The organism is Chryseobacterium hagamense, from assembly GCF_007991455.1.
Classification (GTDB): Bacteria; Bacteroidota; Bacteroidia; order Flavobacteriales; family Weeksellaceae; genus Chryseobacterium; species Chryseobacterium hagamense.
In genome coordinates, this window is the sequence record NZ_BJYJ01000028.1 from 1 (window position 1) to 45,429 (window position 45,429).

General features: G+C 41.8%; 41 protein-coding genes. 24 read left to right on the plus strand and 17 right to left on the minus strand.

What is annotated here, in order from left to right:
* The first annotated feature begins 448 nt into the window (after positions 1–448).
* Complete coding sequence (locus CHA01nite_RS17075) at positions 449–1,489, plus strand: L,D-transpeptidase (protein ID WP_146943591.1); 1,041 nt, start codon at positions 449–451, stop codon at positions 1,487–1,489.
* Here CHA01nite_RS17075 and CHA01nite_RS17080 read toward each other — a convergent pair.
* The 3 genes from CHA01nite_RS17080 to CHA01nite_RS17090 form a co-directional block, all read right to left on the minus strand.
* Positions 1,486–2,013: a hypothetical protein gene (locus CHA01nite_RS17080; protein WP_146943593.1), complete on the minus strand. Its 528-nt coding sequence runs from the start codon at positions 2,011–2,013 to the stop codon at positions 1,486–1,488. The genes CHA01nite_RS17075 and CHA01nite_RS17080 overlap by 4 nt on opposite strands.
* Before the next feature lies 1 nt (position 2,014).
* Positions 2,015–3,340 carry a PDZ domain-containing protein gene (locus CHA01nite_RS17085; RefSeq protein ID WP_146943595.1) on the minus strand — a complete coding sequence of 442 codons (1,326 nt, stop codon included), beginning with the start codon at positions 3,338–3,340 and terminating at the stop codon, positions 2,015–2,017.
* A 109-nt stretch (positions 3,341–3,449) separates the two neighbouring features.
* The gene (locus tag CHA01nite_RS17090; protein WP_146943597.1) at positions 3,450–4,088 is read right to left on the minus strand and encodes an alpha/beta hydrolase; all 639 of its coding nucleotides are present in this window, start codon (positions 4,086–4,088) and stop codon (positions 3,450–3,452) included.
* A gap of 243 nt (positions 4,089–4,331) precedes the next feature.
* Between CHA01nite_RS17090 and CHA01nite_RS17095 the strand changes: the two genes are divergently transcribed.
* A complete protein-coding gene (locus CHA01nite_RS17095) occupies positions 4,332–4,784 on the plus strand; it encodes a hypothetical protein (protein WP_146943599.1) in 453 nt (150 codons plus the stop codon).
* Between the two features lie 118 nt (positions 4,785–4,902).
* Here the strand turns inward: CHA01nite_RS17095 and tyrS are convergent, their stop codons facing one another.
* Positions 4,903–6,198 carry a tyrosine--tRNA ligase gene (tyrS, locus tag CHA01nite_RS17100; RefSeq protein WP_146943600.1) on the minus strand — a complete coding sequence of 432 codons (1,296 nt, stop codon included), beginning with the start codon at positions 6,196–6,198 and terminating at the stop codon, positions 4,903–4,905.
* 200 nt (positions 6,199–6,398) lie between these two features.
* Between tyrS and CHA01nite_RS17105 the strand changes: the two genes are divergently transcribed.
* Positions 6,399–6,959 carry an RNA polymerase sigma factor gene (locus CHA01nite_RS17105; protein WP_146943602.1) on the plus strand — a complete coding sequence of 187 codons (561 nt, stop codon included), beginning with the start codon at positions 6,399–6,401 and terminating at the stop codon, positions 6,957–6,959.
* Between the two features lie 85 nt (positions 6,960–7,044).
* On the opposite strand, the gene CHA01nite_RS17110 is transcribed toward CHA01nite_RS17105, so the two are convergent.
* On the minus strand, positions 7,045–7,677 hold the full coding sequence (locus tag CHA01nite_RS17110; RefSeq protein WP_146943603.1) for a hypothetical protein: 633 nt from the start codon (positions 7,675–7,677) through the stop codon (positions 7,045–7,047).
* A gap of 108 nt (positions 7,678–7,785) precedes the next feature.
* Between CHA01nite_RS17110 and lipA the strand changes: the two genes are divergently transcribed.
* Positions 7,786–8,652, plus strand: a complete 867-nt coding sequence (gene lipA, locus CHA01nite_RS17115) for a lipoyl synthase (RefSeq protein ID WP_146943604.1) — start codon at positions 7,786–7,788, stop codon at positions 8,650–8,652.
* Between the two features lie 454 nt (positions 8,653–9,106).
* On the opposite strand, the gene CHA01nite_RS17120 is transcribed toward lipA, so the two are convergent.
* On the minus strand, positions 9,107–9,964 hold the full coding sequence (locus CHA01nite_RS17120; protein ID WP_146943606.1) for an AraC family transcriptional regulator: 858 nt from the start codon (positions 9,962–9,964) through the stop codon (positions 9,107–9,109).
* 138 nt (positions 9,965–10,102) lie between these two features.
* Here CHA01nite_RS17120 and CHA01nite_RS17125 point away from each other — a divergent pair, with 138 nt between their 5' ends.
* The gene (locus tag CHA01nite_RS17125) at positions 10,103–11,305 is read left to right on the plus strand and encodes an MFS transporter (RefSeq protein ID WP_174771837.1); all 1,203 of its coding nucleotides are present in this window, start codon (positions 10,103–10,105) and stop codon (positions 11,303–11,305) included.
* A gap of 96 nt (positions 11,306–11,401) precedes the next feature.
* Here CHA01nite_RS17125 and CHA01nite_RS17130 read toward each other — a convergent pair whose 3' ends face one another.
* The 5 genes from CHA01nite_RS17130 to CHA01nite_RS17150 all read right to left on the minus strand — a co-directional run bounded on the left by CHA01nite_RS17130 (position 11,402) and on the right by CHA01nite_RS17150 (position 14,212).
* Positions 11,402–11,782 (minus strand): SpoIIAA family protein, encoded by a 381-nt coding sequence (locus CHA01nite_RS17130; protein WP_146943607.1) that lies wholly within the window; start codon positions 11,780–11,782, stop codon positions 11,402–11,404.
* A 227-nt stretch (positions 11,783–12,009) separates the two neighbouring features.
* Positions 12,010–12,684 (minus strand): SIMPL domain-containing protein, encoded by a 675-nt coding sequence (locus CHA01nite_RS17135; RefSeq protein ID WP_146943608.1) that lies wholly within the window; start codon positions 12,682–12,684, stop codon positions 12,010–12,012.
* Positions 12,685–12,814: 130 nt separating this feature from the next.
* Positions 12,815–13,168 (minus strand): hypothetical protein, encoded by a 354-nt coding sequence (locus CHA01nite_RS17140; RefSeq protein ID WP_146943610.1) that lies wholly within the window; start codon positions 13,166–13,168, stop codon positions 12,815–12,817.
* A 112-nt stretch (positions 13,169–13,280) separates the two neighbouring features.
* Positions 13,281–13,811 (minus strand): hypothetical protein, encoded by a 531-nt coding sequence (locus tag CHA01nite_RS17145; RefSeq protein ID WP_373869031.1) that lies wholly within the window; start codon positions 13,809–13,811, stop codon positions 13,281–13,283.
* Positions 13,808–14,212 (minus strand): hypothetical protein, encoded by a 405-nt coding sequence (locus CHA01nite_RS17150; protein WP_146943614.1) that lies wholly within the window; start codon positions 14,210–14,212, stop codon positions 13,808–13,810. The genes CHA01nite_RS17145 and CHA01nite_RS17150 overlap by 4 nt, the downstream gene beginning before the upstream one ends.
* Positions 14,213–14,256: 44 nt before the next feature.
* Here CHA01nite_RS17150 and CHA01nite_RS17155 point away from each other — a divergent pair, with 44 nt between their 5' ends.
* The 3 genes from CHA01nite_RS17155 (at position 14,257) to CHA01nite_RS17165 (ending at position 17,468) form a co-directional block, all read left to right on the plus strand.
* Positions 14,257–16,128: a tetratricopeptide repeat-containing sensor histidine kinase gene (locus CHA01nite_RS17155; RefSeq protein WP_228458443.1), complete on the plus strand. Its 1,872-nt coding sequence runs from the start codon at positions 14,257–14,259 to the stop codon at positions 16,126–16,128.
* On the plus strand, positions 16,125–16,859 hold the full coding sequence (locus tag CHA01nite_RS17160) for a LytR/AlgR family response regulator transcription factor (protein ID WP_146943616.1): 735 nt from the start codon (positions 16,125–16,127) through the stop codon (positions 16,857–16,859). The genes CHA01nite_RS17155 and CHA01nite_RS17160 overlap by 4 nt, the downstream gene beginning before the upstream one ends.
* Before the next feature lie 69 nt (positions 16,860–16,928).
* Positions 16,929–17,468, plus strand: a complete 540-nt coding sequence (locus CHA01nite_RS17165; RefSeq protein WP_146943618.1) for a lipocalin family protein — start codon at positions 16,929–16,931, stop codon at positions 17,466–17,468.
* Positions 17,469–17,752: 284 nt separating this feature from the next.
* Here CHA01nite_RS17165 and CHA01nite_RS17170 read toward each other — a convergent pair whose 3' ends face one another.
* Positions 17,753–18,229 (minus strand): DUF7832 domain-containing protein, encoded by a 477-nt coding sequence (locus CHA01nite_RS17170; RefSeq protein ID WP_146943620.1) that lies wholly within the window; start codon positions 18,227–18,229, stop codon positions 17,753–17,755.
* Positions 18,230–18,341: 112 nt separating this feature from the next.
* On the opposite strand from CHA01nite_RS17170, the gene CHA01nite_RS17175 reads away from it, so the two are divergent.
* The 3 genes from CHA01nite_RS17175 to CHA01nite_RS17185 all read left to right on the plus strand — a co-directional run bounded on the left by CHA01nite_RS17175 (position 18,342) and on the right by CHA01nite_RS17185 (position 25,181).
* On the plus strand, positions 18,342–19,592 hold the full coding sequence (locus CHA01nite_RS17175) for a CinA family nicotinamide mononucleotide deamidase-related protein (RefSeq protein ID WP_146943622.1): 1,251 nt from the start codon (positions 18,342–18,344) through the stop codon (positions 19,590–19,592).
* An 86-nt stretch (positions 19,593–19,678) separates the two neighbouring features.
* Positions 19,679–23,077, plus strand: a complete 3,399-nt coding sequence (locus CHA01nite_RS17180) for a trifunctional glycoside hydrolase family 18/polysaccharide deacetylase/glycosyltransferase family 2 protein (protein ID WP_146943624.1) — start codon at positions 19,679–19,681, stop codon at positions 23,075–23,077.
* Between the two features lie 76 nt (positions 23,078–23,153).
* On the plus strand, positions 23,154–25,181 hold the full coding sequence (locus CHA01nite_RS17185; protein ID WP_146943626.1) for a M13 family metallopeptidase: 2,028 nt from the start codon (positions 23,154–23,156) through the stop codon (positions 25,179–25,181).
* Positions 25,182–25,533: 352 nt separating this feature from the next.
* Here CHA01nite_RS17185 and CHA01nite_RS17190 read toward each other — a convergent pair whose 3' ends face one another.
* Together CHA01nite_RS17190 and CHA01nite_RS17195 are read right to left on the minus strand one after the other, a co-directional pair.
* Positions 25,534–26,772 (minus strand): erythromycin esterase family protein, encoded by a 1,239-nt coding sequence (locus CHA01nite_RS17190; RefSeq protein WP_146943628.1) that lies wholly within the window; start codon positions 26,770–26,772, stop codon positions 25,534–25,536.
* A 252-nt stretch (positions 26,773–27,024) separates the two neighbouring features.
* On the minus strand, positions 27,025–27,729 hold the full coding sequence (locus tag CHA01nite_RS17195) for a hypothetical protein (RefSeq protein WP_146943630.1): 705 nt from the start codon (positions 27,727–27,729) through the stop codon (positions 27,025–27,027).
* 762 nt (positions 27,730–28,491) lie between these two features.
* Between CHA01nite_RS17195 and CHA01nite_RS17200 the strand changes: the two genes are divergently transcribed.
* From CHA01nite_RS17200 to CHA01nite_RS17245, 10 genes are all read left to right on the plus strand, one after another.
* Entirely contained in the window at positions 28,492–30,591 is a 2,100-nt protein-coding gene (locus CHA01nite_RS17200; protein ID WP_146943632.1) for a M13 family metallopeptidase, read from the plus strand.
* Positions 30,592–30,845: 254 nt separating this feature from the next.
* Complete coding sequence (locus CHA01nite_RS17205; RefSeq protein WP_170234761.1) at positions 30,846–31,292, plus strand: type VI secretion system contractile sheath small subunit; 447 nt, start codon at positions 30,846–30,848, stop codon at positions 31,290–31,292.
* 18 nt (positions 31,293–31,310) lie between these two features.
* Positions 31,311–32,675 carry a DUF5458 family protein gene (locus tag CHA01nite_RS17210; protein WP_146943636.1) on the plus strand — a complete coding sequence of 455 codons (1,365 nt, stop codon included), beginning with the start codon at positions 31,311–31,313 and terminating at the stop codon, positions 32,673–32,675.
* Between the two features lie 74 nt (positions 32,676–32,749).
* The gene (locus CHA01nite_RS17215; RefSeq protein ID WP_146943638.1) at positions 32,750–33,202 is read left to right on the plus strand and encodes a hypothetical protein; all 453 of its coding nucleotides are present in this window, start codon (positions 32,750–32,752) and stop codon (positions 33,200–33,202) included.
* A gap of 113 nt (positions 33,203–33,315) precedes the next feature.
* Complete coding sequence (gene mutY / locus CHA01nite_RS17220; RefSeq protein ID WP_146943640.1) at positions 33,316–34,362, plus strand: A/G-specific adenine glycosylase; 1,047 nt, start codon at positions 33,316–33,318, stop codon at positions 34,360–34,362.
* A 731-nt stretch (positions 34,363–35,093) separates the two neighbouring features.
* Complete coding sequence (gene gldD / locus CHA01nite_RS17225; protein ID WP_146943642.1) at positions 35,094–35,651, plus strand: gliding motility lipoprotein GldD; 558 nt, start codon at positions 35,094–35,096, stop codon at positions 35,649–35,651.
* Between the two features lie 28 nt (positions 35,652–35,679).
* Complete coding sequence (locus tag CHA01nite_RS17230; RefSeq protein WP_146943644.1) at positions 35,680–36,603, plus strand: PfkB family carbohydrate kinase; 924 nt, start codon at positions 35,680–35,682, stop codon at positions 36,601–36,603.
* An 86-nt stretch (positions 36,604–36,689) separates the two neighbouring features.
* Positions 36,690–38,060 carry a peptidylprolyl isomerase gene (locus CHA01nite_RS17235; protein ID WP_146943647.1) on the plus strand — a complete coding sequence of 457 codons (1,371 nt, stop codon included), beginning with the start codon at positions 36,690–36,692 and terminating at the stop codon, positions 38,058–38,060.
* 123 nt (positions 38,061–38,183) lie between these two features.
* Positions 38,184–39,128: an NAD(P)H-dependent flavin oxidoreductase gene (locus CHA01nite_RS17240; protein ID WP_146943666.1), complete on the plus strand. Its 945-nt coding sequence runs from the start codon at positions 38,184–38,186 to the stop codon at positions 39,126–39,128.
* A gap of 13 nt (positions 39,129–39,141) precedes the next feature.
* Positions 39,142–39,918 (plus strand): alpha/beta fold hydrolase, encoded by a 777-nt coding sequence (locus tag CHA01nite_RS17245; protein WP_146943648.1) that lies wholly within the window; start codon positions 39,142–39,144, stop codon positions 39,916–39,918.
* A 192-nt stretch (positions 39,919–40,110) separates the two neighbouring features.
* On the opposite strand, the gene CHA01nite_RS17250 is transcribed toward CHA01nite_RS17245, so the two are convergent.
* From CHA01nite_RS17250 to CHA01nite_RS17260, 3 genes are all read right to left on the minus strand, one after another.
* Positions 40,111–40,728, minus strand: coding sequence for an HD domain-containing protein (locus CHA01nite_RS17250; protein WP_146943650.1), 618 nt, complete (start codon positions 40,726–40,728; stop codon positions 40,111–40,113).
* A gap of 31 nt (positions 40,729–40,759) precedes the next feature.
* On the minus strand, positions 40,760–41,059 hold the full coding sequence (locus CHA01nite_RS17255) for a rhodanese-like domain-containing protein (protein WP_146943652.1): 300 nt from the start codon (positions 41,057–41,059) through the stop codon (positions 40,760–40,762).
* A gap of 83 nt (positions 41,060–41,142) precedes the next feature.
* Positions 41,143–42,363 carry a porin family protein gene (locus CHA01nite_RS17260; protein WP_146943654.1) on the minus strand — a complete coding sequence of 407 codons (1,221 nt, stop codon included), beginning with the start codon at positions 42,361–42,363 and terminating at the stop codon, positions 41,143–41,145.
* An 87-nt stretch (positions 42,364–42,450) separates the two neighbouring features.
* Between CHA01nite_RS17260 and queG the strand changes: the two genes are divergently transcribed.
* From queG to CHA01nite_RS17275, 3 genes are all read left to right on the plus strand, one after another.
* Positions 42,451–43,395, plus strand: a complete 945-nt coding sequence (gene queG / locus CHA01nite_RS17265; protein WP_146943656.1) for a tRNA epoxyqueuosine(34) reductase QueG — start codon at positions 42,451–42,453, stop codon at positions 43,393–43,395.
* 351 nt (positions 43,396–43,746) lie between these two features.
* Positions 43,747–44,424, plus strand: coding sequence for a TIGR02117 family protein (locus CHA01nite_RS17270; protein ID WP_146943658.1), 678 nt, complete (start codon positions 43,747–43,749; stop codon positions 44,422–44,424).
* 31 nt (positions 44,425–44,455) lie between these two features.
* Positions 44,456–45,070, plus strand: a complete 615-nt coding sequence (locus tag CHA01nite_RS17275) for a murein L,D-transpeptidase catalytic domain-containing protein (protein WP_146943660.1) — start codon at positions 44,456–44,458, stop codon at positions 45,068–45,070.
* The last annotated feature ends 359 nt before the right edge of the window (positions 45,071–45,429 follow it).

Below are 45,429 nucleotides of genomic sequence, written 5' to 3' on the forward strand. Positions count from 1 at the left end.
GGATCATGCGCAAAAGTTGGGGACTAGGCAAAAAGTTTGGTCAATCTGAATAGGAAGAAAACCAGATGACGCACAAAAGCTAAGAACCAGATAAGGGATAATTAATTTTAATATTTGAGGTAGGATATAAAGAAGCTATGGTCAGTTGGGTTATAGAGATGGCTACAAAGCTTTTTAAATGTCAAATTTAAACCTGCTGAACTATTACTCTGATCCAATCCAGCAAGTTGGGGTTTGATTTTGAAATAATAAATTCTGACTTTTAATTAAAACATTTAAGAATAAATTATATCAGTTAACGCTTCTCAATCTTCTGAAAGCGGACAATGTATTTTAAACAAATTATTTCATTCCCGTATTTTTACGGTATTTTGCATATGCATTTTTTTAATCCGTTTTTAGGTCTGATATTTGTACTGAATTGGGGAAAATAATTTCGATCTTATTTATGAAAAACATATCTGTTAAAAAATCTTTTCTGTCTGTATTATGTGTAGCTTTCATGCTCCTTTCCTGTAAAAAAGAAATAGAAAAGATCGGCGACAAAACCAAGGATACTTCTTCTTCAGTACTTGATGAATCTGATGAAAAAAAAGACTCAGTAATTGCAAAAAAAGATTCGGTGATTCAAAAAGAATCGATGCCGCCTGCCATGCAGGAAGATGGTTTTTACAACGCTTTTATTTTTCCGAAAGACAAAAAAATGAAGGATTCGCTGTTTGCGGTGTTTAATAAAAAATATTCTGTTTCAGAACGGTATGCTATCCTGGCACTAAACCGTCTGGATTCCAAAAATAAATGGAATGCCGATACCCTGGTTGTTCCGGCAAAAATAGATACAACACTGATGGAATACGCACCGTTCCCGATGCAACTGGATGTGTTGAGCCCTGTAAAGAAATTCGTGGTGTTTTCCTACCCGATCCAGGCATTTGGGGTGTATTCAAACGGAACTCTGGTAAAATGGGGACCTACCAGCATGGGTAAAAAAAATGCCAAAACAAAAACCGGTCTTACCTTTGCCAACTGGAAAAAACAACTCGCCATCTCTACCGTAAGCAGCGAGTGGAAATTGCCTTATAACTTCAATATCTTTAATCTTGACGGAATCGGATGGCATCAGTATGACCTGCCGGGCTATCCTGCATCCCATTCCTGCCTGCGTTTGCTGATGAATGATGCCAAATGGCTTTATGGCTATGCGGATACCTGGGTGTTGAATCCGGGAGGCGCCACGACCAAAGCCAAAGGAACACCTGTATTGGTATTCGGTGACTATGGATGGGGGAAAAGAAAGCCGTGGAGAAGATTATTAAATGATCCGAATGCCAATAATGTTTCGGTAGAAGAAATGACCAGGATGATCCAGCCTAACATCGAAAAAATCCTTAAAGAACAGGATAACCGTGAAAGGGTAGTGGATTCTATAAAAGCGGCAAAAGCTGTCGTGGAACAAATGCCGCAGACTACCAAAACCGTAGCTCCCTAAGCATCCGCTTTTTCAAATGGTAAAGTTGATTCTTCAGCGAACTTCCTGAGCTTGCGCATTTCTTCTTTGCCCTTATGCTGGCCTAATCTGGCTGCAGCATAGGTTAGTAAAATGAAGCCGAGCATAATGAACGATGCGGTAAGTGCCCATGGATATTCCTGGCTCTTGATCTGTTTTTCCACATAATACATGGAAAAAAATACCATCCACAGAATAGAAAAGGAAAAATACAGAAACATAAAGAACGTCCACACAGCCGAACTGGGACCGAAAACACCACGTACGGAAGTTTTTTCGTCCTCAGTTTCAATCCTTAGGGAAAGTCTGGGCTTCCAGTAAGTTTCATATTCCGTTTCCACGCAGATGGTGGCCACCTCTCTGTTAATGTTTCCTGAAAATTCATCCCGGTGTTCCGAAAGGTACTTTTTAAGGTTTTCTGCGTATTCCTCCTTGGTAAGATTCGTAAACATGGTAAACCTCGGCCGGGTCCGGATTTTATCTAAGGTCGTTTCTTCTGTATTCATATTATTCCTGATAAGGTATTGGATCTTCCAGTGTAAACCGGAAAGTCATGGGTTTATTTTTTCTTTCAATATTTATTTCGATGGTTCTGCCTTCTCCGGATTTCATTATCTCCAGAATCTTCTGCAAAGTCATATCTGCAGTTTTCCTGCCATTGATGCTGATCAGGCGGTCTTCTTTCTGAAGCCCTGCTCTGGCACCCGGAGAATCTTTGCGGACACCTGCAACTGAAAACACCGGTTTCAGGACAAAATTATACTGCAGGCTGTTATTGATTATTTCTATGCCGCCGGAAGGCGCATTTTTGTTTCTAGCAGGCAAAGTCACTACATCTTTCGACCATTCCATGCCGTCCTGCCGGAAATCCAGTCCGCTCATGTTAAAATGAAAAGGATCATTGAAACCGGTGTTTTTTCTCAGATACATTTTCTGATTGGCATAATCAAAAGCAACGGTAAAACGCCGCATGATATCTCCCCCCAAGGAACCTTTCCGGTCTTCAACAAGATTGACGTGCTGTATCGAAAATTCGTCCGGCATCGCCGTAAGCGGTTTTTCAAAACTGAATTTACCCAGATATAAACGGTGGATCCGGCTTCTTTTACCGTAGACATCGCCATTAAATCCCCGCCCCAGATAATCGTCGATATTCGGACGGTTGTAGATAAAATCTTTCATAAGAACAGGGAAGAGCCATATCGGATCACTGTTGCCGAGATCAATCAGCAATTTGCAACGCCTTCGCTCGTTTGTCATTTCTACATCGGCGAATACATAGGGTTTGTTTTTCTCAATACTGATATCGATTTTATCAAATTTTTTGATTCTTTTTCTGAATAGATTTTCGTCATTATAGATCGTGATTTTCTTTGAAGAATAATCGATGACTACAGGATGATCTTTAAAAAAATGATAACCGATAATTCCGTTGACGGGAATTCCGACGTGAGACGAGATGTTAAAATCCTGGTCGACAATAATATAAATGGTCATTGAACGGTTTACAAAATTTTTCCCGATCCCCGCTACATTGTTATCCGAACGGAACCCTTCGATACTGGTGTTCCCACCCAATCCCGAAAATTTGATTTTTTCTACATTCGGAAGTTTCAATTCCTGATTTTCCAGACTGAAAATGGATGTTTCGGAAACCCCCGTATCCAGTAAAAAAGTTAAATCAACCCCATCAATGTTAACCGGAATAAAAATCAGGTTGGCAATGAGTTGAAAGGGAATAACTGTTTTTTGGGTATCATTCACTTCAAAGGAATTCTGGGCATTTATAAAAATGCAGCAGAATAACCCTATAAAAAGATACCTCAGTTTCATCTACTGAATTTAATCATTTTATCTTTATCCTAAATAAAAAACATTCCCCGTCTGAGGAATGTTCGTATATTTTTAATAAAATGGAAAATATAATGGATTTTCTGCAAACTTATCTTGAGAAGAATTCCATCAGATCCATGTAATTTTTCTGGTTTACGCCGTGGCCGCTCATATATTCTCTGAAGGTGAAGTAACAGCTGAGATCATACAGTAGATCTGCTGCTTTTCTTCCCCATTCCAAAGGAATTACAGCATCATCCGTCCCATGGGAAACAAAGAACCTCAGTCTTTCAAGCTTTTTCTTGTCCTTTACAATGTCCGTTAGCAGCTTTTCTTCGGGATAGCTGCTTAAACATGCGACAAGATTAAACATTTCAGGATATTTCAGGGCCAGTGCATAACATAGAATTCCTCCCTGGCTGAAACCGCAAAGGTGGGTTTTCCCCTGGGTAATGCCGTAATGGTTGACGATTTTTAAAATGTTTTCCATTACACTGTTAAGGGATTCGGTCGCTTGCGGAACGTCTACAAATTTTTCAGGATCGGTAAAGTTTATATCATACCAGGAAAAACCTTCAAACTGAGTCGCCCGCGGGGCACGGAAGCTGATAATGATCCAGTCTTCCGGAAGGGTTTCCCTGAAGCTGAAAAGGTCCTGTTCGTTGCTGCCGTAGCCGTGAAGCATAAAAAGAATGGTGGTATCGGGGGTGATATGTTCCGGTTCTCTTACGATGTAATCTAAATTCATGGGGCAAAGATAATTAATATTGCTGTATTTCAGATAAAGGTATAAAGATCGCACCAATCCGAAACTTATGACAAACTGTCTGAAACCAGAGGATTAGCCTTGCGGACATTTAAGTATACCTAGCCCTCTGAATATTTATTGAATCGATATTATTTGGAAATCTTTGTTGGAAATTTTACATAAAAGTTATTTTTATATTGATAAAAAACCTATATTTGAAACATTAAAAATCTATTTGGAGAAATGAAGCAATTTTACAAATCAAAAAGTTTACTAAGACTTTCTTTTTTATTCGCTGTACTATTTTCAGTAATTTTTGTGGTTAATTCCTGTAAGAAAGATGACGATGACGGATATACAGACCACATTATTCAGTTTGAAGCAAAAATAAATACCAAAGGCCCGAATCCTCCTGCAAACCCTCCGGTGGTAGGTGTTTTCAAAACCGTTGTAACGCAGATCGGAACAGGGCAGAGCACTACTTTCAATCCTACGGGAACTACATGGTCCAGCGGTGATATGTATGTAAGCTCCAGCCAGTCTCAGCTGAATTTGGCAGCCAACGCGACGCTTCCTTATTCTGATTCGGAACTTATCGTGACCATCTATGTGGACGGTGAGGTAGCCAAAACCCAGAAAGTCGTAGGAACAGGCGATAAAAGCGCAGCTGTTTTCTACAGTTTCCTGGAATTATAAGATCATTCACTTAAATCATATGAAGCCATCTGTACGGATGGCTTTTTTAATGCTGATTAAAAACTACGGGCGCAACATTTTTACGTCGCGCCCGTTTATATTTTCCGGAAAATCTGAATCAGATCACCTTTACAATAAAGTAACTTTTCTTCCCTTTCTGAAGCAGCAGGAATTTACCGTCAATCAGGTCCGTTTCGTTTGCGGTATATACCTCATTGATCTTCTGCTTGTTTACAGAGATTGAATTTCCTTTCAGTTCTCTGATGGCTTCGCTCTTAGATTTAAGAAATCCCGATTTTTCAGAAAGAAGATCAACGATATTCACGCCAAGAACATCAGTTTTTGCCACTTCTTTCTGAGGAACCCCATCGAAAACTTCCAGGAAGGTTTCTTCATCCAGGCTTACCAGGTCTTCAGCGGTCGATCTTCCGAAAAGGATTTCAGAAGCTTTCAGTGCTTTTTCATATTCTTCCCTGCCATGAACCCAAACCGTTACTTCCTCGGCCAGTTTTTTCTGAAGTTTTCTTTCGTGCGGAGCGGTTTTGTGCTCTTCGATCAGTGCTCCGATTTCTTCTTTGCCTAAGAAAGTATAGAATTTAATGAACCTTTCCGCATCATCATCCGTGGCATTCAGCCAGAACTGATAGAATTTATAAGCCGATGTCTTCTTTTTATCCAGCCAGTAATTTTCGCCGCTTTCCGATTTTCCGAATTTGGATCCGTCGGCTTTTGTGATCAGAGGCACCGTCAATGCAAAGGCTTCTCCCTGTGCTTTTCTCCGGATAAGTTCGGTACCTGTAGTAATATTGCCCCACTGGTCGGAACCTCCCATCTGAAGCTTTACGTTATTATTCTGATACAAATGTAAAAAATCGTATCCCTGGATCAGCTGATAGGTGAATTCCGTAAAGCTCATCCCGTCTGCTCCCGATTCCCCGGAAAATCTTTTCTTTACGGAATCTTTGGCCATCATATAATTAACTGTAATATTTTTTCCTACGTTTTTCGCAAAATCAAGAAAAGAAATATTCTTCATCCAGTCGTAATTGTTCACCAGTTCCGCTTTGTTCGGCTCGCTTCCCGAAAAATCCAGGAATCTTGAAAGCTGGCTTTTCAGGCAGTCCACATAATGAAGAAGAGTTGCTTCATCCAACAGGTTCCTTTCGGCAGATTTTCCCGAAGGGTCACCGATCATTCCGGTAGCACCGCCCACCAAGGCGATCGGCTTGTGGCCGTGCTGCTGGAAATGCGCCAGGATTTTGATCTGAATAAGACTCCCGATATGTAAAGAATCTGCAGTAGGATCAAAACCGATATAGGCTGTCGTCATTTCCTTATCCAGTTGTTCGTCCGTTCCGGGCATCATGTCGGCAAAAAGACCGCGCCATTTCAGTTCTTCAATAAAAGAGTTCATTATATTCTGCTTTAAAATTTAAGCTGCAAAGATAAGAAATTCAGTGGGAAATAGATTTAAAAAGCGGGATAAGAGATCATTCCTGAAACTCCGGTGATCAATCGGTATTTTCAGCCCGGAACTTTCGTTTCGGAATTTTCAGGTATGATCTTTAGATGGCCTCTTTGAGCATCCGTCAAAATCAGTTATATTTGTTAATAATGAACGACGAACAACTATTCCAGCTTATCGGTAAGGCGAAGGATAAAGACCAGAAGGCCCAGACCCGGCTCATCAACATCTTTTGGGTAGATGTTTTTTCTTTTGTGATGAAGAAGGTTCATGATGAAAATGATGCTGATGAAATCACGGTCAATGTGTTCTCGAAAGTTCTTTCCAAGCTGGATATGTATGATCCGCATTTCCAGTTTAAAACATGGGTGCTGACAATTGCCCAGAATACCATCATCGACTTCTGGAGAAAGAAATCCAGGGAAAACCAGGATCCGACCGAAAATCTTGATGAGGTAAAAAACCACTATGCAAAATCTCCTGAAGAGCTGATGATTTCTGAAGAAGAACAGAAAAAGATCATCAAAACCATTGAATCGCTGGATGCCAACTATCAGGCCATTATCAAGTTGCGGTTCTTTGAGGAAAAAAGCATCAGGGAAATTGCCGAAGAGCTGGGAATATCAGTCGCCAATACGAAAGTCCGGGTGATGCGTGCCAAAAAAGTATTGGCAGAGCTTCTGAAAAACAATGAATTTGACGATAACTAAACAATTATTTTTTTTAATAATAAAATTGACGATAAAAACCTGACGGGTTTAATTATTTACTCAGCATTTCTGATCAGTCGGTTAATCACAAATAAACTTTCTCTTTTGTTTTAGGCAGCAGAATTTCCCTGCGCTTTTCCTGGTTCCTGTTCTGAAGATTTATTTTCAATCCTTTTTTTATCAAGGTTTCTTTTTTGGATTTTCCGTATTCTTTGGTATTTTCCACTTCCTTTTCAAAATTCAGCTGGCCGGTGGATAAATTAAAATCAATATCCGTCCAGTATTCTTCCGGTTTTCCGCTGCCTGAGGAATAGCCGATCAGTTCAAAACGGCCGTTCCGGAACCGGTATTTATCGGTGTAGCCCCATTTCCAGCTGCTTCCTCCGGCCTGGGTAATCATCAGAATTCCTTTCTGAATTTCGGTGCTCTGATACGGATCACCCATCATTCCGCCGTCATTGCTTCTAAGGATGGCATTTCTGGACTTTTCCAGAATCGTCCATTTCCCGTTGACTTTTTTCAGGATCTGTATCTCACGGATGTTTCCGTATTCAGTTGTGTCTTTTGTATTGTAAATAATTACCTTTTCAGGAATTTGATCACCGTCCAGGTCACCATCAACCGTTTCAATAACAGCGGAACCTTTAGGCTGAAACTCTTTCTGGCCGAAAGAAAATGTACCGGATAAGATCAGCAGAAGGCAAAATATGTTTTTCATAAATCAGATTTAAAACTTAAAATTACGAAATTATGGGTTTCATCAATCCCGGTCTTTGATTGTTTCGATAAAAAAATCACTAACTTTGAGCCTCAATTTGAGAAATAAATGGAGAATTTAGTTCAGGATACAACCATTCAGAAACCAAAGTGGATCCGTGTAAAACTTCCTACCGGAAAGAATTACAGGGAACTTAGAACTTTGGTCGACAAATATAAATTAAACACCATCTGCCAGAGCGGAAGCTGTCCGAATATGGGCGAATGCTGGGGCGAAGGAACGGCGACGTTCATGATCTTAGGGAACATCTGTACGCGGAGCTGTGGATTTTGCGGCGTAAAAACCGGAAAACCCATGGATGTAAACTGGGACGAACCTGAAAAAGTGGCCCGTTCGATCAAATTAATGAAGATCAAACATGCCGTCTTAACGTCGGTAGACCGCGATGATCTGAAAGATATGGGTTCCATTCTTTGGGCGGAAACGGTAAATGCCGTGAGAAGGATTTCCCCTGGAACAACCATGGAAACCCTGATTCCGGATTTTCAGGGAATTACCAAACACATCGACCGGCTGGTGGATGTGGCTCCTGAAGTGATTTCCCACAATATGGAAACGGTAAAACGCCTGACCAGAGAAGTAAGGATTCAGGCCAAATACGAAAGAAGCCTTGACGTTTTAAGATATCTGAAAGAAGCAGGGCAGCGAAGAACCAAAACCGGCGTAATGCTCGGGTTGGGTGAAACGAAAGATGAGGTTTTCCAGACGATTGAAGATATCAGAAATGCAGACGTGGACATCATTACCTTAGGACAGTATCTGCAGCCTACTAAAAAACATCTTCCGGTGAAAAAATTCATTACCCCGGAAGAATTCGATGAGTTCGGGGATTTTGCCAGAAGCCTTGGGTTCAGGCATGTGGAAAGTTCACCGCTGGTAAGAAGTTCCTATCACGCAGAAAAACATATTCATTAAAATACAGTCGCTTCAGTTTTGAAGCGATTTTTTTGTTTTAAGCAAAAGATTTACGCAGATTTTCCATAGGATTGGGTGGCTTCGGATACAGTCAATCATCGGTTGCCGTCGTTTAAAACCTGAGTATAATTTACAACTGCAAAATTCAACATAGCGTTTGTCATTCCGAATGGAATCTAAGCATAGTATTAGCAATAAGCAGGAAGGGTTTACGGTTGTATTTATATGGATGACTAAAAAATCTCCCACAAATCTGCGGATTTCACAGATAACGATGTGGCTTCGGCTTCGCGCATCCACCGAACCGTAGTTAAGTCATTGTATAAATGAGAATCTCTGATTTTCTTTCTTCTGTGCTCTAAAAATATGCGCAATAATTTAATCTGAAATCTTATGTGACTCATGTGTCAACAATTTTTTGTGGCTTTTGTGGTTAAAATTTTTACGTTTAAATTCAAGGATGCGCTATTTTGCTTAAATGTTTTTTCTTAAACGCTGAAGGCGTCTCACCAATGTATTTTTTAAACAGTTTATTAAAATAAGAGAGGCTTTCAAAACCCACCTGAAAGCAGACTTCGGTAATCCCTGAATTCTGGAGCAGCAGCAGTTTGGCCTGGTTGATCCGGTAATTGTTTACGAAATCGGTAAACGTCATATTGGTCTGCTTCTTGAAATAACGGCAGAACGCAGGGGTGCTGAGGTTTACATTCCCGGCGATGACATTCACATTGGGAGCTTTATCGTAGTTTTCATGGATGTAATCATAGATCGTTCCCATCCGGATCTTATCGTTCAGGAACCATTTGATCCGGGTGTCTTCCGTATTCAGTTCCTTCACCTCATCGGATTGGGCCAGGATCTGTAAAATTTCAATCAGCCCCATAAAAGAAGCGAAAGTATTTTCATCTTTCATCCGCTGCAGCTTTTCCACCACCCGATGCTTGGTTTCCCCTGAAAACGACAGGCCGAGGTAGGAACGGTCCAGTAATTTTTTGATCCTGTCAAATTCAGGAACGGAAAAGATAAAGTCCTGAATGAAATTTTCCCGCATCTGCAGCACCAATTGCTTACATTCCGTCTGGATCTTGTAATCAAAATTGAGGTGAGGCACATTGGATCCGATCAGCAGCAGATCGCTGTCTTTGAAATCTGAGATATTCTTTCCCACATGACGGATGCCGTTGCTCGCTTCTACGTAAACCAGTTCCGTTTCCGGATGATAATGCCAGAAAAAGCAGTTTTTAAGCGACGGGGAAAACAGCTTGAACGATTTGCCTTCTTCAAACTCAATAATCTCCTTCTGGATTTTCATTAGGTTCTCTTTTGATTAATAATTAATTTAAATTTAATTAAAATTGTTAATACAGAACAAATTTACATCATTTCCGTTAAAGTATAACCGGTAAATTCTGTCGACTTTTGCACTTTGAAATAGTTAAAAGGCAATACAATGAAGATTGATAAAAGAATCATCCCGCTGGCCGTCGGCGGACTGGGGATCGGGACTACCGAATTTACCATTATGGGGCTGCTTCCCGATATGGCAAGAAGCCTGGGGATTAGCATTCCCGAGGCAGGGCACCTGATTTCGGCTTATGCTTTCGGGGTCGTGGTGGGCGCACCGCTGCTGATCGGTTATTCGGTAAAGTTTCCACCGAAGAAGGTGCTGATCGCCCTCATGATCATTTTTACCATATTCAATGCTTTATCGGCTGTTGCACCGGATTACACGACCATGATGATCATCCGATTTCTTTCGGGGCTTCCGCATGGTGCATTTTTCGGAGTAGGAACGGTGGTGGCTACCAGAATGGCGGCCAAAGGCAAGGAGGCATTTTACATTTCCCTGATGTTTACCGGGCTTACCATTGCCAACCTCGCGATGGTTCCTTTGGTAACCTATATCGGACATACCTTCCACTGGCGATGGTATTTCGCGATCGTTTCGGTAATCGGACTGCTGGCCCTGCTGTTTTTAAAGCTTTGGCTTCCGGTACTGGAAACCAATCAGGACACCCGTTTTACGGAAGAAATAAAATTTCTTAAAAGAAAACAGGCCTGGCTGGTGCTGATGATTACAGCCATCGGGTTCGGTGGTCTTTTTACTTGGTTCAGCTACATCACGCCGCTGATGACGATCGTTTCGGGGATTGAAGAAAGCCGGATGGCTTATGTGATGATCCTGGCCGGAGCGGGAATGGTGGTGGGAAACCTGGTCGGCGGTTATTTGTCAGACAGGCTTAACCCTGAAAAAACCTGTGTCCTGCTGATGACTCTGATGATGGTCTCACTGGCCGGGGTATTCTTCTTTTCGGAATATACCGTTGTCTCTTTGGTACTCACCTTTATCTGCGGGGCTCTATCCATGTCGGTAGCGGCACCGATCAACATCATGATGATGAAGGCGGCACCAAAAAGTGAGATGATGGCTGCAGCCTTTATGCAGGCCGCCTTCAACTGTGCCAATGCGATGGGCGCGTTCTTAGGAGGGATTCCGCTGCAGAAAGGGTATGCCTATAATTATCCGTCCCTGGTCGGAGTAGGAATGACACTTATCGGACTGGTCATTGCTTTCCGGTACAAGCAGCTGTATGCTTCACAGAAATTAAATAAAGGCGAATTAGCTGCCGGATGCGTTTCGTGTGATCAATAGATAAAATAAAGGCTGTTCCGTACGGGAGCAGCCTTTTAATCTACCAAAAAAGACTGCCTAAAAAGACAGTCCTCAATTGTTTTTATAATAAGCTGTTTACGCTTCTACTTCATTCCCGTTTTTACACCAGTACAAAGCATTGTAAAGGTTTCCTTTTGGGAAGGACTTGAATTCTCCCGGCATGACCACACTGAAAATATCAGTGAAATTCTGTACTCCTTCTTTGTCTGTCACAATGGCGGCTCTGTTCCACTGGGTCAAATTTTTCAGTCCTAAAATAGCATCCTGCAGCCAGGCGCCCATGGTAAATTTGTCCAGGTCCGTATCAAGATACAATAGATAATTCAGCTCATTGTACTCATTCACCTTTTTCTGTACATGGGGAAGTACAAAGTTTTCAAAATCTTCTCTTGTTACATCTCCCGTTGCGCTGAAAGCAGCAACATTTTCCGGAGCTTCTGAAATAATCGTTATCATATCGTATATTTGTTAGGTGGTTCAGTTGAAGGTTAACAAAAAGTGAACCAATAATTAAATTTTCGTGGTACCACAGATGAATTATTTATTTTATTTAAAAAATTCTGATGTATCATCTGTAATTTGTTTTTTTTAAAGATGAAAAAACCCGTGACGGTTAAATCACGGGCTGCACACTTAAAATATAGATACCTGATGAAGGAACGTAGGCCCTTTATCAATTGTTTCTAAAGGATTTCATATTTTGTTTTGATGCTGTATTTCAGCTTGATGTTATCAATATTGTCAAACGAATAGTCTACATTGGCATCGGCAGCTTCCAGCTGAACATTGGCTACTTTACTCCTGTAAGCCATCGGAAGCACAGTGTCGCTGGTATAATCTTCCATCTCTACAATTTCAAGGGGATTTCCCGTTTTTTTACCCATACTTTCCAGCAGGTAGTCGGCTTTTTCTTTAGCTGCTTTCAAAGCATTCACTTTTACCGTTTTTCTGAAATCGGCGATTTTGGTATTCTTAATTTCGCTGATGTTGATGCTGGTAACCCATTTCTGGTTCAGGCTTTCAAACAGATTTCCCATATTCGCCTTTTTCGTTACTTTAAACTCAAGGCTTTTGGTAAAGATCTTGGTTTTGGAATAAATGTTCTGGTACATCGATTTGAATTTGATGTCTTCGTTTTTCACTCCGTTGTTCTTTAAAATCTCGAACAGCTGTTTTTCATTATCGGCAAGCTGGTTTTTATTATCGCCTTTAATTCCGATGTTGAAGATAATCTCATCCGGTTCCACCTCCATTTCGGCAACGCCTGTTACTTCAATAAAATTCTTTTTAATCTCCTGCGCATTGATCAGACTTCCGAATACTAAAAATCCGATCAGTAAAAAATGTCTCCATTTCATAATTTCCTGTTTTTAATTTTAAATTTCTATAGTAAAATTACAAAGAATAAAAACGGAATCCCATGGAACTGGGTGAAAAGCGGATTTCACTTGGTGAATGGCAGGAAATAAGAAATCCTGCTGACTGTGTTTACCGGTTTGTTAGAATAATTGATTTTCCGCTCCTGGTAACGAGTTTTTTAGCGTCCGGAAAAAGCTTTGTCCTGATGATCAGTTCATCATTATTTTCGGAGATGTGGTAGGTATCGGAGGACAGGAAGGCATCACTGATGTAATGTCCGAACAACCGCGTAGAACCTGACCGGTCCACCGAGTAAAAATCGACTTTATACTGGTGGATGCCCGTCTGGTAATATTTATAGATAATCTTTTCGTTAAGGTCGCTGGAAATAATCTTCGTTTCCATAAAATCGCTCTGTTCCAGGAAAGAACAGTTTTGCAGGAATAGAGTACATAAGCCCAGAAAGTAAAAAGCTTTTTTCATAATCATGCTTGGTTTTAAACAAATATACTCAATGCTAAATGATTGACTGTTAACGGAATTTCAATTAATATTAAGGTTTTGATACGAAAAATAAAGCTTTTGATAACATCCCTTAAAATAACCTGAACCGTTTTTTTTCTTTCTCGAATGAATGTTGTTCCGCTACTTTTCCTGTGCCCGGATTCCTTCTGATATTTAATTTAATCTCATACATCACCTGAATAACGGGTTCATGAATAACCGGACCAATAACAAAATCGAATTCTTTGTCCAGGACCGGCTGGTAATAGGAAGTGACGGACTTGGCGGCCTGACTGACACTGGAAAACTTCGCCAGAGCCAGTGAAGAACTGTTATAGGCTTCGTAGGTCCGGTACATTTCCGTAGGCAGGGTAACCTTGAAGCCGTCGCTCACATTTTTTTCTGCTTTCCCGAAATTTTCACCCAGCAGGTTTTGAAGATTTTCTATTTTTTCCTGTAATGCCAGGGTTGCTTTACGGATCAGCTCTTTTCTGATGCTTTCCATGTTACCGGCAAAATAATCGACGCGTACGAGATCATAAATTTCGTTTTTGGATAAAATGGAGATGAAATCGTTCAGTTGCGAAGGATCGGTAAATTTAATATGGATGTTTTTCTTCAGCTCAAATCCTGCGGGTACTTCGTTGTAGGTCTTTTTACTCGACGTTTTTCTTGGTAAACGGGCACAAACGAAATCATGTCTACGTAAGTTTCGACTCCTTTCCGTGTTTTAATGTGTTCCAGCGAACTGGTAATGCGGCGGTCGATCAGGTCATTCACTTCTTCGGCGCTTTCTGCAACCTGGGTAATGCTGAAGATCGCAACGTATTCTTCCGCTTTTACATTGGCCAGACCTTTTACGCTGATGATGCTTTCGTTAACGGTCTGTGCAATAACGGGATCTGCGACATTGATATTATTTTCGGAATACTGCATCCGGTTTCTGTAATTGATATTGCCTGAAACCTGCGGGAAAGACAATTGAAAGCACAAAACCGAAATTAACGGTAAAAAATTTTTCATGATCATTAAATTTAAAATTCTGCCGTAAAATTAATTTCGGAATCATGGATAAAAACGGCAGACTTGGTGGGTATCCGTTTTCACTTGGTGAACCGTTTCCCGTAAATCCCAGATATGTCTATCTTTGTTTTATGAAAATGCTCCGACTTTTTACCGTTTTCTTTTCAGTGGCTTTTGGAAATATGGCTTATTCCCAGAGCGGTAATGTTGTGGGGGAGGTACGGATGCAGACCAAAAAACTGGAAAAGGCGGTCGATACCAAAGATGAATCTGCACAGGCCGATTCCTATTACAACATCGGTGAAACCTTCTTCAAGGACGGAAACTTCCGTAAGAGTGAAGAATATTATACAAAGGCTAAAACCATTTATGAAAAATTGGACGACCGGCCCAACATCGAAAAAACAAGTCGTAAACTGGCGCAATCCCAGGAAAAACAGAATAGGATCACCCCGGCCATCAGCAATTACAGCAGGGCGGCAGAAGTCAGTTCGCCTAAAAGCCGGGTTCTCAATTCCAATGATGCGACCCGGCTCTCCGTCAGTTCTCCCGAAGCAAAGGAAGAAGCCATCCGGAGCAACATCCGGCTGAACGAAAAGGAAAAAGACAACGGTGCACTGGCAACGAGCTACAGCCAGATGGCGGATGTTAACATTCAGCAGAATGACATTCCGAAAGCAGAAGCCAATCTGACCAGTGCTTATCAGATATCCAAGAAGGAAGCGCCGCAGCAGGCTTTGGAAATCAACCGGAAACTGACAGATTTCTATGTAGACCACAGGAAGTTTGACAAGGCCATTGAAGCAAAAAAGAAAGTGTTAGAAGAAAATTTCGTAAAGGAAAACTCTAAAAAGGAAGTCGAGCAGATCCGGGAACTGGCAGATATTTACATTAAGAAAAATAATCCGGAAGAAGCCATCGCCCTGTTGAAAAAGTCGTACGGCATCGCCCTTGAAAAAGGCCATACCCTGGACGCGCAGAAGAGCGTAAGGAAACTCGACAGCCTATACGGGATTTCCGGAAATACGGATGCTTCGGTAAGGCTTTACCGTGATTTCCTGGGAAATCTTCCTGAGCTCGTGGGCAAAGATAAAAGCCTGGTCGATGAAAAAGTACTGGAAGATACCGAACAGCGGATTACCCAGCTCGAAAAAGAAAAAGAGCTGAAGGATGAACTGATCCGTAAAAAGAATATTTTCAATTACGGATTGATGGCCGCATTGGCTATTTTAACAGCCTTAAGCATTTTCATTTTCAGAACCCTGAAAAAAGTTCAGGTAAAAAATAAAAAGATTGCCTTGCAATCGCTGCGCCGTGAGATGAATCCGCATTTTATTTTCAACAGCTTAAATTCGGTAAACCATTTTATTGCGACGAATAACGAACTGGAAGCCAACCAGTATCTCACCAGATTTTCAAAGCTGATGCGCGGCGTGATGGAAAATTCCACGGAAGATTTCATCCCGTTTCAGCAGGAGCTGGACCTTCTGCAGAATTACCTGGCGCTGGAAAAAACACGCTTCGCCGATAAATTCGATTATCAAATTGAAGTGGATGAAAGCCTGAATACGCAAAGCCTGAACGTTCCCGGAATGCTTGTACAGCCCTTCCTCGAAAATGCCATCTGGCACGGACTCCGGTACCGGACCGACAAAGGATTTCTTTCCCTGCGTTTTGAAAAGGAAAACCAACAGCTGAAAATCAAAGTGGAAGACAACGGCATCGGCATCGAAGAAAGCAAAAAACAGAAAACGGAACACCAGAAAGCCCGTAAAGGGCGGGGCATGAAAAATACCGTGGAACGAATATCGCTGTTAAATGATCTATATAATCAGGAAATAGAGTGTAAGATCACGGATAAGAAAAATGCACAGGGCGTTGCTGTGGAAATCACCTATAAATTGATGAACAAATGAAAATAAAAGCCGTAATCGTAGACGATGAACTGATGGCCAGAGAGGTTCTGAGAAGCTATCTCACCAAATACTGCCCGCAGGTCGAAATTTTAGGGGAAGCGGAGAACATTAGACAGGCTGTTCCTTTGATTACCGATAAACAACCGCAGCTTGTTTTCCTGGATGTCGAAATGCCCTTCGGGAATGCCTTTGATGTGCTTGAAGCCACCAAAGACTTTTCCTATGAAACCATTTTCATTACGGCTTTTTCACAGTACTCCCTGCAGGCCCTGAACAAATCGGCAAGCTACTATATCCTGAAGCCCATCGATATTCAGGAGCTTATTGTAGCCGTAAACAAAGCGGCAGAAAGCATTGAGAGCAAGGAAGAGCTCAACCGGAATAAGATATTGCTCGAAAATTTAAAATTAAAACCGGAGAAACAACAGTTGATCCTTCCTACCTTACAGGGTTTTGACGTCGTAAAGACAGAAGACATCATCAGGCTACAGGCGGATGGCAATTTTACCCAGGTGTATCTTACGGACGGTTCCAGAAAAATGGTCTGCCGTTTCCTGAAACATTTCGACGATCTGCTTGAAGCGCCATTCGTAAGGGTTCACCGTTCACACATCATCAATACGCGTTTTGTAAAATCTTACCATAAAAGCGGAACTGTAACCCTTTCCGACGATACCGAGATCGAGGTCTCCGGCAGTTTCAAGGATACTTTCTTTAGAGTTTTTTCTTAAAGCGGAAAAACAGGAAATCTTTCAGGCACCATTTTTGAAGAATTCAGGATACCACAAAAATATTCTGTTATGAAAATGCTGAAGAAAATCGCGATTCCCGTTTCACTGGGAATTTTAGGACTGATGATTTTAAACTCCTGTTCCGTAGGAATTCCTAAAGGTGCCACAGCCGTTCAGAATTTCAAACCCGATCAGTATCTGGGTAAATGGTATGAAATAGCCCGTTTCGATTTTAAATTCGAGAAAAATATGGATAACACAACGGCCACTTATTCCAGAAATTCTGACGGCACCATTAAAGTCGATAACAGAGGCTACAATTATGTGAAAAAAGAATGGAAAGAATCTGTCGGCGAGGCCCGTTTCGTAAACAGTGAAAATGAAGCCCGTTTGAAAGTTTCTTTCTTTAAACCGATCTGGGCCGGCTATAATGTCGTTGATATCGATGATAATTACCGGTACGCATTAATTATGGGAAACAATTTAAAATACCTGTGGATCCTTTCCCGGACCAAAGAAATTCCCGAAAGTATTAAGCAGAGGTTTTTGGCAAAAGCCAAAAGTATCGGCTACAATACGGATCAACTGATCTGGGTGAAGCATGACTGAGTGATGAGGTAATTATCAGAAAATTGTCATGTCATAAAAATCATTCCTAATCTGAGATTATGTTATGATATAAAGATTATTATAAACTCTGTTATTCCGTAGGAGTCCGGATGCGAATCCTTCCATGCAGCTGATAACATTATATGTAAATTACTACGGAATGAAAAAAGCGGGTCATCAAAGAAAATCTCAGATTTTCTGTCTTATGTGCTCTAAAATATTTTCAAAGCTGAAATCCTGAAATCTTATGTTTCTTATGTGTTAAAATATTTAAAGGTTAACTGTCAGTTTAAACCTTTATACTCTTTCCATTCCTCAAAACGGTGATCGATTACCTGCTTCATCAGATCATAGTTTTCATAGGTATCTTCAATATGATAGAAGGTTTCATATTCGTAATCATTCTCTTCGGCTTTCGTATCAAAGAGGTTGACGTAATCGTCTGCAAATGAACTGAACCGGTTTCCGAAATCCGTTTCGTCCTTGTAATAATCCTGCGCAAAGGCATTTCCCATCGGATTTAGATCGGATTCAGAAAATTTTCCGTCCATACAGTCCATCACAAATTCAGCGCCCGTTATTTCACGGCGTTTGATTTTTCCGATTTCCTCCTCAGCATCTTCCTTCAGATCTTCGGAAATCAGGCCTTTACTGATACACCAGTTCAGGAACATTCCCGTGTGGGTAGCCCCATTGTTTTCAGAAAGTCCTTCGGGGAAATCTCCGCCATAATGCCATGAAGCATCGTCATATTTAGCCATACTTTATCATCGTTTTTAACAATATCCGTCAAAAATAGAAAAAATCAATTTATATTGCCCGGCAATCATAAATTTCCGTCATTTGTGCAGAAATTTTTTCGACTTATATTATATGAAAAATGCTGTTCTGATCACTATCGGTGATGAAATCCTTTCGGGGAACACGGTAGACACCAATTCCAATTTTATTGCAAACGAACTTAAAAACATCGGGATAAAAGTTTCACAGATCTTTACGATCTGCGACGAAATTGAAACCATCAAAGAAACCATACAGACTGCCTTCAGAACCGGCGACGTGATCATCACTACCGGCGGACTGGGACCGACCCGCGACGATAAAACCAAAAAGGCCATTGCCGAATTTTTCAATGATGAGCTTGCCCTGGATGAGGCCACCTTCAATCATCTGAAAGCCTACATGGAAAAGCGCGGCCGCCTGGAAATACTGGAAAGGAACCGGGAGCAGGCTTTCGTACCTGCAAAATCCAGGGTCTTTCAGAACCACTTCGGTACGGCACCTTGTACGATGATGGAAGAGAACGGGAAACTGCTGTTCAGTCTTCCGGGGGTTCCTTATGAAGTGAAACCGCTGATCAAAGACCAGATCATTCCTTATCTTCAGGAGAAATTCAGTCTGAATTATATTTCAACAAGGATTGTTTCCGTAGTCGGTATTCCCGAAAGTATCCTGGCGGATACCATCGAAAGCTGGGAACTGGCATTGCCTGAGAATCTGGCCCTTTCTTACCTGCCGGTAGGAACCCGGGTTAAACTGCGGTTAACGGCAACCGGCAATAATGAAGCAATCCTGCAGCAGCAACTGGAAGAGGAGATCCATAAGCTCTTGCCTTTAATCAAAGATAACGTCATTGCCACTTCCGAAGATAAAATAGAAAAGATCCTTGCCGAAATTTTAACGGAAAGAAAACTTACCCTCTCTACGGCAGAAAGCTGTACCGGAGGAGAGCTGGCTAAAATGATCATTTCGGTTCCCGGAAGTTCTGCCTATTTTCTTGGCGGAATTGTTCCGTATGCCACCGAAAAGAAGATTGATATCCTCAAAGTAAAAAGAGAAACGGTGGAGGCATATACGGTAGTCAGTGAACAGGTAGCTGCGGAAATGGCGGCGGGTTGTCAGGAATTATTCGGCACCGATATTTCACTGTCCTCTACTGGTGTAGCGGGACCCGGAAAAGGAGAGGACGGCAATGAGGTGGGAACGGTTTTCTATACCGTACGGATCCATGAGCAGGAAGTAACTTCCAGATTATACATGCCTCACCTGGAAAGACAGGATTTCATGCATTTTGTTTCGCAGAAGATAATTCAGGATTTGATAGGAATTCTTGTTAATAACTGAATGTAACGTTTAATTTTAATAATTTTTTAATTAAATACAAGCTGATATTTCACGACTTTTGTAATCCAAAATAAAAAGTACAAATCGTGGGAAATTCAAAACAGATTTTTCAGACCGACAACAAAAAACGCTGGAGAAATGTGCAGTGGGGCAGCCGTATATTTATTTTCATTGCCGTGCTGCTTTTTCTGGCTTTAGGGGTGATGATGAAATTCGGCAGAAGTCCGAAAATACCTTTCAAAGAAGATTACAAAGCAGTAATTACCGCCAGCAAACCTTATCTTCAGGAGAATAAGATCTCCAAAGAGTACAAGGGTTTCAGGAGTTTTATTTCTGAAAAAAACATCCATACCAATCTTGCGAAGATTAAAAAAGCGAGAGCCGAAAGGCTGCAAAACCAGAACCGCAACTGGTCCCAGTTTCCCGGCGGGATCCGTTCCGCTTTTTATGTGGCCTGGGATCCCCAGTCCCTGATGTCATTAAAGAGAAATATCAGACATGTGAACCTGGTTTTTCCGGAATGGTTTTTCCTGGATCCCAAAACCGGAGACCTGAAGACCAATGTGGATCCTGAAGGTTATAAAATCATCAGAAGAACAGGTGTGGCCACGATGCCGATCCTGAGTAACAACTCCAATCAGGAATTCCACTCGGAAGGATTGGGGAAAGTGCTGAAAGATCCCCTTAAAAGGACGCAGCTTATCCGGAAGCTGAAACAGCAGTGCCAGAAGCTTCATTTTAAAGGGATCAACATCGACTTTGAGGATATGAACCTGGATTCCGATGAAAACCTGATTGCTTTCATGAAGGAGCTTTCGGCCACTTTCAAGCAGAACAACCTTCTGGTTTCCATGGATATCATGACGGAGAACGACGATTATAATGTTGAAAGACTGAATCCGTATGTGGATTATTTTATATTGATGGCTTATGATGAATATTCCGCCGACAGCGATGCCGGGCCGGTTTCATCCCAGAAATGGATCGAAGCACAGACCGGGAAAATTTTAACGAAAACTTCCCCGGAGAAAATTATTTTGGGATTAGGGGCCTATGGTTACGACTGGAGTACAAATAAAGACGACAACAGCTCCGTCACCTACATGCAGGCCATCACGAAGGCTAGTGCCAGTAAAGCGAAAATCAATTTTGACGACAATACCTTCAACCTGAATTATTCGTATACCGATTCGAAGAATAATACCCACACCGTATTTTTTAATGATGCGGCATCCATTTTTAACACGATGCGCTTCTCCTCCGAATATCCGCTGGCCGGTACCGCACTCTGGAGGCTCGGAAGTGAGGACAGCCGGATCTGGAATTTTTATGATAAAGACCTGACGTCTGCAGGACTTTCAAAATTAAATTTAAGATTGCTGGAAAATGTAAAAGGCCAGACCATGGTGGATTATATCGGCGACGGCGAAGTGCTGGACGTGCTGAATACCCCACATGACGGGAAAATTGCTGTGGAAATCGATCCGAAAGAAAAAATTATCACCGACGAAAACTACATCACCTATCCAAGTTCCTACGAAGTAAGGAAGTACGGCGGAGCTCCCCAGAAAGAACTGGTGCTTACCTTTGATGACGGTCCGGATGAAACCTATACGCCGCAGGTGCTGGATGTTCTTTCAAAATACCATGTTCCGGCCGCCTTCTTCCTGGTCGGCCTGAATGCTGAGAAAAATCTTCCCCTGGTGAAAAGGATTTACCGGGAAGGCCATGAAATAGGAAACCACACCTTTACCCACGAAAATGTGGCGAAAGTAAGCCCCGAAAGAGCTTTGCTCGAAATGAAACTGACCAGGCTGCTGATCGAGTGTATCACCGGACACAGCACCATCCTTTTCAGGGCTCCGTATAATGCGGATTCCGAGCCGACGACTTCAGAGGAGATTATTCCTGTAGCGCTGGCAAGACAACAGAATTACCTGGATATCGGTGAAAACATCGATCCTGAAGACTGGCAGCCCGGAATAAAAGCCGATGAAATCGTAAAAAGGGTAATGGCCGGAATAAAAGCGGAACGGGGAAACATCATCCTTCTTCATGACGCGGGCGGAGATACCCGGGAAGAAACCGTGAAGGCACTGAAAGTTCTTATTCCTACCTTACAAAAGCAGGGTTACCACTTCACCAACCTGACCAGCATCCTGCATAAAAGCAAAAACGAACTGATGCCTGAGGTGCCGAAGACAAAAGCTTATTATGTGATGCAGCTGAACCTCATTCTTGCAACGGTGATCTACGGAATCAGTCACTTCCTGGTGGCCCTGTTTACGATCTTCATCGGGTTAGGTCTGATCAGGCTTTTCATTATGCTGTACTGGGCATTCCGGGAAAGGAAAAAAGAAAAAAAGTTAGGGGTTTTTCCAATACTGGAATCCTATCCGAAGGTTTCAATCATCGTTCCGGCTTACAATGAAGAGGTAAATATTGTTTCTTCATTAAACAATCTGCTGAAGCAGACCTACCCGAATTTTGACGTGATTATGGTAGATGACGGAAGCAAGGATTCGACATACGATAAAGCCAGAGAAGCCTTTTCCGGCAATCCGAAGCTTAAAATTTTCAGCAAACGGAACGGAGGGAAAGCAACTGCCCTGAATTATGGGATTGCTGAAACCGATGCGGAATATGTGGTCTGCATTGATGCCGATACCAAGCTGGAACAGGATGCGGTGAAATATTTAATCGCCCGGTTTTTAAATTCCGCTCCGGAAGATAAAATTGCTGCCGTTGCTGGAAACGTGAAAGTGGGAAATACCGTCAACTGGCTCACCCGATGGCAGTCGATCGAATATACGACCAGCCAGAATTTCGACCGGCTTGCGTATGCCGATATCAATGCGATTACGGTGATTCCGGGAGCTATCGGGGCTTTCAGAAAATCCGTTGTCGAAAAAGTGGGAGGCTATTCTTCCGATACCCTTGCTGAAGACTGTGACATTACCGTGAAAATTCTGAGAAAAGGATATACCGTGGCCAATGAAAACAGGGCGGTAGCCGTCACCGAAGCACCTGAAACTGTAAAACAGTTTCTAAAACAGCGCTTCCGATGGACCTACGGCATTATGCAGATGTTCTGGAAACAGAGACATACCTTCCTGAACCCGAAATACAAAGGGCTGGGATTGTGGGCAATGCCGAACATTCTGCTGTTCCAGTATATCATTCCTTTTTTCTCGCCGATGGCTGATCTTATTATGTTTTTCGGCCTGTTATCAGGAAACGGCGGAAAGATATTCAGCTATTATCTCATATTCTTACTGGTGGATGCCTCACTGGCCTTTATTGCCTTCATCATGCAGCGTGAGAAGCTCATTTACCTGGTCTATGTGATTCCGCAGCGATTCGGCTACCGGTGGCTGATGTACATTGTCCTGTTCCGAAGCCTGAGAAGAGCGCTGAAAGGCGAAATGCAGTCCTGGGGATTCCTGAAAAGAACCGGGAATGTAAAAGAAATCGCAAATTCTTAATATTTGATTAAATTTGTTTTCATAAAAAGTAACGAATTAAAAAAAAGTTACACTTATTGTATAAATTGTAATTATAATGAAAAAACTAACGCTTTCCCTGCTTTTATTGGGAGGACTCTGTTCACAGGCAGTGAACGCTCAGGCGACAGACAAAGGTCTGGATCTTAGCCTGATGGATAAATCAGTGCGTCCGCAGGATGACTTTTACAGCTTTGTAAGCGGAACATGGATGAAGACGGCCAAAATCCCTTCCGATAAACCAACCTGGGGAAGTTTCAACAAGCTGGCTGAAGATACCGACAACAATTCGATGACGATCCTGAACTCGCTTCTGAAAGATAAGTTTGCTGACGGAACGGAAGGTAAAAAAATCCAGGACCTGTATGGATCATATATGGATATGTCTAAAAGAAATGCAGACGGTATCAAGCCGATCCAGGCAAATCTGAATAAAATTGATGCCATTAAAAACGTTAATGATCTTCAGAATTACCTGATCTCCGTAACGAAAGAAGGGGAGAACAATTTCTACGGATGGGGCGTGGATGCGGATCTTAAAGATTCCAAGATGAATGCCGTGTACTTAGGAGACGCTTCTTTAGGATTGGGAAGAGACTACTATCAGAAAGTAAACGAAAAAAATACCGAAGCATTGGCGGAATACACAAAATATGTGGCTTCCATGCTGAAAGAATTAGGATATAAAAATGCTGATGCCGCCGCAAAAGGTATCGTTGCTTATGAGAAGAGCATTGCTCAGACCTATCTCACAAACGAGCAGAGCCGCGACAATACCCTTCAGTACAACCTGAAAACCATGGCCGAGCTTTCTGCTCTGGTAAGAAATGTAGACCTTCCGGGTTACCTTAAAAAAGTAGGGGTAACTTCGGATAAGGTAATCATCGGGGAATTGGGGTATTATAAAAATCTTGATAAATTCATCAATACGCAGAATCTTCCTGTAATCAAAGATTATCTTAAATTCCACATGATCCACGGCAGCGCTTCTTATCTAAGCGAAAAGATCGGGGATATGAAGTTTGCTTTCTACGGTAAATACCTGAGAGGCCAGCAGGAGCAGAGGGCTTTGAACAAAAGAGGATTTGAGCTGATCAACGGAACTTTGGGCGAAGCGTTCGGAAAATTATACGTTGAGAAATATTTCCCTGCAGAAGCCAAAGCGCAGATGGTGGAACTGATCGACTATTTAAAGAAAAGTTTTGCTGTTCACATCAATAATTTAGCTTGGATGTCTTCGACAACGAAGGAGAAAGCAATGCAGAAACTGAATAAGTTCACGGTAAAAGTAGCGTATCCGGACAAATGGAAAGATTATTCCAAACTGACCATCGTTCCCGAATCCAAAGGCGGAAACCTGTATTCCAACCTTCAGAACATTACGGAATGGCAGTACAACAAAGACCTGGCTAAGATCGGAAAACCGGTGGATAAATCGGAGTGGGGAATGACGCCACAAACGGTAAATGCTTATTATAACCCGGTAAACAACGAGATCGTATTCCCGGCTGCCATCCTTCAGCCGCCGTTCTTCAATCCTAAAGCGGATGCTGCGGTGAACTTTGGAGGAATCGGTGCCGTGATCGGTCACGAAATGAGCCACGGATTCGATGATTCCGGAGCCCAGTTCGATGCAGACGGAAACCTGGTAGACTGGTGGACACCGGAAGACAAAGCCAACTTCGAAAAAGCGACCAAAGCACTGGCTTCCCAATATGATAAGTACGAGCCTGTAAAAGGAACTTTCGTGAACGGAACCTTTACCAATGGTGAAAACATTGCCGATTTAGGCGGAGTAAACATCGCTTACGATGCCTTACAGATGTACCTGAAAGACAAAGGGAATCCGGGAGTAATCAGCGGATATACGCAGGATCAGAGATTCTTCTTAAGCTGGGCAACCGTATGGAGAACTTTATCCAGTGAAAAATATATGGTGAACCAGGTGAAAACCGATCCGCACTCTCCGGGGTATTTCAGAAGTTTCGGACCTTTAACGAATGTTGACGCTTTCTACAAAGCATTCGACGTAAAAGAAGGCGACAAACTTTATAAGAAACCGGCAGACCGTATCAAGATCTGGTAGTCCGTTTTTAAATATCAAAAAAAACCGTTCAGCAATGAGCGGTTTTTTTTAGCTTAAAATTTGAGAGCAACGTTAAGTGACCAACAGCATTTAAAGACATTTGAAAAATTTAATACACTCTTTACTGAGCGTTCTGCTTAATGTAAATTCGATAATATTCATTCCGCTTTCCGTAATTTAAGGAGGATAAGGAAAAAAGAAACTTTACAAGATTTTCAGCCTGATTTAAAAAATCAATTGCCAGTCAGTAGCCTTTTAAATACAGGTGCTAACGGCATACTGCATCCCTCTTCAAGTCTTTTTAGTCCGAATGCTCCTTGTATTTTTATAGATCAGCGAAAACGGTTTAAATTTAATTACTCAGCAGTTTCGATGCCGTAGAATTTTTGATGAAGATCAGGTAATCAAAATCATCAGTTATATTTCCGGATTTAAAGTCATTGGAGGTCGGTGAAGCGCCTACCGTCCGGTAGTTTATTTTTTTCAAAAGTACTTTTGTGAGTTCATTATTCTCTTTTTTAATGCTTTTTAGGTCGAGGATAAAAATAGGAATGTTGAAAGAATTGAGAAGTTCTTCCAATGAATCCGGTGTGTTTTTCTTCACGAAGGCGGGCGTGATTTTTTTATCATCCAATCCGATTACGGAATGGGACCCTTCGTAGAAGAAAGTTCCGCAACTGGTATAGTCATCCTTAAATTTTTCGATCAGAAATCTTCCGGTTTCCGCTCCGGTTTTTTTCAGATGTTCATTATGGGCCCATAAGACAAAAGCGGATTCCGGGTATTTATTTTTAAGCCAGGCTATATTCTCTGCCATGTACCGGTTGCGATCAAGATAAGACCGGTGGATATACTGTTCCAGAAGCACAAGGTGCTGTGCAAACCAGGAATAATCATCGGGTCCGGAAATGTTTGGTAAAAAGTTTCTTATATGGTCTAACTCGGTTGATGCCTCTGCATGGATCTGCTTTTTCCGGGAGAGCTGTTTCTTTTCCAATTGGTTTTCTTCATGAAGCAGCTGGGTTAATTTCATCAGATGATCAGTGGAAACATTATACTTGTCCATTATTATTTTAAACTGTACCACGGAACCCCGGTACGTGGTCATATCGAATCCCGTAAATGTTATTTTGGATGCGTGTCTGTCGTTATATTTTTTCATCCATTCCGTCATATCCAAGATTTCATCAGTCTGATAAATCCAGGAATCGAGGTTCATCACGTATTCTTTACCGGTTTTTTTTCCGTTGACAATATATTCGTTGATGAGCATCGCTTTGGGCATGGGGGATTCTATGGAAAACACACCGCCGTTGTTTTTCATCAGGATATACCGTGTTAATTTATCTTTCAGCTTAAAAATTTCACTGGAGCCGTGAGAAGCTTCTCCGAGTCCTATTATTTTGACGTTGGCAAAGAAACGGTTGAAAACAAGAGAATCTTCTTTAAAGCCGGTGTCCGCATCATAAGATTGGAGAGGATGGATAAATTTTCTAAGATAATTTCGTTCAACCGCACTTTGGGAACAAATCAGTGTGGAAAAAAGAAAAGCTCCCAGCAGCAATACATTTCCCGGAAATATTTTTTTCATGATTACAGGTATTGGATATTTAAGGGTAAAAATAAATTTTTCCTTTCTCTGAGAAAAATACAGAAGGGAAGAGAACGGTATTTTAACAAAAAATTATCATTTCCCGGTACGAAGAACATAAGAAACAAGGCTGGAATCCATTCGTGACAATTGTGACGAAAGGCTTCACGGAATTTAAAAAAGCCTCTATAGGCAAATAAGCTTTTAGAGGCATTTTTTTACTATAGAATATCAGTTTTCCAAAAAAGGCATTTATAATTCGGCAACTGAAAAGTTAACATAATCGTTAAAACCGTTTGCAGCCCTTGTACTTTTGGAACTGCCGGTGTTGTGGTAGATGGCAGGACGCAAAGTTTCGCCGGCAGCCATTCTTACCGTCACGTTGACGCTTGAACTTGAAATAACAGTTCCTGCCGTAGCATATCCGTTTATTCCTATTTTGATAGGCCCGCTGGAAAGATACAGCTGTGCCTCAACCTGACTGTCTGCACTGACACCGGCACTGTTAAAAATAAAATTGAAAGAAACGGTATAATTTCCATCCCTGGGTGCGGTGAAAATCCCTGTAACCGGATCAAAATTATTATTTGAATCCGAAGTTTCCGACCAGTCGATAATATTGGTAACCGTTGTGTTACCAATTGACTGCGATGAGGTTTTCCGGGCAACCACGATACTTTTCTGGACATTACTGCTGAGCGTATTCCAGTTGGCACCGTTGCTGTATTGCATGGAGCCTCCCGCCGAAGTGCTGTAACGCAGGGCACCTGCACCTGCCGAAGATGCACTGGAAGCAGAAGTTCCTATACCCAGCATTCCCTCGCCCGGGTCTGTTACACTGGTGGTATTGGTTCTTATATCAAGTTTGGCGTTCGGTGTTGTATTCCCGATTCCTACTTGTGAATAAGCTAAAACTGAACAGGTTACAGTTGACAGGATAAATAAGTTCTTTTTCATATAGAGAAGCTTTAAAAAATTTAATTAACAAATTAATTCCAGTATGTAATACTGTTATACTATTTTTAATTAAGTTGGTCAATTCTTCTTAATACAGACTTGTTGATCTATTGAAAACGTCAGTAAAGTTAAAAGGAAGGGTGTTTTCATTATTATGAAAATCAATGTAAACTTAAATCAAAGCCATTGAATTTGGTATTGCTGAGCAATTGTTATGATACCTGAATTAAGCTGTTGCAATATTTCACATGGCAAAGATAATAATTTTAAGATAAATTATGATAAGGCAAGGCCGGATTATTCAGTTTTTTTTCTGCTTGCCAAAGTTGTAACTGTAAAAAACCGATGTTTTCCAAGACCATTTATTTAATTTTACAGCTGGAAAATATTCTTATTTTCCTTTTTTGTAAAGGTTTTGTTCTGTATTTTATTACTTGGAAAACAGTCTTCCGCTTAACGTATCCATCGTAAGTGGATAACCGTAAATAAATTCTTATTCAGCCTTTAAAATTTATCTGATTTATGAAAAGATACCATAAACTTCTTCATTTAACTGTTTTGAAAATATTTTAATACAAATTCGAAAGTTTTCAACAAAATTTCATTTCAAGCTGACCGTAGTTTTAAACCCGGTATTATAAACCCGGTTTGAACCAGATATAATTAAATGATGCAATAAAAGCATATTGATTCTTAATGAATGATAATGTATCATCAGAATTTGTATATTTGGTAAGTTTGTGTAAATCAAAAAATATCTTAATGAAAAAGCTAAATATCGGAATAATTGCCCTTTCGGGTCTGGTATTCCTAAATTCGTGTGGTACGGCAAAGACGGCAGATGCTCAGAAACCGGAAATGACCAAGGAAATGACTACAGAGCCTGTAAAAAAAGAAGAAATGAAAGAAGAAGGACTGAATTTAGCCTATATGGACAAAGCAGTACGTCCGCAGGATGATTTTTTTAGTTATGTCAACGGAAACTGGGTGAAGACCACACAGATTCCTTCCGATAAAGCGAGCTGGGGATCTTTCAATGCCCTGAGGGAAAATGTAGACGATGCTTCCCTGGATATTTTAAATAAAATTTTATCCGAATCTTATCAGGCCGGTTCCGAAGGCCAAAAAATCCAGAATCTCTATGCTTCCTTTATGGACACCGGTAAAAGAAATGCAGAAGGCCTGAGCCCGATCAGAGGAGACCTGGCGAAAATCGATGCCATCAAAAACCTGAATGACCTTCAGAAATATCTACTGGAAGCAACAAAGGTGGGCGACAATTCATTCTACGGATGGAGGGTAGGCGCCGATATGAAAAATTCTACGATGAATGCAGTCTATCTCGGCGGTCCGGATCTTGGATTGGGAAGAGATTACTATCAGAAAGTAAACGAAGCCAACACCAAAACCCTGGCGGAATACCAGTCGTATGTCGCAAAACTCTTCGGCGTTCTAAACTATAAAAATGCAGATGCTGCCGCTAAAAATGTGGTGGATTTCGAAAAGCAGCTGACCAATTATCTGCTGACTCTGGAACAGAACAGGGATGCCAATTTAAGATACAATCCTAAAAACGTATCCGAACTGCCGGCGTTGGTGAAGAATGTGAACCTTCCGAAATATTTAAAAGAGGCAGGAGTGAATACCGACCGCGTCATTGTCGGCGAACTGAAATATTACCAGAATATGGATTCGTTCCTGACGCAGAAAAACCTGCCGTTGCTGAAAGATTACCTGAAATACCATCTGATTAACGGCAATGCCAGCAACCTGGATGAAAACCTGGAGAAAATCCGTTTCGATTTCTATTCCAAATATCTTCAGGGCCAGAAAGAACAGCGTCCGATGAACAAAAGAGGGCTTTCTCTGGTGAACGGTGTCCTGGGAGAAGCTTTCGGAAAACTTTATGTTGAGAAATACTTCACACCTGAAGCCAAAGCACAGATGGAGACCTATATCGATTATATTTTAAAGTCATTCAAAACCCACATCAACGATATGGACTGGATGTCTCCGGAAACCAAAGTGAAAGCACAGGAAAAACTGTCTAAATTTACGGTAAAAATAGCCTATCCGGATAAATGGAAAGATTACACCCAACTGAAAGTGGAATCTCCGCAAGCGGGGGCGACTTTATATTCCAACCTTCAGAATGTAGCCGCATGGCAGTACCAGCGAAGTCTGGATAAGGTAGGGAAACCTGTTGACAAATCAGAATGGGGGATGACGCCGCAGACGGTAAACGCTTATTACAGCGGATCCAACAACGAAATTGTTTTTCCGGCGGCTATTCTTCAGCCTCCGTTCTACAATCCGAAGGCTGACGCTGCAGTAAACTTCGGCGGCATAGGGGCAGTGATCGGCCATGAAATTTCCCACGGATTCGATGACAGCGGTTCCAGATTCGACGGAGACGGGAACCTGAACAACTGGTGGACAGATGCCGACCGTAAGAACTTTGACGCTAAAGTAGCCCAGTTGGCTTCCCAGTACAGCGCTTACGAACCGGTAAAAGGAAGCTTCGTGAACGGTAAATTTACGAGTGGTGAAAATATCGGGGACCTGGGAGGAGTAGCCGTTGCTTACGATGCCCTTCAGATGTACCTGAAAGACCATGGCAATCCGGGGCCGATCAGCGGCTTCACGCAGGATCAGCGCTTCTTCATGAGCTGGGCAACGGTTTGGAGAACCAAATCCACCGACCAGTACATGACCAACCAGGTAAAGACCGATCCGCATTCGCCGGGTGTTTTCAGGGCATTCGGACCATTGGTAAACCAGGATTCTTTTATTAAGGCATTCGATATCAAGCCGGGGGACAAAATGTATAAAGCACCTCAGGACAGGATAAAAATCTGGTAATAAAAACCGGGAAATTGTTAGAAATGAAAAACGCATCGGAAATGATGCGTTTTTTATTTATTTTTCCTAGTTTAGTGATGCCGGAAATATCAGTCGCTGCTGAGGTTGATCCCGGTAAATAATATTTCAAAAAAATCTTAACAAAATTTTTTATGTTACAGTTTTTTTTTAAATTTAGGCATTGGATTGGTCAGTTATTTGATGCTGATAAAAACAATGAACACCAAAATAAGAAATCTCAAAATAACAACAATATGGCAATGTTTAATTATGGCGTTGGCGGAAACGAAGTAAAAGTAGACGCTAACGAAGCTATCCAGCAGATCCAGGAGAATAAGTCGCTGATAGTGAGCCAGCTTACAACAGATGAATCTTACGTTCCCGAAATTGTAACAGGACTAAAAACCGTGGACGACGTCTTCAGGCATTTCCAGCCTTCTGTGCATGTTCAGCACGAAACGGAAGACGGTAACGTAGTCGAAGAAGAGTTCCGTTTCCAGAATCTTGCAGACTTTACTCCCAAAAACCTTACTCAGAAATCAGAATACCTACAGAAGCTGAGCATGGAGCAGGAGCAGTACAATAAAATCGTACGCCAGCTGAAAACCAATAAAATTCTGCGCAATATGCTTGAGAATGACCAGACCAGGGCTGCATTCGTAGAGGTATTGAAAGAAGTGGCCCAAGAACTAGAAAAATAATCTAAAGACTCACGAATCATGGATAGTAAATTACAGGCAGCTGAGAACCAACAACAGCAGGGGCAGCAGCAACACGCAGGCCAGCCCAAGGGTAATCCGCTTGCCGAACTCAATAAAATAGGAGGTTTCGGCTTTGTAGAATCTGTTGTAGACGGCATCGCCAATATGAACCCCACCCGAAAAGCCAGAAAGGAAATCTTCCTGAACGACGGCAATAAAGCAGAAGAGAGAAAAGAGCTTCTTCAGAAAATCAATCTTTGGGTAGAACTTCTGGAAGGCAATGAATCTGCAGATAAAATGGCGGATACCTGCAAATCCAAAGCGCAGGCGGCCGATCAGAATTTAAAATTAAACCTTAAAAATACACTGGACGCCGTCCGGATGCTGGAGACCAACTACAGAACGGTTGCCCAGTTCTACAAAAATACCGAACTCGATAAGGTAGACAACGTAAGCATCGTCAATGCAAGCCTGGATCAGGTTTCAGACCTTGACAATCCTTTGTTTATCGATGCTGTGGCAGAAGAATTCAAAAACTACTACGACCGTCTGGACCTCAGGGACAATTATTCTATCCTGGCAATCCCAGGATACTTAGGTTCCAACAAAGTCATTGAAAAATGGGCGAAGATCTGTAACGAGAATAAGGTGATGATGATCACGGATTTTGCCAATCTTGACAAACCGGATGATGTGGTAGACTTATTCCATTCAGCCAACCTTACCGGAGGCGAGCTTCACAGAAGTAATGTGATTATGACCTGCAACTGGCTGGTAGGCCGTGGAAAAGCCGAAGAAGTAGGAGAAGAGGAAAACGTAGAACTTCCGCCATCCACTTCACTGGCCGGAAAAATCCACAAAACCCTGATGTCCCAGGTGGCCGCAGGGAAGAAACACGGGAACATCAATGAAGTGGATGCCGTAAAATTCGAGCTTAAGAAAAGCGAAATTTCCCAGCTGGAAAAAATGGGCCTGGTACCGATGGTAAACGAATACGGAAAAATCATGGCATTCTCTGCCAAAACCTTGTTTACCGGAGATAATATCGGGCTTCAGACTTACTCCGTAGTCCGTGTATTCGACTACGTAACCAAAGTATTGCTGGATTTCCTGAACAGAAGGGCTTTCGAAAACTGGAATGCCAGGAATGAGGATGATCTCAGAAGACAGATTGTTACTTTCCTTGACGGAATCAAAGGTCCGGACAAGCTGATTGAAAAATTCAAGATTGTCCGTTTTGAGCAGGATAAAGTGAATAAGGACCGTGTGTGGCTGGATATCCGCCTAACCCCTTATTTCCCTACCAAAAGTTTTGTTATTAAACTTGACGGACACAAAGGAGATGACGGTAATGAATGGGATGCTGAATATCTTCAGGACTGATTTTTACTTAATTAAAATACTAAACCGATGGGATTTTCACATCGGTTTTTTTCTACCGAATTATTAAAATCATTATGAAAAGAAAGCTGATGTACTTTTTGCCGGTGCTTTTGGGCCTGGCGGGCTGTGAAGAAAAAAAGCTTCAACACAGTCATAAGATTGACCTTTTCGCCGATGAAAGGCAGGAAGGAAAAGCCTACGTGATGAAGCCTCAGGAATGTTTTTATGAAAGCGATATGGTGGTGTCCTCAGCAGACATCCAACTTGTCGATCAGTCTTCGGGACGTGGAAAGTCCATTTTTATCTACCGTGTAAATTCAGGGAAAGTGCTCAAGACCACCAGGGATTCGGTAGTGGTATTTCCGTTTCAGTTTCTTTCCAATCAGCGGCTGATGTTCCGCCGCGATTCCACTTCTTACACGTACCTCAAAAAGCTGGAGGGGTACCGTTTTATCGCCAAACAAATGAAGCTGAACTACCAATGGCTGAAAGCAGCCCCGGTTTATTCGGTAAAACCTGAACAATAAAGCCTTATCTTTGCCTGACTGAAATTCCGGCCCGTAAAGCTGACCATTTGCTGAAAGCAGATTCTGTCCGCCTGTATTCGACCTGCCGGAATATCCGAATAAAAATTAAAAATTTGAAGAACATCAATAAAGAGCCGGACTTTAAGCATATTGGAAATAAACTTTTAAGCTGGTACGAAAAAAATGCCAGAGATCTTCCTTTCAGGCAGACCAAAGATCCTTATAAAATCTGGATCTGTGAAATTGTTTTCCAGCAGACCAGGATCAGCCAGGGCCTGGGGCATTACAATAATTTTGTTGCCCGGTTTCCGGATGTGAAAACACTGGCAGAAGCTGAAGAAGATGAGGTTATTCTGTACTGGAAAGGCCTGGGCTATTATTCACGGGCCATCAATATCCACAAAGCGGCCCAACAGATCATGACTGATTATCATGGGAAATTCCCTCATGAGTATGAAGAGATTCTAAAGCTGAAAGGCGTTGGGAAGTATACGGCAGCGGCAGTTTCCAGCATTTGCTTCAACGGAAAAATGCCGGCAGTGGACGGTAATTTCTACCGGGTACTGAGCCGTGTTTTCGCCGACGGCTTCGATATTTCCAATTCAAGGGCCTTCAATTATTTTTCGGAACTGGCACATCTTATTTTACCGGATCAGGTGGGGGATTTCAATCAGGCTATGATGGATCTGGGTTCCGAAATCTGCAAACCCAAAAATCCGCTATGCCGGGAATGCCCGTTAAATGAAGACTGCCTTGCATTCTCCATGAAAAAAGTCTCGGAATTTCCGGTTAAAGCTAAAAAGATGAAAGCCAAAGACCTGGAACTGAAGTATTACTTTGTTCACCGGAACGGACAGTTCCTGATTCAGCAGCGGAAAGATGATTTTATCTGGAAAAAACTGTTTGAATTTCCGCCTGAGATTTCCGATGCGCTGGTGCCGTTCGTTGTAGGCGTAAAAACCGTCAGCCATAAACTGACCCATAAAAACCTCAGCATCGAAATTTACAACGTGGAAGTACTTTCCGAAGAAGTCTGGAATCATTTTATTGCTGAAAACAGCTATCTCACTACCGATGTTGAATCCTCTCACGAAAAATCATTCCCGAAACCGCTGGAAACTTATATCCGGAATTATGAGGAAGCCTACCGGTTTTTGTAACCCTTTGCCAAGCATTTGTCATTCCCGCAGGGAAGCGCGAAAAGATTCGCACCTTGATTTGTGCGGATTGACAAACCAACCGTAAATTTTCCCTCATTCTTGCCGTTTCCTTAGGGAATCTCAACATAGCATTAGGGAAGCCGGGGAAGATTTGGCTTTGGATTCCCACAGAGTGGCAAAGACGCCGGGAAAATAAACCTTTGCGGTCTCTTGTAAGTGAAACGGCTCTGTGAATCTAAAAACATTTAGGAGTAAAAAAACTTTGTGCGCTTTGTATTCAAATATAAATTCTGCTGTCATTTGCTGAGTGAAACGCCTTTGCGGACTGAGAAACAGTTAGTAGCCAAAAAATCCTTGTGTTCGCAGCGTTAAAATAAAATCTCTTTTATCCTTAGTATTAAAAACGGCTTTGTGAGCCTGAAAACAATTAGGAGAAAAAAACCTTATGCGCTTTGTGTTCAAATATAAATTCCGCTGTCATTTGCTGAGTGAAACGCCTTTGCGGACTGAGAAACAGTTAGTAGCCAAAAAATCCTTGTGTTCGCAGCGTTAAAATAAAATCTCTTTTATCCTTAAGTATTAAAAACGGCTTTTTGAGCCTGAAAACATTTAGGAGTAAAAAAACTTTGTGCGCTTTGTATTCAAAAGCAGCGTTCACCTTAAATCCAAAACTCCTTGAAATGCTGAAATTTGTCTTCCGGAATCTGAAATCTAATTTGTACTTTTGCAAAATGTTTAAAAACGCGATTTTTATTTTTGTAGCCCTGCTTTTGGTGGCGTGTGGAAAAGATCCGGTTCCGAAGCCCTACGGAGAACTCCGTCTGGAATATCCGAAGCCTCAGTACCGCAAATTTGAAAACAATTGTAACTATACCTTTGAATATTCCGGTTTTGCAAAAATTACCGATGCGAAAAAGCCGTGCTGGTACTATCTGAATTATCCGAAAATGAAAGCCAAGGTTTTCGTGACCTATTATCCGATACAGAACGATTTTGCCGATCACATCAAGGAAGCGGAAAAGATGGTGTATGAGCATACCATCAAGGCCAGCGCCATCGATACCAAATCTTTTGAATACCCTGACAAAAAGGTATACGGAAATTTTTATGAGCTGAAGGGGCAAAGTGCATCCAATCTTCAGTTTTACATTACGGACAGCACGAAGCATTTCGTGACGGCCTATTTATATTTCAACACCAGGCCGAAACCTGATTCACTGGCTCCTGCAGTAGACTATATCAAAAATGATATGAAGCACCTGCTGGATACTTTTGAATGGAAAAAATAATTGACTTTTATAATACTTTGAAAAAAATATGAAACTTTTAGTTGTAGGAAGTGTTGCGTTCGACGCAATCGAAACGCCATTTGGGAAAACAGATAAAATTTTAGGGGGTGCTGCCACATATATCGGGATCACTTCATCCGTTCTCGGCGTTAAGTCCGGGATCGTTTCCGTTGTAGGAGGGGATTTCCCGCAGGAGCATCTGGATATGTTTACCAACAGAGACATCAATATTGAAGGAATCGAAATTGTAAAAGAAGGAAAAACATTCTTCTGGGCAGGAAAATACCACAACGATCTTAATACAAGAGACACACTGGCAACAGAAGTGAACGTACTGGAAAACTTTGATCCTAAAATCCCGGATTCCATGCAGGATGCAGAGATCCTTTTATTGGGGAACCTTCATCCGGGTGTACAGCTTTCTGTACTGGAAAAGATGCATAACCGGCCGAAGCTGGTAATTCTGGATACCATGAATTTCTGGATGGATTCCGCTCTGGATATCTTAACGGAGATGATTGCCAAGACCGATGTCATCTCTATCAACGATGAGGAAGCAAGACAGCTTTCAGGAGAATATTCTTTGGTGAAAGCCGCTAAAAAGATCCATGAAATGGGCCCTGAATATGTCATCATCAAAAAAGGGGAGCACGGTGCCTTGCTGTTCCATGACCATAAAGTATTTGCTATTCCTGCATTGCCACTGGAAGATGTCTTTGATCCTACCGGAGCAGGGGATACTTTCGCAGGAGGTTTTGCAGCCTATCTGGCCAAGAAAGAAAAGATTGATTTCGAGACAATGAAATCCGCATTGATCGTAGGTTCGGCCATGGCTTCCTTTACCGTTGAGAAATTCGGAACGGAGAGAATCCAGGAAGTAAACGAAGCGGATATGTTCGACAGATTGAGACAATTCAAAGAACTTACGACCTTCGATGTAGAACTTCAGTAATATCTTCTTTTAAGAAATATTTATAATAAAAAATTTAGTGTAATTCATTAAGAATTCTAAATTTGCAACTTGTTTAAAATAGTATAATGACAAATAAACTTAAGATCACTTTTCTTTTTGGAATTTTCATCCTGCTGTTCGGCGCCGATGCGATGAACGCTCAGCTGAAAAAAGGAGATTTAGTGGATGGTATCTCTGCGGTAATCGGTGATGAAATTGTGCTGGAGTCCGATGTAACCGAGCAGATGAACTATGCAAAACAGCAGGGCGCTTCTAATATTGATAAGTGTGAGTTTTTGGAGAATTTTCTTAACAACAAACTTCTTGTTTACGAAGCTAAAAAAGATACGCTGATCGAAAACCGTTCGGCAGCCATTAAAGAACAGGCCAATGCCAAATACCAGCAATTGCTTTCCCAGTTTCCGGACGAAAAAACGATGCTGACCGCCTATAAGTTCAGAAACGGCTTCGAAATGAAGAATGCCATCGAAAAAATCGATGCAGACCAGTATTACGGACAGGCAAAATACCAAAGGGTTACCGACAAAGCCGACGTTACCCCAAATGAGGTAACGGATTTTTACAATACGTTCAAAACCCAGCTGCCGGAAATCAAGGATGAGGTTTCCTTATCCCAGATCATGATGTTCCCTAAGCTTACCGAAGCCCATAAAGATGAGCTGATCAACAAGCTGAAGAAAATCAAACAGGACATCCAGGGCGGCGAAACGTTCGAAAGCCAGGCCAGAATCTATTCTGAAGACCCGGGATCCGCATCAAACGGAGGTCTGATGAAAAATATTTCCAAAGGACAGATGGTAAAGCCTTTCGAGGCCGCCGCACTGAATCTTCAGGAAGGAGAGATTTCAGACCCGGTTGAATCGGAATTCGGATATCACATTATTCAGCTGGTAAAAAAGTCAGGAAAGATGTATGACGCAAGACATATTCTTCTGATGGCCACTCCGACGGATGAAGAAATAAAAACGGCAAAAGCAAAACTGGACAGCATCAGAGGATTGATCCAAAGTGGAAAAATGACTTTCAAAGATGCCACCTTCAGGTTTTCCGATGATAAAAGAACCAAGTTCAACGCCGGGGTGATTCCGGGAGCAGACGGTTCCAGTAAAATTGAAAGAGAAACGCTTCCGGGAACCATCAGCTACGAATTGGCGGGGCTGAATAAGGGAGACATTACCACGGCTTTTGACGATGAGGATGAAAGAAAGAGAAAAGTTGTAAAGATCATTAAAATGGAGGATGTGATTCCTGCCCACAAGATCACACTTGAAACCGATTATGACCGGATCAAGCAGATGGCGCTCAACAAGAAGAAAAATGAAATGGTTGAAAAATATGTAAATTCAAAACTTCCGACCACCTTTATTTCCATTGACAGCCGCTATGACACCTGTAGCTTCAAAGGAAGCTGGAAAAAAGATTCAGTAAAAAAATAAGACAAAACCTTCAGAATTTTCTGAAGGTTTTTTTGTGGAGAACCTTCCCGTAACCGGGGTTTTTATTATTTTTACACCATGAGCAGTTTTATAGATTTCAATTCAGCTAAAAAGCTTCACGGGATGCAGTCCCGGCAAAATACCGTTACCCAACTCTTCGGCCTCCGGTACCCGGTTATCCAGGGCGGGATGATCTGGCATTCCGGATGGAAGCTGGCCTCGGCGGTTTCCAACTGCGGCGGATTGGGCCTGATCGGTGCCGGAAGCATGTATCCCGATGTATTAAGGGAGAACATCAGAAAATGTAAGCAGGCTACGGATAAACCTTTCGGGGTAAACGTACCCATGCTGTATCCGAATCTGGAGGAAATTATCAGCATCATCCTCGAAGAAGGGATTAAAATTGTTTTTACCTCGGCGGGAAACCCGAAGACCTATACGGAAACTTTACAGAAAGAAGGATTAAAGGTAGCTCACGTTGTTTCATCCACCAAATTTGCCGTCAAATGTGAAGAAGCAGACGTAGATGCCATAGTAGCGGAAGGTTTCGAAGCAGGCGGCCATAACGGAAGGGATGAAACCACTACGTTCTGCCTGATCCCGAATGTGAGGAAACATATTTCCAAACCCCTGATTGCGGCTGGCGGAATTGCTTTAGGCTCCCAGATGAAGGCGGCCATGATCTTAGGTGCGGATGGTGTGCAGATCGGTTCGCGTTTTGCCGCTACGACGGAGGCCAGTGCCCATGAAAACTGGAAGCAGAAAATCACCGAACTTCACGAAGGCGACACTCATCTAACCCTGAAAGAACTGGCACCGGTAAGGATGGTGAAAAATAAGTTTTTTAATGACCTTGAAAACATTTATCATACCGGAAGAAACAAAGAATCCCTCATTGCTTCCCTGGGCCGTGCAAGAGCGAAAAAAGGCATGTTCGAAGGCGATATGGAAGAAGGCGAACTGGAAATAGGACAGGTTTCCGCTCTGATCGATGAGATACTGCCGGTAGAAACGGTGTTCAGAAATCTGCTGGACGAATTCAATAATACGGGTATTCCCAGCCTCTAATTGGAGTAAGCGAATGGAACCGAAGATTATTGATGTACAAGGAAAAAAGCTTTATACCGAATATCACCATTTCTCTGAAGACAGCCCGACTCTTGTTTTTTTACATGACTCCTTAGGCTGTATCCAGCTATGGCGTGATTTTCCTTCCGAATTGGGGAAAGCCACCGGATGCAATGTGCTTGTATACGACCGGCTGGGATATGGAAAGTCTCTTCCCATGCTTACCCATAAAAGGGAAAACAGCTATATGGAAGCTGAAGCCGATGTACTGAATGATTTGCTGGATGCGTTGGAAATAAACGAGGCCCTTCTTTTCGGGCACAGCGACGGCGGAACCATTGCTCTGATCACGGCATCAAAATACCCTGGGAAAATAAAAGCAGTCATTTGTGAAGCCGGGCATATTTTTGTGGAAGACATCACCGTAAAAGGAGTGAGGGATGCATGGGAAGCCTATCAGACGACCAATCTTCCGGAACGTCTTGCAAAATACCACGGCGATAAAACGGAAATGCTCGTCAGGGCCTGGACGGAAATCTGGCTCAGCGACCGCTTCAGAAACTGGAATATTGAATCTTTACTGAAAAACATTACTGCGCCACTGCTTTTTATTCAGGGCGCAGAAGACGAGTACGGAACACTCGATCAGGTAGAAAAAACCGTTTCGCAGGTAAGCGGAACAGCCGGAAAATTCATCATTTCCAACGCCGGGCACACACCGCATAAAGAGGTTCCTAAAATTGTTCTGGAAAAAGCCGTCAGCTTCATCAACAGCATTCTGAAAGAGTGAATGGTGAATGCGCTTCGCTTGTCATTGGTGAATAGTGATTGTACATGAATTTAATGTTGGAAAGCGCAAAGCCGCTAGAGGTTCTTAATATCTTGTGTTTTTAAGTAATAAGGATTTTATTTTGATAAAACTGAATACCGTTTAAAATTCACCGCTCACCTGTGGAGCAGAAGTCGCCATTGACCTTAACCCCTACAAATTCTGAATCTCCCATTTAATATTTTCCCTTGCCTGATTTTCATATTTTTCCCTGAATTCATCAGTCTTAAAGATGCTCTCCAGTTTTGAAAAATGCTGCAGTACTTTTTTTCTTCCCGGCCTGTACAGGAAATCGGGATAAACAGCGTATTCTTTTCTTATTTTACGGGTATAATCCAGATAGGTTTCCCGGTCTTTTCCCAGAACGGAAAGATCAGCATCAAGGAGATAGTTGGTATCCTGGTCACCGGACCGCAGATGGGATTTGGTCGCGATAATCTGCTCAGAAACTTTATTGATGATGTCCTGATGAATATTTAATTTTTGAAGCCTCAATACAGCCAGCTCTGCGCTTTTTTCTTCATTGGCTTTTGAGGTGGCCTCATAAATAACGTCATGGTAGAAAACAGAGAAGGTAATTGTTGAAAAATCTGAAATACGATCTTTTACGGCATCAAGCTCGGAAAATAGGGCTTGAAGATGCTGCAGGTTGTGGTAGTGCCTGCCTTTTTCAGCATATTTTTCATGGATTTCGGTCCATAAATTTCCGATCAGCTGAGGATCATTTATGAATGTCAGACATTGATGGGTAAACCTTTCCTGTAACCTCATAGCGGCATTTTTCAGATAAAAAAAGGAACTTTTAAAAAGTTCCCTGATTTGCTTCGATGGTGGCTTTCAGTTCGGCCCAGCCTCCGCCGTTATGACCGTCCTTCAGACCTTGGGTATTTAAATATTCCAGTGCTTTTCCGCTTCGGTTTCCGCTTCTGCAGAAGAGGATTACCGGTTTTTCGATGGAAAGGATTTCCTCCTGTCGGTCTTCCACTTCGCCCAGCGGGATATTTTTGGCACCTTCTATGGATCCGTCCATTTCCAGTTCCATGGGTTCACGAACGTCAATCAACTGATAATTTCCTGATTTTAAAACTTCTGATAAAGACATATTGCTTTGTTTTTATGGTTCAAATGTTAAACGAAATTACGTAAAATTTTACGGATAATGGTTTTTATAAGGTTTTTTTATTTCTAAAACAGAGTGTATCCAAGGATTAAAGACATCGTCTGGTAACGGGAGGTGAACGTATTGTAATTTTGTAACAGATTTCTGTTGGTTGCAGCACGGAACTCGGCTGAGAACCGGTCATTGTATTTATATCCGATACCGAAGGCCATATTGTTTCCCGAACTGATTTCCAGAATCTGGTAATCGTATTTTATTTCCGATTTAAGATTAAAATCAAAGATATAGGCTAAATTGACAAAAATTTTTGATTTGTCATTAATAAAGAAATAATGTCTCACTCCAAACGGAATTTCAATTGACTTATAATCAACGGTTCTTGTAGACTTCATTTCAAAAGACTGTCCCGGATAAACTACAGATTCCTTTTCTGCCTTATAATACTGGAAAGTAGGTTCTGTGAAGATGGCCCATTTATTTTTATTAAAAGGTAACACAAATTCAGCTTCCACTCCGATTCTGAAAGCGGTTTCCCTGTTGAATTTTGTAACTTCGTCACTGCCCCCGTAGTAGGATGACAAAACCGTTTCAAAAGACGAAAAATTCACGCCCGGTCTCACATTCAGATTGAAAAGATCTCTTTTTTCACTTACCTGATTATAGTTTACCGCTGTGCCGGTATGGGTACATTCATTATAGCCCATGAAAGCTTTTGATAAATCATTGGCCTGGTATTGTATCTTTTCAATACGGTTCTGATCCAGGTTGCAGTTCAGGCTTTTGCCAAGCAGCTTTTTATAATCTTCGTTATAGGAAATCTGGCTGCTGTTCAGATAATAAGATTTAAAGATAAGTGGTACAACCTGAGAATCATCGATATTGAAAAAAAACTTTTTCATGTCCCCCTTTTCATAATAGAAAAGGTTGGCTTTTCCTTCAACCAGATATTTCAGGAAAACCGTTTCTTCTTTGAATTCCGGGTCCTTTTTATCTGAAATTTTATCCAGGATTTCAACAGACTGGTCGACGATAACGGTCTTTCTTACATATTTCAGTTCATGGCCGACCCCGAATTCCCGGATATTTTTAATGTTTTCTTTTTTCACATCCGAAGTTTCGTCCGTTCTGAATTCAAATTCCGTAGGATTGTTTTTCCAATCCAGGTTTTTGATGAAGACTTCACTTCTCTGTCCTGAATTATTTACGAAATAGCCTTTTTCGAACCTGATCTGTGCATTAAAGAAACAGGCAGAAACAAGTCCGGTAAGCAGACCGATTTTTTTCATGGTTTTGTTTTTTTCTGATATTATTGAGGTCTGAATTTTTCAAACGCGGCAAATTTATAAAATAATCTTAGTTTTGCAAGGTAAAAGATGAGTTCAACCGCAGAAAGATATTCACAGCTGATCAAAGCCAAAGCCAAAAGTTTTGGTTTCCAGGGCTGTGGCATTTCAAAAGCGGAATTCCTGGAAGAAGAAGCCCGTCCGCTCGAAAACTGGCTGAAAAACAGCTTTCATGGCGAAATGAAATATATGGAAAATTATTTCGATAAAAGGCTGGACCCGAGATTGCTGGTGGAAGGCTCCAAATCGGTGATTTCTCTTTCGTATAATTATTTCCCGGAAGAAAAAATCTCAACCCTTGAGAATTTCAAGATCTCGAAATATGCGTATGCGGAAGACTATCATGAGGTCATTAAGGATATTCTGCGCGACATGGTGGCTGAGCTGCAGGAGGAGATCGGGGAGTTCGGGTTCCGGGTATTTGTGGATTCGGCGCCGGTATTGGAAAGGAGCTGGGCGCGAAAATCGGGAATCGGCTGGGTCGGTAAAAACGCCAACCTGATTACCCGGCAAAGCGGGTCGTTCTACTTTCTGGCGGAAATTATCTGTGATCTCGAACTGGTTGCCGATCATCCGGTAACGGATCATTGCGGAACGTGCCGGAAATGCATTGATGCCTGCCCGACCGGAGCGATTGTCTCAGAAAAACTGGTTGACGGAAGCAAATGTATATCGTACGCCACCATTGAATTAAAAGATTCGATTCCGGATTATTTCAAGGATAAGATGGACGACTGGATGTTCGGCTGCGATGTCTGTCAGGACGTCTGTCCGTGGAACCGTTTCTCGGCTCCGCATCAGCAGAGCAAATTCAAACCGAATGAAAGTTTAAAAAACTTTAAAAAAGGAGAGTGGCGGGAACTGACGCAGGAACTGTTTTCCGAAATTTTTCGGAAATCGCCGGTAAAACGTACGAAATTCGCCGGACTGAAGCGCAATATTGAATTTCTGGAACAGTCCTCAGACAAAGAATAAATCATCATTTTTGCAGATGCGGTCTGATCCGGAAAAACTCAAGTTTCGGACAAAAATGGTTAAGCTGCCGTTCCTAAAATAAAAATTTTAGGAAGATAAAATCAGACACGTATTAAGACTTAACGATTAAAAAAAATCGATTTTCAGAAAGTCTTTATCCTGAAGATCAACGTTTTTTCTGGACTCTTTTAGGAGCCGTTTTTACCCTGATTTTAAATCTTTTGCCGGATTTGGTGTTTTTCTGCATATTTGTGACGTATTTGTATTTAAATTTAGCGAAAATTTCAATCGAAACCAATACTTTTACGAAAAATTAAAGATTAAATTTTATTAAACTATTTGGACATGACGATGAAAAAAATGACTCTGCTGATTCTGAAAATATTGGGGGTTTTTCTGGGAATTATTGTGGTTTATGTAGCTGTCGGATATTTCCTTCCTTTTATAGAAGTTCCTGCAAAGGATGACGGACAGAAGAAAGAAATTCCCATCTACATTTATACCAACGGCGTTCATACCGATATCGTCATGCCGGTGCAGAATGATCTGCACGACTGGAGTACAAAAATACCGTTCAGCAATACCAGATCCAAAGAAACCGGTTACCGGTTTGTAGGAATCGGGTGGGGCGATAAAGGGTTTTATCTGGACACGCCGACCTGGGCTGACCTGAAGTTCTCAACGGCTTTCAAAGCGGCTTTCTGGCTAAGCGAATCGGCGATGCACTGTACCTATTATAAAACGATGAAGGAAGGGGACGACTGTAAAATGATCATGATCAGCAGAAACCAGTATAAAGATCTGGTGAAATTTGTTGATGAAAAATTTGACAAAGATGCCGGTGGAAACTATGTATTGGTTCCTACTAATGCCGTTTACGGAAACAACGACGCTTTTTATGATGCCAATGGAAAATACAGCTTCCTGGATACCTGCAATACCTGGGCAAACAATGCCCTGAAGGCTGCCGGGCAGAAAGCGGCCTGGTGGACCCCTTCGGATTATGGGATTTTCCTTCATTATCAATAAGCCTGTGAGGTTTTTAAGCTTTATTTTTATCATGTTCCTGCTTGTGTCGTGTAAGCAGAAAACAAATTCCGGGACCGCTCCGGTTTTAGGAACTGCAGAGGAAATCCGGCCCGTTGCCGACTCGGTTAAAATACTTAAAAAAGCGGAAGAGGCATTAGAATTCTGCAAAAAGAAAAATTTCAGCACGGATTTCTGTCTTCTGATCGATATGGGCCTGCATTCAGGGGTAAAACGGTTTTTCGTCTGGGATTTTAAGAAAAATAAAGTTGCCGGAAAATATCTCGTAGGTCACGGTTGCGGAAATGATCCCTGGAGTAAAGACGGCTCGAAAAACCGGCCGCAATTCAGCAATGTAGACGGAAGCCACCTTTCGTCGCTGGGGAAATATAAAATTCAGGAGCGGGGCTACAGCGATTGGGGAATCCATGTAAAATATCTGATGCATGGCCTGGAGGGGACCAACAGCAATGCCCTCAAAAGATCCATCGTCTTCCATTCCTGGAACCTGATGAGTGATGAAGAAGTCTTTCCCAAAGGTTCACCCGAAGGCTGGGGCTGTCCGACGGTTTCCAATAATGCCATGAAAGAAATCGATCCGATGCTCCAAAAATCCGGAAAACCGGTGCTGATGTGGATTTATAATTAAATTTAAAAATTCAAATAATCTCACGCAGATCTGGCAGGTTTTAATCTGAATGCTTGCCTACTCTGAGAGAATTGAACCGTTAGGTATATTAAGAGATTGGGAAAAATTAAGAGGAGCTTTGCTTTAAATAAGCACGCTGCTAAATAAAATCTTTGATCTTGCCTTAATTCCATCTTAAAATCTTCATTCTACTTAATGGTTCAAATAAAAGAAAAGGCTGTGATTCTTTTAAGAAACTTAGCAGGCTTGGTTAAGTAAAAAGTTTATGCCGGGCCCTTTGAAATAAGTCGCACACAGATTTAGTAGATGCCGCAGATTTTTTGAATTCAAATTTAAAATTAAAAACCTTTGTTTGCTTC

Coding starts and splice junctions, on each gene's coding strand:
- CHA01nite_RS17075 (WP_146943591.1), top strand. CDS start 449: ATGAAAAACATATCTGTTAAAAAATCTTTTCTGTCTGTATTATGTGTA.
- CHA01nite_RS17080 (WP_146943593.1), bottom strand. CDS start 2,013: ATGAATACAGAAGAAACGACCTTAGATAAAATCCGGACCCGGCCGAGG.
- CHA01nite_RS17085 (WP_146943595.1), bottom strand. CDS start 3,340: ATGAAACTGAGGTATCTTTTTATAGGGTTATTCTGCTGCATTTTTATA.
- CHA01nite_RS17090 (WP_146943597.1), bottom strand. CDS start 4,088: ATGAATTTAGATTACATCGTAAGAGAACCGGAACATATCACCCCCGAT.
- CHA01nite_RS17095 (WP_146943599.1), top strand. CDS start 4,332: ATGAAGCAATTTTACAAATCAAAAAGTTTACTAAGACTTTCTTTTTTA.
- tyrS (WP_146943600.1), bottom strand. CDS start 6,198: ATGAACTCTTTTATTGAAGAACTGAAATGGCGCGGTCTTTTTGCCGAC.
- CHA01nite_RS17105 (WP_146943602.1), top strand. CDS start 6,399: ATGAACGACGAACAACTATTCCAGCTTATCGGTAAGGCGAAGGATAAA.
- CHA01nite_RS17110 (WP_146943603.1), bottom strand. CDS start 7,677: ATGAAAAACATATTTTGCCTTCTGCTGATCTTATCCGGTACATTTTCT.
- lipA (WP_146943604.1), top strand. CDS start 7,786: ATGGAGAATTTAGTTCAGGATACAACCATTCAGAAACCAAAGTGGATC.
- CHA01nite_RS17120 (WP_146943606.1), bottom strand. CDS start 9,964: ATGAAAATCCAGAAGGAGATTATTGAGTTTGAAGAAGGCAAATCGTTC.
- CHA01nite_RS17125 (WP_174771837.1), top strand. CDS start 10,103: ATGAAGATTGATAAAAGAATCATCCCGCTGGCCGTCGGCGGACTGGGG.
- CHA01nite_RS17130 (WP_146943607.1), bottom strand. CDS start 11,782: ATGATAACGATTATTTCAGAAGCTCCGGAAAATGTTGCTGCTTTCAGC.
- CHA01nite_RS17135 (WP_146943608.1), bottom strand. CDS start 12,684: ATGAAATGGAGACATTTTTTACTGATCGGATTTTTAGTATTCGGAAGT.
- CHA01nite_RS17140 (WP_146943610.1), bottom strand. CDS start 13,168: ATGAAAAAAGCTTTTTACTTTCTGGGCTTATGTACTCTATTCCTGCAA.
- CHA01nite_RS17150 (WP_146943614.1), bottom strand. CDS start 14,212: ATGAAAAATTTTTTACCGTTAATTTCGGTTTTGTGCTTTCAATTGTCT.
- CHA01nite_RS17155 (WP_228458443.1), top strand. CDS start 14,257: ATGGATAAAAACGGCAGACTTGGTGGGTATCCGTTTTCACTTGGTGAA.
- CHA01nite_RS17160 (WP_146943616.1), top strand. CDS start 16,125: ATGAAAATAAAAGCCGTAATCGTAGACGATGAACTGATGGCCAGAGAG.
- CHA01nite_RS17165 (WP_146943618.1), top strand. CDS start 16,929: ATGAAAATGCTGAAGAAAATCGCGATTCCCGTTTCACTGGGAATTTTA.
- CHA01nite_RS17170 (WP_146943620.1), bottom strand. CDS start 18,229: ATGGCTAAATATGACGATGCTTCATGGCATTATGGCGGAGATTTCCCC.
- CHA01nite_RS17175 (WP_146943622.1), top strand. CDS start 18,342: ATGAAAAATGCTGTTCTGATCACTATCGGTGATGAAATCCTTTCGGGG.
- CHA01nite_RS17185 (WP_146943626.1), top strand. CDS start 23,154: ATGAAAAAACTAACGCTTTCCCTGCTTTTATTGGGAGGACTCTGTTCA.
- CHA01nite_RS17190 (WP_146943628.1), bottom strand. CDS start 26,772: ATGAAAAAAATATTTCCGGGAAATGTATTGCTGCTGGGAGCTTTTCTT.
- CHA01nite_RS17195 (WP_146943630.1), bottom strand. CDS start 27,729: ATGAAAAAGAACTTATTTATCCTGTCAACTGTAACCTGTTCAGTTTTA.
- CHA01nite_RS17200 (WP_146943632.1), top strand. CDS start 28,492: ATGAAAAAGCTAAATATCGGAATAATTGCCCTTTCGGGTCTGGTATTC.
- CHA01nite_RS17205 (WP_170234761.1), top strand. CDS start 30,846: ATGGCAATGTTTAATTATGGCGTTGGCGGAAACGAAGTAAAAGTAGAC.
- CHA01nite_RS17210 (WP_146943636.1), top strand. CDS start 31,311: ATGGATAGTAAATTACAGGCAGCTGAGAACCAACAACAGCAGGGGCAG.
- CHA01nite_RS17215 (WP_146943638.1), top strand. CDS start 32,750: ATGAAAAGAAAGCTGATGTACTTTTTGCCGGTGCTTTTGGGCCTGGCG.
- gldD (WP_146943642.1), top strand. CDS start 35,094: ATGTTTAAAAACGCGATTTTTATTTTTGTAGCCCTGCTTTTGGTGGCG.
- CHA01nite_RS17230 (WP_146943644.1), top strand. CDS start 35,680: ATGAAACTTTTAGTTGTAGGAAGTGTTGCGTTCGACGCAATCGAAACG.
- CHA01nite_RS17235 (WP_146943647.1), top strand. CDS start 36,690: ATGACAAATAAACTTAAGATCACTTTTCTTTTTGGAATTTTCATCCTG.
- CHA01nite_RS17240 (WP_146943666.1), top strand. CDS start 38,184: ATGCAGTCCCGGCAAAATACCGTTACCCAACTCTTCGGCCTCCGGTAC.
- CHA01nite_RS17245 (WP_146943648.1), top strand. CDS start 39,142: ATGGAACCGAAGATTATTGATGTACAAGGAAAAAAGCTTTATACCGAA.
- CHA01nite_RS17250 (WP_146943650.1), bottom strand. CDS start 40,728: ATGAGGTTACAGGAAAGGTTTACCCATCAATGTCTGACATTCATAAAT.
- CHA01nite_RS17255 (WP_146943652.1), bottom strand. CDS start 41,059: ATGTCTTTATCAGAAGTTTTAAAATCAGGAAATTATCAGTTGATTGAC.
- CHA01nite_RS17260 (WP_146943654.1), bottom strand. CDS start 42,363: ATGAAAAAAATCGGTCTGCTTACCGGACTTGTTTCTGCCTGTTTCTTT.
- queG (WP_146943656.1), top strand. CDS start 42,451: ATGAGTTCAACCGCAGAAAGATATTCACAGCTGATCAAAGCCAAAGCC.
- CHA01nite_RS17270 (WP_146943658.1), top strand. CDS start 43,747: ATGAAAAAAATGACTCTGCTGATTCTGAAAATATTGGGGGTTTTTCTG.
- CHA01nite_RS17275 (WP_146943660.1), top strand. CDS start 44,456: ATGTTCCTGCTTGTGTCGTGTAAGCAGAAAACAAATTCCGGGACCGCT.